This is a genomic window from Cryobacterium sp. Y62, assembly GCF_002929785.1.
Classification (GTDB): Bacteria; Actinomycetota; Actinomycetes; order Actinomycetales; family Microbacteriaceae; genus Cryobacterium.
The window spans coordinates 1-55615 of the sequence record NZ_PJJK01000096.1 but is presented as its reverse complement, the minus strand read 5'-3'; the positions used below and the strand labels follow the sequence as shown (position 1 = coordinate 55615).

The following is a 55615-nucleotide window of genomic DNA, read 5'->3' as shown; positions in this document are numbered from 1 at the left end:
GTTCTGCGATCGAGGCGGTTCGTGGACAAGGCGCCGGCGGAGATCCAGGCGATCCTCCTCGACGAGGGCACCTACCTCTGCTCGGTAGCGACGATGTATCGTCTACTCCGAGCCCACGGTGAGACCGGTGAGCGTCGTGCGCAGGCCGAGCACCCGGCGCGCGTCAAGCCCGAACTCATCGCGACGGGACCCAACATGACGTGGTCGTGGGATATCTCGAAGCTGAAAGGTCCGGCCACATGGTCGTACTTTCACTTGTATACGATTATCGACATTTACTCCCGATACGTCGTCGGCTGGATGGTCGCGACCCGGGAGTGCGCCGAACTGGCTGAGCGGCTCCTGTTCGACACGATCGAGAAGCAAAACATTCGCCGAGACCAGCTGACCATCCACTCCGACAACGGCTCCTCGATGGCATCGAAACCCGTCGCGTTCCTCCTCGCTGACCTCGGCGTGACCACGTCACACTCCCGCCCACATACGAGTAACGACAATCCCTTTTCGGAGTCGCATTTCAAAATTCTGAAGTACCGGCCCGAGTTCCCCGACCGGTTCTACAGCCTCGCCGAGGCACGCTCATTCTGCACTGAATTTTACGACTGGTACAACCACGAGCATCGTCATTCGGGTATCGGAATGCATACCCCGTTCAACGTTCACCACGGCCGCGCACCCGCCATTCAGCACGCCCGCGCCCGCGTCCTCACGACCGCATATACCGCCCACCCCGAGCGCTTCGTGCGACAGAACCCGCAGCCACCAACGTTCCCAACGACGACNCCCCGAGCGCTTCGTGCGACAGAACCCGCAGCCACCAACGTTCCCAACGACGACCTGGATCAACGAACCCGAGAAGGAGAAAACGAACTCAATGACCGGCTAAAGAAACTGACTCACAAAGATTGACATCTTCCGTGAGGGCGGAGCTCGTTGGACGATGCGTTGGAAACCAGCTCTCAACGCCTTCGCCATTACCTTCCACGACCGCTGGCCGAACACAGAATCCTACTAATGAAAAACGCCGGAAACACCGTTACCGGGACACACCTTAACCCCCGCACGCTACTGGGCGTGATTTCGATCCCGAAGGTCCTCGCCGCGCACTCAGAAACACTGATTGGCGCTGCGAACAGACCCCGTCACTCAGCGAGACGAACCCCCGCGCAGGAACCTTCCATTGATCTTCGGTCTAATTCGAGAGCCTGGCTGTGATTGAGGGGGTCTTGACCGCAAGTACAGACCAGCGCTCCCGGCTGCAACTAATAGAAAAATAACATAGTAGATTAAACGCATTTCCGTTCTCAAATTATATTGCGTCGATTGAATTGCAGCTATTGCGAGTATTCCTAGGATCAGCAGTCCGATAATCCGATATTTGGAATTTATTAGCAAACGCATGTTGTAGCGCTGCATGACACCCAAAGCGATTCCAAACAATAGAAACCAGAATATAGTGAAAGCCCATCCTCGATTGCCAATTTCGCCTATCGCCCCATACGGGCTGTAAATGTTTATCCTTAGCGCATTGGAGATTTCATACCAATTCGCCAATTCCCCGGGGAGGGGATTAACGGAGGTCAAGAAAGTAGACCAAGGGATTGCGGGACGATCGAATGCGGTCAGTCCAACGATTCGAAAACCCACCAAGACGTTGTTTATATTAGCCTCAATAGACTCAGAATCGAATACGAAACTCCTCAGGCTCTGCAGATAAGGCAGGAGACCGTGGGTATCGTGCTGCCGGAAATGGAGCGGCAGGGCAAGCAGGAGCCCACCGGAGAGGACGGAAAGACTTACCAGTCTCATATTAAATCGACCTCCAGCCAGAATGTAGCCCGCCATCACCAAGATTGGTATCAGGGCTAATCGACGGCTACCTAAAGATATGAAGTAGGACGCAAACAGAAGCAGTAGAAGGAATGCGAACCAGCGGTGCGAACGATTCTTGCCCGCCAAAACGACACCAAGTGCAATAATCATACCCATGGAAGCGATGGTCAGGATTGTAATTATCCCTGGTCGAGTAGCAAGGAGATAGGACTCACGTTGGAGCAACTCCGCAGGCCCCACTGCCATAACAATACCCCCCAGCACAAGTGTTGCGGCGAAAAGAATTAAGGGGATCATCCTCTGCAGACCTTCAAATTTGAGCGAAGAAAACACATCGAATGAGCGGATCTCCGCATTCAGAAACCGATATCCCACTATGGCGCCTAGGCAAATGAGTGTACTAGCCAGAAAAAAAAGTAACGCTGTATCCAATGTTTGATTTGGTGTCAGAACCTGATATACCGCACCAGAACCCCGAGCTTCCGAAAGCGAATTTGAGAAAACAAACCCCGCCAAGCCGTTGAAGGACAAGAATATTGCAAAATACAGAGCGGGAGCAGTGACCGCTGGCGCAAGCGCTCGCTTCGCAGCGAATAGAACGGCTACGTTCAAGAATACGAGGGGAAGTGCTGGGGCTATTCCTGGCGCCATTACGGCAAGCGTGCAAACGATCAACAGCACGACAGCCAGAGCTAAAAGCGGATTGACGCGAAGTGGCCCATGAACTGGTGTCACACCATCCATACGCTGTGGCGATGGCGAGCGATCAATATATTTCAAGGAAACCTCGCGTTGTTTGGTGAAAGACAGATTATATCCAAAATCGTCGCAAACATGAAAATTTATCTTTTTTGGATATGTACAAGCAGATATAGTCACCTATGCAGCCGTGCTTTCGAGGTGGTTCCATCTATGCCTTATATAGGCTGCGGAGCCAATCAATACGCTTAGAAATATCCCCGCGGCGAACCCCCAGGCCGCCCCGGTTGCTCCAAGGAACATTGCCAAGATTAGCGGCAGAACGAGTGTAAAGACAGCCAACCAAGCTCGCATCTTCGTCGCCGTTCTGTTGAGCGGTACCGAGCGAAAGATCACGAGTAATACGGTATACGCAACTAAAGAAACGTACTGCGCCGAGAATTCGACCCGCAACTTGCTCGCGGCGGCCCAAGTGTCCCCAAGGATCAGCTCCCCCAAACCATCGTTTAGAAGCAAAATGAGTATCGTCCAAGCGACAAAAATTGCCCCTAGCCCGATCGCTGCCTCAATCAACTGCTTACGAAACTTTATTGTCTGCCGAGATCGAATTAATTCCGGAATAACAGCGAGGCGTACGGCATTAAATGCCGTGTTTAATGGCGAGAAGAGAAGCTGCGCCCCGCGCAGCGCACCAACCCCCGCAGCACCAATGATTGGGACAAGCAGAATCCACACGACAAAGGTGGAGACGTTTAAAATAGCGAACTCACCAAAAAAACGTAGCGATGAGGAACGATGGCGCGCAAGCCATTTAGCACCTGCGATTGGGTGGGGTACCCCACCATAGCGGACGAGGCCCCACACCATAGAAACGAGCGCTCCGACTAACCAAATCGCGATCACTGATTCCGCGGCGGCACCAAATATCACGACGGTTACCATTCCAGCAATAGCTGGTATGGTCCAGATGAGATCCAAGATCAATGCCGCTGCTGATTCGCGCCGGACAATACACACATAACGAAGAGAGTCCTGTATAAGAATCGGCACGGCGCCACACGCCATCAGAACCCAAAGGAGGCGAGACTCTGGCGGCAACACAAAGGCAGGCAGGAGGATAAGCAGACAGGCGCCCAGTCCACAGGTGAATGATGCACCTATCGCTGGGCCTAAATCCCTCGCGCTTTTCGACCCCTCAGAGTAATAAACAACGAGTGTTTCTCCGATGAGGGCACGCTGAACCCCTAGGAAAAAGATCAGGGCAGCGTAGGCAATAGAAAATTGTCCAAAGAAATCGACAGGCGCTACGTTGGCCACTAAAGCAACAACTACGAAATTCGAGCCACTATTTACTACTTGATCTAGAATCGTCATAAACCGGGAGTTCTTGTCCCACGATTTCTTCATCCGTGAATCACTGAAAGAATACGCAATATTAGTGCCTTTGATATTCATCATTTGCCCCCCTTCGTGAGTCATATCGATCATTTTGTGGTTGAAAACCGTTCTTTAGAAAACTGGCTAGAGAAATTACCCGATCTTATCTATTCACGGATTTTCAGCGATAGTCCAATTTGCGTAAACCTGCGGCCAGCCTGATGCGCCGAAAGCGTTCAATTGTAGAATCATCTGATCAGCAAAATAGGAATGGCCTTCATCAGTCAGATGGAACTTATCTGTTCCGATTAGCCGTTGGTTTTCGCCCGAAAACAGATCTAAGGATGTTGGATCAATGAACATGATTCCATGTGCATCAGATACCTCACTGAGAACAGAATTTGCGCTTACATACCAAGCGTTCGATCCACCTGGTGGGATATATCCGATCACCACGATTTTAGACCGTGGAACCTCGGCGCTGAGCAGCTGGAACGCCCGGTCCGCTTCAACACGAATTTCGTCTAACCTATATTCTTGACTTTCAGGCAAAACGTCTAAGTCATTAACGCCGTTTGTTATAAGTAAGATGTCAGGCCTGCGTGAGGCGATGTCAAAGATGCGAACATTGGAACCGAACTGCAGATCCTGACCGCCCCCGGCAACGTACCCTGCTCCGCCGGCTGCCAGTGGGACGCCTGCCCACCCGTAGTGTTCAGCCACTAGGAATGACCAGTTGTTTTTGGCGTTACCTCCCATCTCCGATCCGCCTGTCCATGAGTCACCAATGAACCCTGCGATAATAGACGTACGCAGTCTTGGTTCTCTCTCTGGCATCTGATTCGAGGCTTGCGAGACGGGCTCCCGATGCGATGACGCCACCGCAGCCAGCATTAAACCTACGGTAACAACTGCACCTACAGACAGAATAATCGCTTTCGATTTCCCTGACCGAGAATGAACAGCTCTTTCATTTTCAAAACCCCACCTTTTTGACATCTTATTAGTGTAACCGGGCGTGCGACATGCTGATTTGGCCACTCATCAGCCTTGTTGCCGTGACCACCGGTTGGGCGCTCATGCGGCAGAGGAGAGCATCATGGCGCTCTGTTTTGGCATCGGCGAATTCCAAACATGGAGGGAGCGGCTGTTTCGGCAAACCGACTGGTTCAGTTCCTGAAGGCGTGGAGCCCATGACAATTGCCACCGACGACTGGGCCTCTGGGCCTCTGGGTACGGGATACGGAATGCGCGGATCCACACATACCGTAGCTGTTCTCGATCGTCGAGTGCCGGTGTTGCACTCTTCATGTGACGCTGCCATCTCCCCCAAATCGGCTGCGAACTCAGGGCTTGTTGACATCGATAGTCAGGCAACAGTCAGTCTTACCGCAGGGGACGATGGCCTCGGGAAGATGCGCACCGGCTATTGGCGCCACAGCATCTGTGCGAATCGGCACGAGGCGTATCTCCCTTCAACGATGTGAGGCAGGAAGCGAGTGTGAACCGTTCCTGATTTCCTGGCGCTTTCTTTCTGGTAGAAAAAATTCGAATATGCCCAAAAAACACCCAACAGAGGTTCGCGACCGATCGGTCCGTATGACCCTTGATCGTGTGAAGGATTACCCGTCGTTGTGGGCCGCGTGCCACGACCTGGCGCCCAAACTCAACATCGGCGCCGAGACGCTGCGGAAGTGGGTCACTCAGGCGCAGGCCGACGCCGGCGAACGCACCGGGCCCACGACCGAGGAGTTCGAGGAGATCAAACGCCTCAAACGCGAAAACTGTGACCTGAACGAGACGAATGACATCCTCAAAGCAGCAGCGTTTTTCTTGATCTCAGGGTACTTGACCCTCGCAACCGTCTTTAGTAACTTTCGTCCTGCGGATGAAGGCGAACGGCCATGGAGTCGAGTTGACGTGCGGCGTTCTGCGCGAGCAGGGCGTCGCTGTTACTTCACAGCACGTATCGTGCATGGACGACTCGCGCCGCCGCGCGAGTCCAGAGCGACGCGGTCCTCGTCGACCGTCTCAGGGCGTTGAAGGCCCGAGATTGCTAGGACCGTCAGTAACCCGAGGTTCTCTACGATAGGCGGAAGATGACGACTTGGCTTCGGCGGGGCGGGTTCGCTGGCGTGTCCAAGTAGACGGCCGACTGGTTGATGCGTCTCGAGGGCATGAACGGCCTCGTGCGAGGCCCTAAAAACCGGGCGTCGGCCTCGACGGGCAAGGACTCACCGCGAGCCCCTGACCTGCTCAATCGTAACTTCAGTGCGCCGCGCCCGAACCACAGCCGGGTAACGGATTTCACGTACGTGCCAGCGTGAGGAGGGTTTGTCTGCGTGGCCTTCACCCTCGACCCGTACTCCCGAGCGATTGTGGACTATCATGCCTCAACGGTCAAAGACACACCGTTCGTTGAGGTCTGTTTGAATATGGCTCTCTGGCGCCGCGACCATGCCGGCCACGCGGTGCAGCCAGGCCTTACATATCACTCAGATGCGGGCTCAGAAGGCGAATTCAACGGGTCGTCGCAACACCTCAATTATGGAGGTATCTGATGGGGCGTCCCGCGGGTTGGATGAAGGATTTAACAGGTAGGTCTCCGATGAAGTCGCCGGGTGCGCCGTCGCATCGGCGGGAGATCGAGCGAGAATGCGGCAACAGCTGTTGGCGTGTCGCAGGCAGTCGGTGCCCTGGGTTCCGACATCGTGGTGGTATGTCCTCCTTCACGCTCGCCGCACTGACTGGTCGCTATCTCTCGTTTGCTGAGCATGAGGAAATCGCGTTGTTGCGAGCTCAGGGCACGAACGTGCGTGGTATTGCCCGGGAGATGGGGAGGTCTGCGTCGGCGCTCTCGCGCGAGCTGCGTCGCAACGCTGCCACCCGCGGGGGAAAGCTGGAGTATCGGGCGTCTGTTGCGCAGTGGAAGTCGGACCTTGTGGCACAGCGCCCGAAGACGGTGAAGCTTCTGGCCAACGACCTGCTGCGCGATTACGTTGTGTTTTGTCAACTTGAGGTCGGCCATTTGAGCGATAAATATCGGCCAGTGCGGCACTGATTCCGGCCAGTTGAGCACGGTGGCTGGGACCGCCGGTTTTCGGGGTTGTTTTCGTCCTCGGGCTGGTGTGCCTGCGGCTATTTCATGAGGGCGTGTTTGACCCTGTAGGACTCACCACGGAATTGGATGAGTCGGCCGTGGTGCACGATGCGGTCGATGACGGCAGCGGCCATATTGTCGTCGCCGAACACGGTTCCCCAGCGCGTGAACTCGTGGTTTGTGGTGATGATCAGGCTTCTTTTTTCATAACCGTTCGCGATGATCTGAAACAGAAGCCGGGCGCCTTCGGTATCGATCGGTAAATAGCCGAATTCGTCAATGGCGAGGAGCTGGTTTTTCGCTATGGATGCCAGCTCCCGATCGAGGCGTCCTTCGTCCTGGGCGCGGCGCAGCTGCATGACCAGCGAGGACGTAGTGAAGAAGCGTGCCGGAATTCCCTGACGGCAGGCGGCGGCGACCAGCGCGCTGGCAAGGTGCGTTTTGCCAGTGCCGACATCACCATAGAGGACGAGGTCCTCGGCCCGGTTATTGAACTCCAACGACGTCAGCTCCTCCCGGCCGTAGTCCTCGGAGAACTTGACGTTGGAGTAGTCAAACTCGGTTAGCGATTTCAACGCTGGCAGCCGGGCGGCCGTCAGTAGCCGTTGGCGGCGGGAGGCCTGCCGGGATTCATGCTCGGCCGTGAGCACCCCATGCAGGTATTCGCGTTGTTTCGGGGTTCCCTTCTCAGCCCATCCGGCCAGCACAGTATGAGTCAGTGAGGCCTGCCGGCCGGTCTCCATGATGTCTTGAACGGTGATGAGGGTCATGCGATCTCTCCAGTCACAGTGTTTACCGTCGTAAAAATGCTGACGGTGCTGGTGTTGGTGGTGAAGACGTCATAGACGCTCAGGTCCACGTTCTCCGCCGCTGGGGCGGTGCCGTGGGCCAAGCGCCTAGCGCCTAGCGAGCATGCCCAACGCGGCGATATCCGGGGTATCTCCGCGCTGGATCAGCAGGTCGGCCGCGTGGATTGCGGCGTCGAACCCGGCCGAACCACTCGCGGCATCGACGGCGCTGAGGAGTCGGCGCTGGTTGGTGGCTGTGGCGGTGTCGAGCCAGTCCCGCACCATGTCGGGGACCAGGGGCCGGAGCTGGGAGTGACTCCAGGCACCGGGCTTGGTCACCAGCAACGGCAGCAGCGCCGCGGGTTCGAAGATGGTCTCAGCCTGCCGGCCGAAGGCCCGCGGGAACGACCGGACGGGCGTGGCCTGCTCGTCCAGGACCTCGACGACGTCGTGGCGCAACCCGACGGTGAGGGTGCGGCTGTGGAAGGAGGACCCGGCCGCGTAGGTGCTTCCGTCGATGAGGAGGTTCCCGGTCTTGTCGGCGGTGCGGGACTCGTAGCGCACCGGGTGGAACCCGACTCCCGATGAGGCCAGAGACGCGGCGACGTCCTGGGCGAAGAGCTCGCCCACCGGTAGGCCCTTGCGATAATGCGTGGCCGCAGCCAACGCCAGGCACCGCGCCAACAGCACCTTGTTGAGGCCGTGCAGGGTGGCCGCTTCCGGTTCGGGGACCATGAGGTTACGGCGGAGGAACCCGATGGCGTTTTCCACGTTGCCCTTCTCATTGCCCGAGTACGGATTGCAGTAGCGGGACTCCGAGCAATAGTGCAGCTTGAACGCGCTAAACAGTTTCGTCTCGACAACCTTGGGCCCGATACGTCGGCCAATGCCGGTGACGTTGTCAAAGACCAGAGTGCGGGGTGCGGCGCCGATGTGGTCGAACACGGTGCGCAGCCCGTGGCAGACGCACTCGGCTGTTTCGCCGCGGTAGGCCTGCACGAAGCACATGTTTGAGAACGGGAACGTAACGACGAAGATGTGCAGGACCTGCCGGGTCCCGGCGATGATGGCCTCGGCCTGCCCAAAGTCGACCTGGGCGGTACCGGCCGGGCAGACCAACTCGGTGAACCCCTCCCCGGCGTGCCGGTGTTGGGCTTTCCACTTCTTGACGAAGCGTTGCACCGACGAATAACTGCGGAGATAGTCCTGCTCGGCGACCAATCGGTCAAAGACCCGCTGGGCGGTGTGGCGTTGCTTGCGCGGCCGCCGCTGGTCTTCGCCCAGCCACAACTCCATGGTGCCTTCGAAGCCGGTCAATACCGACCCGGCCGGCCTGGGAACGGGCGTCGGAGGCTTCGGTGAGCAGTCCTGCTGAACGGTGTATTTCGTCACCGAGTCACGGCTCACCCCTAACCGGCGGGCGATTTCCCGGCCCGCGATTCCGGGGGAGTCGAGAGTTCTGATATTTTCCTGCACGGACATGGGTACCGTCATCTGCTTTCTCGTTCCTTCCGGCGCGACCGCTTGGCAGTAGCTACGCCTTAAGGAACCTATCGAGGGGTGGCGGGCCCATGTCCCCAACACTCTGGTGTGGGCCCCGTCCACCGGGTGATCTCAAACTCTGCACATCCCCGAAACCACCGTCGGGGAAGGGATTTGCTGGCCTGATAATTAGCGCTCTTGCGGCAGGAAACCAGCCACTAACTTGGCAGGAATCCAACGCGTAGACGCGGCCTACAAAGAGTTGATCACACACAGATTACGTCCAGGACCGTCTCTCGGGGGCAGTCAAAGACGCCAACGGTGTGCCTATCTTTGGACCGGTGACACAGGTGTGAAAGGGGCGTAATAAGCCCCACCGCCAGGACCGACGCTGGGCGACGGTGTGGAGTCTGGAACAGATCGCTGGTCGATGTGGACACGGGCATTCTGGTCGCGTCGGTGCGACCACCGGCGTCGATGCGGAACCGCTGTGGATCCTGCCGAAAGCGCTGCCCCCGCTACGACGCTGGTGACGGTCGGCGCCGCCGGCGGTCGCTGGACGCGGGCTCGGTGCAAATCCTGTTAGAAGCCGCGGCGCCACGGGTGAGTTGTGGTGAGCACGGCGTGACCGTCGCTGCCGTCCCGTGTGCTCGGCACCAAAGCGGTCACATGCTGTTCTTTGACGACCAGGTCGCGTGGCTGGCCACGCAAACGTCCAAGACCGCGATCACCGTGCTGATGCGCATCGCGTGGCGCACCGTCGGGGCGATCATCACCAGGGTCTGGGCCGATACCGAGAAGCACTTCGACGAGTTCGCGGACCTGACCCGGGTCGGGATTGACGAGATCAGTTACAAGCGCGGCCACAAGTATTTAACCTGCGTCGTCGACCACGATTCCGGCCGCCTCGTCTGAGCCACACCGGGCTAGGACAAAGCCACCCTCGCGACATTTTTCGACGCGTTAGGGCCGGAGCGGTCGGCGCAGATCACGCATGTTTCTGCGGACGGTGCGGCCTGGAACGCCATTGTTGTCGCGGAGAAAGCACCCAACGCCGTGCGTTGTGCTGATCCGTTCCACATCGTGAAATGGGCCACCGAAGCCCTCGATGACGTCCGTCGAACCGCGTGGAATGATGCCCGCAAAGCCGCCCGACACAACGATGCTCGCCGCACCCGTGGCCGGCCGCCGACGCTCCCGCTCGCCCGGATAGTGCTCGAGCTGCCGGCATCAAGAACTGTCGTTACGCACTCTGGAAGAACGCGGAAAACCTGACCGAGAAGCAGCAAGCCAAGCTCGCCTGGATCGTGCAGACCGACCCGCGGCTGGCCCGCGCCTATTACCTGAAGGAAGGCCTCCGGGTGATCTTCAAACTGCCCCTCGACGAAGCGACCGAAGCCCTCGACAAATGGGTCGGCTGGGCCCGACGCTGCCGCATCCCCTCGTTCGTGAAACTGCAGAAGAGCATCGTCAAGCACCGCACCGCGATCCTGGCGTCCATCGAGCATGGCCTCTCCAACGGACGAGTCGAATCCATGAACACCAAGATCCGCCTCATGACCCGCATCGCCTTCGGCTTCACATCACCCGATGTGCTCATCGCCCTCGCTATGCTCAGCCTCGGCGACCACAAACCCGTGCCCCCCGGCCGGAACTAACCCACGGAAGAGTCAGGAGAGCCCGTTTATGGCCCTATTTTCAGTCGGCGTTAACAGCTCGGCCTCGACCGGGTTCAACTCGGCAGGCTTTTACAAGTCGCGTCGGCGTCGTGCCCGAGCGACGGCGCGTTATGTGCGCTCATGGGGCTGATGGGCCTCCGCGTGAGCGAGGCCTGCAATGTGCAGATCGAAGACTTTCAGGACGAGGTTCGCGGGCACCGCGTGCTTCGACTCACGGGCAAAGGCAATAAGGACGCGACGATGCCCCTACCGGTGCCGGTGCTGCGCGCCCTCCTCGCAGCCTCAGACGACCTGACCACCGGCCCCGTCGTGCTCACCAAGAGCGGCACGGCGCAAAACCGGCGCGGCGCGTACGGCCGCTGCAAGATCCTCGTCAAGCGAGCTGGCCTCCCGGCCGGAACTCACCCCCACACGATGCGGCATGCGGCCATCACGGCCGCGCTCGACGCCGGCGCATCACTGCGCGACGCGCAGATATTCGCCCGACACAGCGACCCGCGAATCACGACGCGCTATGACCGCGGACGCCAAAACCTTGACCGGCACGCCGCGCACCTGGTGAGCGCCTACATCGCCGGGGGAAGCGTGCCCGCGTAGTGGGCATCCGCTTGAAATGAAAGCCATGGTGAAGGCGGTTGACGGCAGGTTGGTTGCGGTCTGGAGCTCGCTCGTGGGTCTCGATCGCTCGTACCTCGCGCCTCGACTAGCGACGTGGGCGGCGGTATCGTCGGGGCTGCGGCATCCGCTTACTTGAATGCAACTGACGTTCGGGGCAGGGGCGCCACGCAACCACGCACTTGTGTCAGGGAGATTTCACTCGGTGCTCGCCATCAACCATTGCCTCGCCAAAGATCTGCACAATATTGACAGATATAGTCCGACATGGGACTATATCTGTATGCATTTATCCACGTCTCAGGCCGCGACGGAGCTGGGAGTTACCGCCCGGCAGGTGAGGCGAGCGGTCGTGAGTGGTCGCATAGTTGCCACGAAGTACGGCACCTCACACGCAATCTCCCAGCGTCAGGTTCAGGCACTGGAACGCACAGCGCACCGAGGTCGCAACTGGACAGATGCGGTTCAGAAGGCCGCTCTGGACCTGCTCGCCACGGGGAAGACTCCCGAGCTGAGCAGCACCGAACGAAGCCGACTGAAAAACCGCATCCGGAGCTTGGACGTCGGCGCGCTCGCGGGCCAGATCCTTCGGGGCCGGGTGTCGCTGAGACGAGCTGCAAGCGACGAGGCCACGAGGCGTTTCGTTTCCGTGCTGGCCAGTGAGCTTGGCCTCTCCGCTGGAGGTGGACTGGGCGTATTGGTCACACATGACGCCAGCCGCGTGGCCAGAAGGTCTCGTCTGGGCCTCGATGACTCCGGCGATATTGCTGTCGTTGAAGGTGACGAGGTGCACCGCCGAGTGCTTGAGGCCCTAGCTCTGTACACCTACGGCGATGCGCGCGAATGCTCGGCCGCGACCCAATGGATCACATCTGCCCAGGAAGCCGTATGAACGGCCGCCCGCTGTTCGGAATCCCCGGAGGCACCCGCGCACTGCAGCAGACAATCAACATTGATGTATTGACCGAAGCGGACACGGTCAGGCTCGTTATCTCGACTGTCCGTGGCGCGCTGGTGCTCAAAGGAGCTGCCTATCTGGAAGACTCCCGAGATCGAGGCCGTCACGCTGAAGACGCAGTGGTGCTTCTCGCCTGTATGGATGATGCCCGCGAGGCGCTGATCGGGCTGAGCCAACGAAGCCGCCGACGGGTGCGAGCACTTGTCAAAGCACTGACCGAGCAGACAGGGCCCTGGGCCAACCATGATGACGTCGTTCAGGCGCTCGGACGGGAAACCCTCGCCGAGTTATCGGAACTGCTTGGCAAGTAGTCAGTCGTGAAGCTGCACGGCATCGTGGGTGTGCACCTCACCGCATGGTCGACAGGGATCGACGGGGGTCGGCAGGCTCGACCGACGGTCGGGGCGTTTCGCAGAAGCGCTTGCCGTGGCCTGAGTCTGAAGAACGCGCCTCGACCAGCCACAGGGCCTCGTCGCTCGATTGACACCGACGCAGCGGGTACGTAGACTTCGATAACCGTTTACTGTTTACTGTAAACAGATCGAGGAATCAATGACGCAACCTCTGCTCCCGCAGCGACCAGCCGGACTCGGCGACCAGGTCGCCAATGAATTACGTCGGCAAATTATCACCCAGAGTCTGCAGACGGGTGTACTCCTCGTTGAGGAGAAACTGGCGACGGATTTCGGCGTCAGCCGGGGGCCCATTCGTGACGCAATTCGCATCCTCACGCAGGAAGGCCTCGTCATCTCGACCGGCCGCAGCGCCAGCGTCGTGGGCCTCAGCGCCGCCGACATTGACGAGCTGTTCACGTTGCGAGCCTCACTCGAACTTCTCGCTTTGCGGGTGGCGCTCGGCGAACACGCAGATGAACTCGACCAAAACCTGGCGCGGTCGCTCGCGGCCATGACTCGTGCGGCCGAGACTGGCGACACGGCCGCATTCACTCGAGCCGACGTGCAATTCCACAGCTCATTCTACGCAGCGTCACATCACCGCCGACTGTCAGACGTTTGGTCGCAGTACCAGCCGACCATTGAGAATTTGCTCCTCGTGGCCAACCTGGAGCACACAGGCCTACCGCTCGCCCTGCAGAGTCACGTATACCTCGCCGGACTCATCCAAACACGGGCTTTCCAACCAGCATCCAACGAACTCGAGTCTCATCTCGACCGCTCAAGACTGCGCGTACGTCGGGAATACGCCGGAGGGTAAGGCTCGTTTCACCAGTTTTTTCTCGCATGACCAAAGACACAATGACGTGAAAGGAACACCATGAAAAAATTCATCATTCCCATCGCTGCTGGAGCTGCAGTTCTAATGACGCTCTCCGGATGCGCCAACCGCGACGCCACGACAGAACCCAGCGAAGATTATCCGACCAAGTCCATCACGCTCGTGGTGCCCTATCAGGCTGGAGGCGCCTCGGACCTCTCGGCACGCACCCTGGCCGCTGCGATGGAAGAGTCTCTGGGCCAGTCCATTATTGTCGAGAACCGCACAGGCGGCGCCGGCTCCGTCGGGCTGTCTTTCCTCTCCGGTCGCCCCGCCGACGGCTACTCCATCGGCTATCTGCCGGTCGAAACCGTCATGCTGCAGTACCAGGGCTACGACCTAGACCCCGCCGCGTTCGATGTACTGGGCCAGATCGTGGCCGTGCCAGCAACGATCGCCGTGAGCGCCGACAGCCCGTATCAAACCTTGCAAGAGCTGCTCGATGCCGCCGAAGCCAACCCCGGCGCCATCACCGTCTCCAACTCCGGTGCTGGATCTATCTGGCAGGCCGCTACGACAGCCCTCAACGACGCCGCCGGAGTTGAGCTCAAGGCCGTTCCGTTCGACGGCGGCGCTCCCGCAGTCACCGCGGCCATCGGCAGCCAAGTAGATGCCGTGATCGCCGGAATCTCCGAAACCTCCGTAGCAGCGTCCGACGGGCGTCTGCGCGTTCTCGCGATTCTCGATACCGTCGCCTCCGACGCCCTCCCTGGCGTGGAGACCGCTCAGGATCTCGGCATCGATGTGACGATCGGCGGCTGGGGCGCCATCGGCGCACCGGCCGGGCTGCCGGCATCCGTTCGAGAAAATCTTGCTGCAGCCGTCAAGGTTGCCGCCGAATCTGACGCCTTCCGCGACATCATCAATGCCTCGGGCAACCTGCCGGTGTACAGCGCACCGGATGAATTCTCGAGCTTCTATAACGCTGAGTCCGAGCGCTTCTCGAATCTGTTCGCGGAGTAGTTATGACAGCCTCCGAAGTGCAGGTTGGAGCACCCGCTCCGGCTGACGGCACTGGGCGATTTCACCGACTCATCGGCCCGGGCGTTGGATTGGTGATTGGGCTCGCCATCGTCGCTCTAGCGCAGAGCATCGTGGAGCCCTCGATCGCCACGAGCTTCAGCCCGCGCTGGTGGCCCCAGATTCTCGGAGGCATCGTCGCCGCGCTCAGCCTGGGTGTGCTGGTTAAAGAGGTCGTGGCGCCGAGCGCCGCGGACGACGAACTCGAGCGCCCCACCCGGGCTGGGTCCGTGCGGGTGATTGCCGTCTTCGTGGTCATCGCAGCCTATGGCGTCATGTGGTATTTCATCACCTTTCCGATTGCCACCTGCGCGCTCTTCGTGGCGCTCGCCTGGTTGCTCGGTGCCCGAGGATGGAAGCCACTCACCATATTTCCGATTGTCTGCACGACAGTGCTCTACGCCCTGTTCGGACTACTACTGAAGGTGCCCCTGTGAACGCGGTTGCAGAAGGACTCGTCCAAATCGCCGATCCATTCGTCTTTCTCTGCATCCTCATCGGTGCGGCGATCGGGATGCTCGTGGGCACCTTCCCCGGTGTCACCGCCACAATGGCAGTCGCCCTGGCCAGCAGCTTCACGCTGACCATGGATCCGGTCCCCGGCCTGGCCGTGCTGCTCACCATTTATGTGGCGGCGAACTTCGGCGACCGCGTACCGGCAATCCTGGTGAATACACCGGGTACGCCGGCATCCATCGCCACAACGTTTGACGGCTACCCGATGGCCAAACAGGGGCGTGCGGGAGTGGCGCTGACGACCTCAGCATTTTCCTCAGCCATCGGCACCTTCGGCGGGCTTATTCTCCTTGTCTTTGCCGCGATTCCGCTCGCCAGTGTGGCCCTAAAATTCGGTCCGGCTGAAATGTTCGCCCTCGTCGTTTTCGGCCTCACCATGATGGTCGGCGTCTCCGGGGGCACGATCGGCAAAGGCCTCATCGCCGGCGCGCTAGGGCTTGCCCTCGCTACCGTTGGACGCGACCCGATCACCGGCACCGACCGCTTCACCTTTGGCGTGCTCGAGCTGAGTGATGGCATCCCCTTTATCGCCGCCATTATCGGGCTCTTCGGCATCGCCGACGTTCTCGACCAGATACTCACGCATCGTCCCGAGAAATTCGCCGCCATCACGCAATTCGGGCGCTGGTGGCCGAACATGAAGGAACGCCGTTCCATGGTCAAGCCACTGGCACTCGGTACTGGCGTCGGCGTCGTGGTGGGCGCTGTGCCGGCCGCTGGCGGTGACATTGCCGGCATCATGTCCTGGGCTGCGGCTAAGAAGGCGTCCAAGCACCCCGAGCAGTTCGGTAAGGGATCACTCGAAGGCCTCACCGCCTCTGACACCGCCTCCAATGCGACGCTTGGACCATCCGTCACGACGACTCTCGCCCTCGGCATACCGGGCGACTCGGTCATGGCCGTACTCATCGGTTCACTCGTAGTCTGGGGCATTCAACCAGGACCAGCGCTGTTCACCACCCGACCAGATCTGGTCTATACTATCGCCGGAATCATGGCCGTCGCGACCCTAATCACCCTGGGTCTCAGCCTGCTTCGGCTGCGCGGCGTTACAAAGATTCTCGAGCTCAAGCCCGCTTTTCTCTGGACCGTCATCATCGTGTTCTGCATGGTGGGCACCTTCGCCGTGAACAACAGCATTTTCGATGTGGGCATCATGCTCGTTTTTGGAATCGTGGGCCTGTTCCTGCGCCGCCACGGTTTTCCGGCCGGACCTGTCGTGCTTGGGCTCATTCTCGGCGAACTCGCGGAGGGCAACCTTCGACGAGCCCTCGAGATCGGTGGGGTCGAAAATATCCTCACCAGCCCGATCGCCATGACGATCCTGGTCATCAGTTTGAGTGCCATCACGCTGCCCCCATTGCTGGCTCGTCGACGTCGCAAGGTCGCCGTATCCGCCGCTCCCAAATCCCTCATCAGAAAGTAGATCTCTATGACTGTTCCCAGCCTGCCCCTCGTCATCACCGCCACCCCCACGCTTTTCAAAGCGGATGAATCGCTCGACATACCCGCTATTCGCGCGCACCTGAAATGGTTGCAAGCAAAGGGTGTCGACGCTCTCTTCCCGGCTGGCACCACTGGGGAATTCCCGAGCCTGACCAATGACGAACGCATCCAGATTTTGGACCTCGCCCTCGAAGTATTTCCGGCCGACAGCGTCTACCTGCATGTCGGCGCGGCAACGGCGCGTCAGGCCGAGGACCTCGTTCGGCGCGCGGTCGAGCATGGCGCAACCCGCCTGGCAGCAATCACTCCTTTCTTTCAGCCGGCCCCCGAGGACCAGGTCGTCGAGTACTATCGTCGCCTGGTTTCCGCTGCCGGCACCGCTCAGGTCTTCGCCTACCTGTTTGAAGCACGCACCACCACCGTCTCAAACGCGGGCATCCTTGCCCGGCTGATCGAGGTCGGTGTGGCCGGCGTCAAGCTCAGCGGAGAAACGGATGCCTCCGTACAGACCTATCTGGACGCCGCGCCCGAAGGTTTCACCGTCTTCTCCGGCAACGATGTCTCCTTCGGCTGGCTGGTCGAAGCCGGCGGCCACGGCATCATTTCGGGTGTGTCTTCCGCCTACCCGGAGCCCTTTGTGAACCTGCGGGACGCCCTGATCGCGGGAGACGCAGACCAGATCGCGCTCTGGCAGCCCCGTGTAAAGGCGGCCGTCGCTGCGGTCAATGGCGGCAGCCTGACGCATCTGAAGGACGCGATTGCGTCCCGTGGATTCGAGGCCAGCCCGGTGCGTTCGGCCGTGGCGTCGGCGAGCACCGCGGAGCTTGACGTAATCAACGCTCTCGGCAGCTCGTACAACGAGAGCTGACCATGCGCAAAATCATCAACGACCCCCAGGCTTTCGTCGACGAGGTGATGGAGGGCATCTTCGCCGCTCACTCGGACGAGGTTCGTCCCGCGACAACGGACAATCGCACGCTCGTTCGCGTTGACGCTCCGGCTCCGGGTCGGGTGGGCATCGTCACGGGCGGCGGCTCCGGCCATCTCCCCTTCTTTCTGGGGTATGTTGGCCGCGGCTTGTGCTCGGCCGTCGCGATCGGCAATGTCTTTTCGTCGCCATCGTCAGCGCAAATCTATGCGGCCTCCCGCGCCGTCGCATCCGATGCTGGTCTGCTCTATCTTTATGGCAACTATGGCGGCGACGTCTACAACTTCGATCTCGCTGCTGACCTGTGCCGGGCCGATGGTCTCGAGGTCGAAACGGTGCTCGGCACTGACGACCTGCCGTCTGCTCCCCTGAACCAGAAGGACTCGCGCCGGGGTGTCGCCGGACTCGTTCTTGTCTATAAAGTCGCCGGGGCCGCCGCCGATCGGCTGTGGTTGTTACCCGAGGTAGCCCGCGTCGCGCAGAAGGCCGCGGATAACACCCGCACGATGGGCGTGGGTCTCTCCGCAACTATCCTGCCTGCTGCGGGCGAAGCCACCTTCACGCTCGGCGAGGGCCAAATGGAAATTGGCGTGGGGATTCACGGCGAACAGGGCACCCATCGCGGGCCGCTCGAGACCGCGGACGAAATTACGGACCGATTTCTCACAGAGCTGGCCACCGAGATTCCCCTCGTGTCGGGATCTCGGGTTGCAGTATTGGTGAATGGACTTGGGGCGACTCCGCTTGAGGAACTGTATGTGATGTATCGCCGGGTGCACTCCGTTCTCGCGGAGAAAGGGGTGACGATTGCCCGGCGCTACGTCGGCGAATACGTCACGAGCCTGGAAATGGCGGGGGCGTCACTGTCGATCATGAAACTTGATGATGAGCTCGAAGAGCTGATCCATGCGCCGGCTTCGTCGCCTTTCTTCCGGCAGGGGTCGTCCGAACCGGTTGTCACCGCGGGCACGGCACCGGCGCTGATCGTCACTGCGCCACCGGCGCTGGTCGATGACTTCGCGCTGGTCGTCACTCTGATGGCCACACCGAGCCGGTTGCGAACTGTTCTCCTGGCGAGTCTCCCCGGAATGCAGTCGCACATCGTCGAGCTGCGCGATCTTGATGCGGCGGTGGGCGATGGCGACCTGGGGATTACGGTGGGCGCGGGCAGCCTGGCCGTCATCGACGCGCTGACCGCGCTCCCCGAAAATGCCGATGACGCCAGCGTGTTGCGCGCTGCCGGTGAGGCGTTTTCATCGGCGAATCCATCGACCTTCGCGGCGCTCGTGGGCAGTGGGATCCTCGGCGGTGCCGCGACGCTGGCGCCGGAAGCCGAGTTCACCGCCGCTTCGACCGTGCCGTTTCTGCAGGCCGTTTTCGACCGAATCAGCGAGCGCGGCGGCGCTGCCCTGGGCGACAAGACGCTGCTGGATGCGCTTCACCCGGTGATCACCGTTCTGCGCCAGGCACCGGCCGGTAGCGATTCGCTGAATCTGGCACGGTCTGCTGCGTTGGCGGGCGTCGAGTCGTCCACGGCTCTGCGGGCAGCGCGCGGACGTGCCGCCTGGCAGGGCGACCGCACAATCGGGCAGCAGGACCCCGGCGTGGTCGCGGTACTGCGTTTCATAGAGAGCCTGCGCCTCGACTAGCTATCCCGATCGAGCAGCGAGTTTGCGAGCGATCGAGATTCAGAAGTCGGCGGGCCGCGATCGCTCACCCCGAACTTGCGTAAATAATCCGATTTAGTGGACGAAATGCGCAATACGACCCATTAAGTCGCTTGCATTGCGCATCTTCACCCGACATACTGAAAAGGTCCGCGCACTGCTGCCCGGGCTTCGCCCTGCTCAAGGAGATATCACCGTGGATATAAGACTCATCGCCGCTCTCGTTCTAGGGATTGCGACGATCATCGTTCTGGTGCTCCGCACCCGCTTGGACGCCTTTGCGGCCCTCCTCGCGGCGGCCCTGGTTACCGGCTTCGTTGCTGGCCAGCCGGCCCTCGAGATCGTCACCGCCATCACCACTGGGTTCGGCAATACACTCGCGTCGATCGGCATAGTGATCGGTCTGGGAGTCGGAATCGGCAAGATTCTCGAAGTCTCCGGCGCGGCGAAATCACTGGCACAGGCATTCCTCAAGCTCTTCGGAAAGGGCCGGGAACCCTGGGCCATGGGCAGCGTTGGCGCCATCGTGTCGGTTCCCGTATTCTGCGACGCGGGCTATGTCATCATGAACCCGCTAGCCCGTTCAATCGCGCGGGTCAAGCGCGGGGGCTATGTGACCATCGCCCTCGCCCTCGGCGCCGGCATGACGCTTACCCACCACCTTGTGCCCCCCACCCCCGGTCCCCTCGCGGTCGCCGGCATTCTGGGCGCCGATCTCGGTATGGTGATCATCGTCGGCGGCATCTTCACAGTGCTACTGTTGCCCGTCGTGGTGATGTATGCCAAGTGGGTCGGTCCCAAGCTTGAGTCCGCGGTGACCCCGGCGGTTCGCCAGGCCGTGTACGGCACTGCGGCCGTATCACAGCAGTTGCACGGCGGCAGCGCGACCACGACCACCGCGACACTCGACCGTAATGCCGACTCGACCGACGCCGACTCACTCTTTGCTGACCTCGACGCCGATGAAGAGCCCGACCTCGGCACGCCGCCCGCCGGCGCCAAGCCGCATCGCGTCAACGCTCTGCTCGCTGCGCTCCCCCTCGCCCTGCCGCTTCTGCTCATTCTGCTCAACACGGTGGGAACCGCCATTGACAAGAGCACACAGGGCGCGCTCACCGGCGACTACACGCCCTCCGACTGGGTCATTCCCCTCGCCTTCATCGGCAACCCCGTGATCGCACTCATCATCGGTATGCTGCTCGCCGTCTACGTGCTGCTCCCCCGCTGGACGCCGCGCGGCAAGGTCAACGGCTGGCTCGCCGAGGCCGCCGCATCCGCTGGACTCATTCTGCTCATCACGGGTGCCGGCGGCGCACTCGGCCAGGTTCTGCGCACCTCCGGAGTCGGTGATGCCCTCGCCGAAGCAATCGGTTCTACCAACCTGCCGGCCTTCCTCATCCCGTTTCTCATCGCGACCGTCGTGCGCATTGCGCAGGGTTCCGGTACCGTCGCCATGATCACCGCTGCAGCCGTCTCCGCTCCGCTGGTCACTACCCTTGGCATCGACCCGGTCATCGCCGTCCTGGCCTGCACGGCCGGTTCCATGGTGTTCAGCTACTTCAACGACTCCTACTTCTGGGTCGTCACCACCTTCACCGGCCTGGAAGGCACAAGCGCACTCAAGGGCTGGTCGGGCATCACCACCGCCATATGGGCCGGATCCATCCCGCTCTTGTTCCTCGCGAACCTGATCCTCGGCTAGCACTATGGCGACCAGGCACAGCAAAACGGATGCCCCGGCGCCGACCGATTACCGCCGCGGCACCCGGGCGAGGCACGAACGACTCCTCGCCCTAGTGCGCGCCGGATCGACGGGGGTCGACGAGCTCGCGACCGCACTCCAGATCTCACGGTCCACCGTGCGGCGCGATCTCGCCCACCTCAACACCACCGGGGCGATCACCCGCACCTATGGCGGCGCCAGCTCTGCCCCGCCGTTCAGAGAGCGTGAACTCAGCGACCGCGTCACCGTCGAGCACGCAGCAAAAGTAGCAATCGCTGCCCGCGCCGTCGAACTCGTGCCGCCCGGCGCGACCATCTTTCTCGATGCCGGGTCTACCTGCGGGGAAGTCGCGCGGCAGCTCTGGCACACCGAAGGACTCACCGTGGTCACCCGCAGTCTCGATAGCGCGCTGTATCTCGCATCCGCTCCCGGCGTCGATGTCGTCGTCACCGGCGGCCGGGTGGCCCGCACCAGCCACGGGCTCGTGGGGCCACTCGCAGATCTCGCCCTCGGACGCTACATGGTGGACGTCGCCTTTCTCGGGGTCGATGCCGTTGACCCCGTCGATGGCGTCGGCGAGCCGACCCTCACTGAGGCTCAGGTGAAAGACACCGCGGCCCGCCGTGCGCGCCGCGTCGTCGTGCTCGCCGATGCGAGCAAGCTCGCCCGCGGGGCGGTGCCAGCCTGGGCGCCACTGCCGCACGGGTGGACCCTCATCACCAACGAGGTCGACGACGACATCCTCGATCGTTACCGGTCGGAGGGCGTCGCCGTCATCTCGGCCGAAGTGCGCGCCGAGCCTCGCTGATCGAAGCGGGATTACTCCGGCGCCACGCCAAAGGCGCTGAGCGTGCGTACGACGGCGAGGAGTGACGCATCGTCGCCGACGTTGCCCGCGAACACGATGTAAGGGATGCCGGCGGCCGGGCCATTCACCGGCTGCCAGAGTGACACGATGCCGGGCAACATGGGCCCGCGCACGATCGCGTGGCGAATCTGAAGGCCGAGCGCGGCGACATCCGAGGAGGTAATACCGCCCTTGGCGATGACGAACCGCGGACGGGTGCGCGCAACCACGCTCTGCACGACCTCGACAACCGCGGCGGAGACCCTTCTGGCGATCCGCAGACTGTCGGCCGGGTCGGTCGAGCTCACGAGTACCCGGCTCGTCTGCAGGATGACGTCGGCGCCCGCAAGGGCGTCGACCACACGATCGACAACCACACCCAGGTCGGCCGGCGAATCGGGCGAGAGGAGCCCGGCGACGTCAATCTCAACCACCTGGGCCGCCGAGTGCGCGCTCGTGAGGGCGTCTAGCTGCCGAGTGGTCATGGCTACATGCGAGCCCACGACGACCAGGCCGCCCGCACGGACCGGGCTAGCGTCGCCAAAGGCATCCGCTGCGCTGAGCGGTTGGCGTACGTCCTGGCCGATGCGCGCCCGCACGAACGGCGGGCCCACCCGGTAGATCAGTCTTTTGCCGCGTCGCTCTGCCTCGTCAAGGCCGAGGGCCAGCAGGCGCAGGTCGTTTTCGGTGGCAGCGTCGACGACGATTGGAGTTTCATCGGTGGCAGGCTCGATCGCGGCTGCGATCGCCCTGGGGCCGGCGCGCAGAATCGCCAGGTCGATGCCGATGACAGTCGAGGCCCGCAGCCGGCCGCCGCTCTTTTCTTCCACATAGTCGGCCAGACGCGAGTGCGCGAATGCGAACGTTGCGTCTCGGGCGAACTCGGTATCGGCGATGGGAGTGAGCTCGTCGGCCGCGGATCGCATGTAGTGCACCCCGCCGATGGTCACTCGCCCGGCATCGGGAAAGGCGGGAACGATCACCACACCATCGGTCTGCAGTCCGGCTCGGCTCCGCAGCGTCTCGGCGATGACGTCGGGTTCGAGCGGAAAGTGACCACGCAGGGTTGAATCCCCCCGACTGACGAAAGCCAGCGCGGCCCCGTCGGCGGCGGCGAGCGCATTGGTGACGACTTGGCGGTTGCGTTCGGCAGCCTCGCTGGGTTCGAGGCTGCGCGTATTGGTCAGCACATAGATCGCCCGCGCCCCGAGGCCGAGTGCCCAGCGAAAGTCCTCGGGCTCCCATTGGGTGAGTACCGGCAGGTCAGCTACCGACTGGGTTCCTGTGGGGTCGTCATCGAGCACGATCAGAACGCGACCGGTTGCGGCCACCGCGGCCGCGACATCCTGAGCCAGCACGGGCACTTCAGCGGGAAACCCCGCCAGCAGCTCCCTGGAGAGCTGCCGCCGCACACCGTCGGCGGGGCTCATGAAACCTGCAGCCCGCCGTTGATGTCGTAGGTCGCTGCGGTGATGTAGCCGGCGTCCGCACTCAACAGAAAGGCGATAAGCGCGGCGACGTCGTCGCGGGTGCCAACGCGTCCCATGAGAATATCGGCGGACATGGCGCTTTTGCGCTCGTCCGAGAGTGTGCCGCCCATAATATCGGTGTCGATCGGGCCGGGAGCCACCGCGTTCACGGTGATGTTGTGCTGACCCATTTCGCGGGCCAGGGCGCGCGTGAAGCCGATGATGGCAGCCTTGGAGGCACTGTAGGCGACCTTGGAGTAGGTGCCGCCACCGCGCTGGGCGGAGATGGAGGAGATGCTCACTATGCGGCCGAGCTGGCGCTCGATCATGCCGGCGAGCACGCGCTGGGAGACCAGGAACGAGCCGCGCATGTTGATCGCGAAGACGCGGTCCCAGGCCTCAACGGTTTCGTTCATGAATTCGGTGGGCGAGCTGATGCCGGCGAGGTTCACGAGGCCCACGATCGGCGGCATCGCTGCCTCGATTTCGGTGATGGCCGCGTCGACCGAATCCTTGTCCGAGACATCGGCAGCTACGCCGATCGCACGGATGCCGCGAGCCGCCGTAATCGCGGCGGCCGCTACTCGCGCTGCATCGCCGTCAATGTCGACAATGGCGATCGACCAGCCGAGCGAGGCAAGCTTATCGGCCGTTGCCCGGCCAATTCCGCGTTCGGAGGCGGCACCGGTCAAGACTGCGGTGCGGTCGGTGGGAAAAGTGACGTCGCTCATAAGGGCCATTCCTTCGGTCGAGGGCCCACCTCTGTGTGGACCGCATCACCAGTCTAATAGATATCTGACGTCTGATGTCTAGTTATGACTGCGCCTGGATGAAGTGCTCGTAGTCCGTAAAGGTCTGCTGAATATGCGCTTCCATAGCGCGCCGCGCCTCATCGGGGTTGCGGCTCGCAATTGCCGAACGCACGATTTTGTGATGCGCGATGGCGTGTTCCTGCACCTCAGTGAAAGCGGATGTTTCCCGGCGCAGCGTATAGAGCAGCTGCCCGAGTTGTCCCATCAGAGCGGGCACGAAGGGATTGCCACTGGCCGCGAGGATGATGTTATGGAACGCGAGATCGTTCCGGGTGAGGCGGTCGAGGTCGCCGTCCACGTAGGCGGCTTCCATTTCGGCGATCGTCGCGTCAAGCGACACGAGGTCGCTGTCCTGGTGGTTGCGCGCTGCCAGTTCGGCCGAGCCGGTTTCCACCATGCGCCGCACCTCGAGCAGCCGCAGCGGCACCTCGGAACTGCCCAGGTCATGCGCGGCGGCGCGCAGGATCGCGTCGAGGCTCGACCAGTCCGAAGATGGGTTGACAAAGGTGCCGAGCCCGCGCCGGACTGAAAGGATCTTCTGTGCTTGAAGGGTCTTGATCGCCTCGCGGGCCGTCAGGCGGCTGACGCCGGCTTCCTCGGCCAGAACCGCCTCCGGAGGAAGCATCTCATGCGCCGCGAACGCCCCCCGCAGGATCCGGTCGAGGAGGCTTTCCACCAGGTCATCGACCAGCGATTTTCGACTCATGAAACCTATTCCTTCGTCCCGGCGCGGCGTCGGACTCTCGGTTCAGTGTATCGAGCCCTCTGAATGCTCGTCGATCGAGGCGCGCGCTTGCTCCCCCAACATGCAAGGCTGGCCTCGACCAGCGGAGGGGGCGTTTCGCAGGCAGGGTCGCGTTGACAGCGGGAAGGCGTCGGACTGCCACGATTGGTGTCTGTTGCCGGGGAGCATGGGCCTTCGGGAATCGTGGCGGCGGCACCATCTGGAGGGTGGCTTCCGCTACCGGAAGTTCTTCATTCTTGACCGGCCTCGGAACGGCGATGCCTCCTTTTTCGGCCATTTACGGTCGATCAACCCGGACCGGCGCGGTGAGGAATTCGATCGGCCCCGTCGGTCGCATGCCCATCGCGTAAGCCACAGCGGTCTCCTTCCGTTCCTGCTGCGTACGCAGCAGGCGCTCGAACGTTCCCAGTTCGCTGGCCGCATAGACCAGCCGCTCGATCTGCGCGGCGTAATCGGTGAGTTCGTCAGCGCTAAATGCGCTAGCCCAGGCAAAGAGGTCGGTCAGAGCCACGGTGACGTTGCCCTCGTTTCGGCCGATCGCGCGGATCAGCTGACTCGACAGCGCAACGCCGTCTTCAAGAATGGCCAGATGGTGACCGCACATGATCACAAAATCATCACCGTCTCAGCGCGCGATGCGCACCTGGCCCTCGTCAATGTGAGCCAGAACTTCCTTGGGCTTGCGCAGGAGGTCGGTATTGGTTGCTGTACTCATGCACACACTGTTCATCAGATAAATACCAGATACACGGGTGGGCCTGCGGCGTTTGTAGGGTGCGATTCCCCGGCCGGGTCGCTCTGGTCGATGGCAGTCTTCTTCGCGCCTCGACCAGCGGTGCGGAGCGAGGCAGCGCAAACCGGAACGCCGCATACGGCAGTCGGGTTGTGATGGCAACCCGGAATAAGGTGCCCGCGGTCCCGAGATTCGGGGTGTGCACGATCATGCACTTGCTGAATTATGGATGATCGTCCACTGAGGAGGTTGCAATGTTTACACGCTCCGCACAGGATCTTGGCGCGCTGGCGCACGCGAGACCTTGGGACTCCCCCAGCAACACGTAGCCGACCGCGCGAAGGTTTCTCGGGAATGGCTCGTCAATTTCGAGTCCGCCAAAGTAGGCGTATCGCTCTTTCGCGTTTTCGGCGTACTGCAATTCTTGCAACTCGCTGTAGACGTCAGTGACCGGAAACCAGAACCGCACAATGTACTGAACGATGTCTTCACCGATCTGGGGCGATGACCGGTGAGCTCTGAACTGTACGTATTCCTCGACGGCGAACGTGTTGGCACCCTCGCCCAGACCAGGCGGGGCAATACAACCTTCACCTACGACGATCGTTACCGACTCGATAGCCCATCAACTCCCCTTTCGCTCTCCATGCCGCTGTCAAGGAGCGAGCATCCCTCACGGGTCGTCACGGCCTTTCTGCAAGGCCTTTTGACCGACAGCCCAACCAAGCTGGCCGAGCTGGCCGCCACCAACAACGCCGACCACGCACATTCTGAATGTGCCGGCTATCTCGCCGTATTCCAATCACGACGTCAACGAGTACGTAACCATGCGCGCTGCCCGCCTTCTGGGGCAGAGCGTCGCCGACCACGAGCTCACGACGACGGATCAGGGAGATCACGTCTTCGTCTCCCGCCGATACGACCGACGACAGTTCGACGGACGCTGGGCGCGACTGCATCAGGAAGACCTCTGTCAGGCCCTCGGCGTTGCACCGGATCTGAAGTACCAGCAGGACGGCGGCCCGGGCGTAGGCACCATTGCGCAGCTGCTGGGCAGGCTGCCATTAAGCGATCGGGAGTCAAGCCAGAAGCGGTTCTTTGACGCCCTCGTTTTCAACGTTTCGGCCGCTTGCACGGACGCGCACGCCAAGAACTTTTCGATCCTGCTGCGTGCATACCGTGCCACGCTCGCCCCGCTGTATGACCTCGGGACCCACTCGCCATACCCGGCGACCGGTGCGCTGCGCTCAGCCATGAAGATCGGTGACGAATACCCAACGGATGCCACCGGCCTGCACGATTTTCTCACGGTGGCCACGAAGCTGCAGCTCGCCGAGGGTTACGCCGAGGAGCGCGTACTACACATTCGCAGTAACCTGGCCGGCGCGTTCGCGGATGCCGCAGCGGGTATCGGCGGCTCTTCTAAAGATCAGGAGTTCGCAAACACGGTTTCGAACTCGATTTCCAGCGTTGTGCACGAACGCGGTTGGTGACGCTGGCTGAGGCTTCGCCGATCGAGGCGCGAGCTTGCGAGCTTGCGAGCGATCGAGATCCCGGAGTTGGCGGGTTTCGATCGCTCGTTCCTCGCGCCTCGACCGGCGGGTGGCCTCGCGCCACGACCAGCGGCGCGGGGGTTATTGGCCGAAGATGATGCGGGTGGCTCGGGATCGGGTGGCCTCGATGAGGAGGGCGTTGGTGCCGTCAACGGACTCGGCCCAGGCGAGGGCGGCCTCGGGGCTGCGGCCGTGACGCTCGTGCCGGTCGACGAGGCGGCGGAGGCGCTCTGGCTCGCTGGTTTCGCAGAACCAAGATTCGACGAGGAGTGTGTTAACCTCTGCCCACGGGTCGGTGTCGGCGAGCAGATAGTTTCCCTCGACCATGACCACGCGAGCGCTCGGCAGCACGGCGATCTCGGCCGCGATACCCTCGTCGACGTTGCGGTCGAAGCTTGGCGCGTAGACCGTGTGGTCTTGTTCGGCGAGGAGGCGGCGGAGCAGGGCGACGAATCCCCAGCCGTCGAAGGTGTCGATAGCCCCCTTGCGATCGTGCCGGCCGAGGTGATCGAGGGTGGCGTTGGCGAGATGAAAGCCGTCCATGGGCAGGTGCACGGCGAAGGCTTCGGTGCCGAGCAGCTCGTTCACCTTCGCGGCGACCTGCGCGGCGAGGGTGGTTTTGCCGGCGCCCGGACTGCCGGCGATTCCCACCAGGATGCGGCCGTTCTCAGGCAGGAGCGCGATGACGCGGCGCGCGAGTTCGGTCAGTTGAGCGGATGCCGGCGGATCGGTCAGCGTATTGGTCGGCATAAGACGACTCTAGGGTGGTGAGATCGGCGGGGGTTGCCGGAGGCGGGCGACATGTTAGAAAATAATTTGCATCTGACTGAGGGTTGATGAATACTGATTTTCAAGGACAAGGCTGTCTGGCCTTGTGACATTTTTCTTGAGGGGACTCCATGAAGAAGCGTTATTTGCCGATTGCGATGTTTGCGATCGCTGCACTGGGCCTCACCGCTTGCTCCGGCGGTGGCACCGATTCGCCAACGGACGACACCCTGGACGTCTGGATTATGCAGGGCACCAACCCCGACACCGAGGCCTTCTTCGACACCGTCGGCGATGCCTTCACCGAGAAGACCGGCGCCACTCTCAACGTTGAGTTCGTGCAGTGGGCCGACGCCCACGACCGGTTTGTCACCGCCATCGCCGGCGGCACCACGCCCGACATCGCCGAGACCGGCACGACCTGGACCGCCGAATTCGCCGACTCCGGCGCACTCGCGCCAATCGACGACTATGTGGCAGAAGCCGGCCTCGAAGACGACCTCGTGCAGGGTCTCGTTGATTCCGGCACCTACGATGGCAGCCTCTTCGGCATGCCCTGGTACGCCGGCGTTCGCTCGATCATTTACCGCACCGACGTGTTCGCCGAGCTCGGCCTTGCCGCTCCCACCACCTGGCAAGAGATCGTCGACGCGGCCACGGTGATTCACGCCGAACGCCCCGACCTCATTCCTTTCCCAGTACCCGGTGACGCCGAAATGCTCACCTACCCCTGGGTGTGGGGCGCTGGCGGCGAGGTGTCGACGCTCGAGGGTGACCAGTGGGTCTCCGGTCTCGACGCGGACGAAGCGCGCGAGGGCATCCGCTTTTATACCGGTCTTGCCACCGAGCACGGTTTCTCATCGGCTGGCGCGACCACCTGGAAAGAGACCGACCTGCTCGACAACTTTTCCCAGGGAACGGTAGCCATGGCCATTTCGGGCTCGTGGACCCCCGCGACGGTACTTGAGAAGGCGCCAGAGCTCGAGGGCAAGATTGGCGCGATCGCGATTCCCGGCCAGAACGGTGGAATCAGCCCGTCGGTGCTCGGCGGTTCTCACCTGAGCATGTTCGAGGGCTCCGAGAATAAAGACCTCGCTTGGGACTTTATGGAACTCATGACGACCGGCGACTTCGCCCAGCAGTGGGCAGACCAGACCGGCTACTTCGCCGGCACCGAGTCGCTGCTGCAGCCCACCATCGAGTCGGATGACCCGCTCGTGCAGCCGTTCGCCGAGCAGATGGTTGACGGTGGCGCCTCACTGCCGGTCACCCCGACCTTCGGCGCCGTGCAGGCCAAGAAGACCACGAACGCAATGATTCAGTCGATTCTGTCTGGCCAGAAAACGGTCGATGAAGCCACGACCGATGCCGCGGCCGAGATGAACGACATCATGAACGGCAACTAGAAACGTGACCGTATTGCTCGAACGAGAGGCCAAGAAGGGCACGGCACCGGCCCGACCGCCGCGACGGCGGTCCCGCGCGCTGGTCATTGCCCAGGCCCGGCCGTGGCTGCTGCTGACGCCCGCGCTGATTCTGCTGGGTGCGCTGCTGCTCTGGCCTCTCGTTCGAGTGTTTTTATTCTCGCTGCAGGACTACGGCCTGCGCGAGATCGTGAGCGGGGACAGCAACTACATCGGTTTCGGCAACTACGCCGAGATCTTCTCCAACTCCACCCTGTGGACCGTCGTTCTGCCGAACACCGTTGGCTTCGCCCTCGTGTCGGTCTCGGCGACCGTCGTGTTCGGCACCCTCGTGGCGATGCTCATGGCCTCGCTCAGCCCGGTCTGGCGCACCATCGTGGGCAGCGCCGTCATGGTCGCCTGGGCGATGCCCGCCGTCACGGGCACCTACGTGTGGATCTGGATCTTCGACGCCGATCAGGGCCTCGTGAACGAAACCCTCAAGAGCCTTGGCCTCATGAACGAGTCGTTCAACTGGTTCACCAACCCGTTCACCTTCTATGCCATCGTGGCGTTGAACATTGTGCACCACGGTTTTCCCTTCGTGGCCATCACCGTGCTCGCCGGGCTGCTCGGCGTACCCAAGGAGATGCTCGAAGCTGCCGAAATGGATGGCGCCGGCCCGGTTCGCCGGTTCTTTGCCATCATCTACCCCACGCTCAAACCGGTCTTCTCGGTCGTGATCATTCTCTCGACCATCTGGGATTTCAAGGTCTTCGCGCAGATCTACCTGATGCCTGGAGGGTCTGGCTCGAACCGTGAAGTGCTCAACCTCGGCGTCTGGTCCTACGTCGAATCGTTCGGGCAGAACCGGTACGGCTTCGGCGCGGCGATCGCCGTGCTGCTCACCGTGCTGCTGCTGATCATCACCGCGATCTATGTGCGCACCCTGTTCAAGGAGGAGAAGGAATGAGACGAACTTTCGGGCCGCGCACCCTCGGAAAGGGCCTGCTGGTTGCGGTACTGCTGATCTTCACCCTGTTTCCCGCCTATTGGATGATCTCCAGCTCGTTCGACGCCCGCGCCTCCAGCGGTGGGCAATCGCTCATTCCGCAGGAATTCACCCTCGACAACTACCTCTTCGTGTTCGAGGAAGGCCAGTTCGGGTTGTTCCTGAAGAACTCGGCGATCGTGGCGTTCTTCACCGTGCTGATCTCAGGCATCGTGGCGCTGCTGGCCTCGGTGGCCGTGGCCAGGTTCAAGTTCAAATTTCGTACAGCGGTGCTTATCTTGGTGCTGACCGTGCAGATGGTGCCGCTCGAAGCGCTCGTGATTCCCCTGTTCGTGCAGGTGCGTGACCTGCAAATGCTCAACACGCTGCTCGGCCTCGTGGTGGTGTACCTCGCCTTCTCGTTGCCCTTCGCCATCTGGATGCTGCGCGGCTTTGTCGCCGCCGTTCCGGTGGAACTCGAAGAGGCCGCCTACCTCGACGGCGCCAGTTGGGGCCGCATGTTTCGCTCGGTGCTGCTGCCATTGGTGGCGCCAGGGCTGGTGGCCACGAGTATCTTCTCGTTCATCGTGGCCTGGAACGAGTTCATCTTCGCCATGACCCTGCTGGGCGGCGCGGCCGACAAGTACACCGTCGCCATTGGGCTCAAACAGTTCTTCGGCGTGCACTCCAACGACTGGGGGCCGGTGATGGCCGCCTCGACCATCATCACCATTCCGGTCATGATCTTCTTCATTCTGGTGCAGGGCCGCCTCAGTGGCGGGCTGGTCGCCGGGGCGGTCAAGGGATGAGCGTCTCTGACCCCGGCCTGCTGCGGCTGGTCAACGCGGTGCTGTGGCCTGGTTTTCTCGGTACCGCGGTGCCGTCGTGGCTGGCCCACGCCTTGGATGACGGCCTCGCTGGTGTCGTCTACTTCGCCCAAAACATCGACCAAGCAGATGCCGACCAGCCGGCCAGGCTGTCGGCGCAGCTGCGCGGCATCCGCTCTGATCTGCTGATTGGCAGCGACGAAGAGGGTGGCAACGTCACCCGGCTCAATGCTTTTCGCGGATCGCCGCACCCGGGTCACGCCCAGCTGGGCCGGGTCGACGACCTCGCAGCGACCCGATCGGCCGGCCGGGCGATTGGCGCGGCGGCCCTGGCTGCGGGCGTGAACGTGGTGCTCGGACCGGTGGCCGATGTCACCACCCAGCTTGCGAACCCGGTGATTGGCGTGCGATCGTTCGGGTCGTCGACCGAACTGGTCAGCCGGCACGTAGCCGCGATGATCGACGGGTTGCAGGGGGCCGGGGTTGCCGCCTGCGTCAAGCATTTTCCGGGGCACGGCGACACCCACACCGACTCACACCTCGCGCTGCCGCGGCTCGATTTGTCGTGGTCCGAGGTAAAGCGTGTGCACCTGCCGCCGTTTCTGGCAGCGGTGCAGGCGGGCGTGCGCGCCGTCATGACGGCGCACATCGTGGTGCCCGACCAGGGTTCAGCGCCGGCGACCCTGAACCCGCGGGTGCTTTCTAGCTTGCGATCCACCGGGTTTACCGGAACCATCGTGACCGACGCGTTGGATATGGCCGCAATTCGCGAGACCGTTGGGGCGGGCCCAGGCGCGGTGCAGGCGTTGCTGGCGGGCGCAGAACTGCTGTGCATCGGCAACCCGGCGAATGTCGGCGGGGCCGGGCAAGACCTCGTCGACTACCTACAGATTCGCAACGCACTGCTCGCGGCGGTGGCAGACGGCGTTCTCGGGGTAGACGTGTTAGAGCTGGCCGGGGCGTCGGTTGCGCGGTTGGGGGCTGGGCTGGGAGGTTCGCCGACTGACTCTGTTGCGGCTTCGGGTTCGGCGTCGATCGTGCGGGCGGCGATCACGGTGCGCGGCGCCGTGCAGCTGCCGCAACGCTCGCTGGGCATTCTGGATGTGCGTGCGCGCCCGTCCCTCGCGGTGTCGTCGATGTTCGACCCGTTCTCGCAGGAGCTCGCTGCGTCATTCGACATTGAGCGGCTGACTCCTGGGCCGTCGGCGAGCGCCGCCCGCGCCGCCGCGATCTCGATTGGCGCCGACGCCGGCGTGGTCGTGCTCGCCGATCGCATCGCCACGCCGGGTGCGCAACGCGATGCTGTCGAGGCGATTGTCGCCATGCGCTCAACTGCTGTCGTGGTGAATGCCGGGCTTGCCGCGCCCGAGCCGGGGGCGTGGGCCGGGATTGACGCGCTGGCCGCCTCCCGGGTCACGGCGCAGGTCGTGCGGGATCTGCTGAGCGGTGGCGCGCGATGAGGGTTCTGGCGCTGCAGTCGGGAACGTCGGCTGACGGCATCGACGTGGCCATCGTCGATGTGCAGGCCGAGGCAAATGTTCCGGAGCCGTGGCTGACTCTGCGTTGCGTGCTCGCACGCACGGTTCCGTGGCCGCCGGCCTTGCGGGAGCGTATTCTTGCGGCCGCGTTGAACTCCCCGGTGACGGCCGAAGAGATAGGCCAGCTCGACACCCTGCTCGGACAAGAATTCGCCGCAGCAGCCCGCTCAGCGCTCGACTCCCTCGGCGTCACAGTCGACCTCGTAGTCTCGCACGGGCAAACCGTGCATCACTGGGTGAGCGATGGGCGGGCTCGTGGAACCCTGCAACTCGGGGAAGCCAGCTGGATCGCCGAGGCGACGCGGGCCCCCGTGCTGTGCAACCTGCGCGCGGCCGACATTGCCGCCGGCGGCGACGGCGCTCCGTTCATGGGTGTGTTCGATGCGGCCTGGCTGGGTGAGTGCGCCGCCGCCAGCGGGCGGCCGCAGGCCACCCTCAACCTCGGCGGAATCGCCAACCTCTCGGTCGTCGGCCCCGACGGCAGCGTGCGGGCCTGGGACACCGGCCCGGCCAACACGCTCGTAGACGCGGTGGTGTTCCGCGCCACCGACGGCGCCACGGCCTTCGACGACGGCGGGCAGTTGGCGGCGGCGGGCACGATCGACGCTGGCCTGCTGCGGGAGTTTCTGGGGCATGCGTTTTTTGAGCGGCCCGCCCCGAAATCAACCGGCCGGGAGACGTTCGGCCTCGCGATGGTCGATGCCGTTACCGGGAGCACTCCCCCGCTGCTGGCCGATCTGGTCGCGACGCTGACGCGGCTCACGGCCGAGACCATCGTCGCCAGCCTGCGCGCGGAGTGCCCGGTGCTGCCCGAGCGCGTCATCGTGTCTGGCGGAGGCGTACACAACGCCACTCTGCTGGCCCTGCTGCGTTCGCTGCTGCAAGCGGATGCCGTCACCCTCGTTGCCAGCGACACCGTCGGCATCGAAGCGGGCGTCAAGGAGTCGCTGCTCTTTGCCCTGCTCGGTTTTCTCACCTGGCACGGTGTGCCGTGCACCCTGCCAGGAACCACGCCCGGACAGGCTCGGCTGGCCGGGCAGCTGGTCTTTGGGCCAGACCCCGTTGTCTTCGCGCCGCGCCTGACCGGAATTCGCGGGCTGACCGTTGTTGGTTCGGCCATCGTGCCTGCCGGCTCGTCACTCGCCGGTGCGCGGGTGCCCTCGTGAACGCGGCGTCGACGACCCTGGCCGTGGACCTCGGCAAGACCTCGTGCCGCGTTCGTGTGAGCACCGGCTCGGTCGTGGTCAGCGCGTTCGACGGTGCGGGGGCTCCCGGCCTCGCCGACGATGACGGTGTCGACCTGGCTTTTCGGGCCATTCTTGGGGCCGTCGCTGGTCTCGGTGCTGGTCTCGGCGCCGGCCTCGCTGGTATCTCGCAGTTCGGGGTCGGCGCTGCCGGGGTGGAAGCTGCGCCTGAGGCGGCTCGGCGATTGCTCTGGCTAGTGCGCGAGCGCTTTGGCGTGCCAGTGGCCATGATCTCGGACGGGCTCGCCGCACACCTCGGCGCCTTCGACGGCGGGCCGGGAACCGTGCTCATTGCGGGCACCGGCGCCGTCGTGTTCTCGGTCGACGCGCAGGGCGTTCGGCAGGTAGATGGGAACGGCCCGTGGCTCGGCGACGACGGCAGCGGCCGCTGGATCGGGCAGCAGGGTCTGCGCGCCGTCCTGCGCGCCCATGACGGCCGCGGGCCGGCGACCCTCCTCACCGGCGAGGCGGCGCGCCTGGCCGGCAGCGTTGAGGCCCTCCCCGGCTGGGTGAGCGCCGCCGGCACTCCCGCTCGCACCCTGGCCTCTTTTGCTCCGGTCGTGCTGAACTTCGCCTCGGCCGGCGACGCCGTGGCGATGGCCATAGTCGAGGAGGCCTGCCAGTTGCTGGCTGCAAGCTGCGCGGCGGCCGGCTCCTTGAGCGTCTGCGCCGTCGGCGGCCTCACCGCCCACCCCTACTTTCTTGAGCGTTTGGCTTCTGGGCTGACGCTGGTCCCTCCTCTCGGGGACGCACTCAGCGGGGCCGCGCTCATCGCCGGCCGCCGCGATCTACTGCACGAAGAGAGGACCATTCGTGGTTAATCTGCCCGTTTCCGTCGGCTCCGCGGCCTCCCCCGGCGCGCTCTCGCCCGACGCGGCCCTGCGAGACGTGCTCGCGACGCTGTCGACCGAGCGGGTGAACACCAACTACCCCGACCTCGACCTGCTCACGACCGCTGAGCTGGTCGCGGCGATGAACCGCGAGGATGCGACCGTGGCCAGCGCGGTCGGCGTCGCTCGCACGTCGATCGCGGCGGCGGTCGACGGCATCGTCGACCAGCTCAGGGCCGGTGGACGCCTGCTCTACATCGGAGCGGGCACGGCCGGTCGGCTCGGAATTCTCGACGCGAGCGAGATTCCGCCGACTTTTGGCACCGACCCGGCCTTGGTCGTCGGGCTGATCGCTGGTGGGCCGGGGGCGATCCAGACGGCGGTTGAGAACGCGGAAGACGACTTCGCCGCCGGCGCCGCCGATCTGCAGGCGCTCAATTTGGGCGGCCATGATGCGGTCGTGGGGATCTCGGCATCCGGTCGCACACCCTACGTGCTCGGGGCACTCGCCTATGCGCGGAGTCTGGGCGCGTTCACCGTCGGACTCGCCTGCAATGCCAACTCGCCGCTCAGCCGCGCCGGTGACGTCGCCATCGATGTGGTCGTCGGGCCGGAGATTCTCACCGGGTCGACACGGCTGAAGGCCGGCACCGCGCAGAAGATGGTGCTCAATATGCTCAGCACCATCACCATGGTTCGGCTGGGCAAGACCTATCGCAACCTCATGGTAGATCTGAGGGCCACCAACGAGAAGCTGCGTGCACGGGCCGAACGAACCGTTATTCTGGCAACGGATGCGGAACCGGCCATTGCCGTCGAGGCGCTCACCGCAGCCCACGGCTCGGTCAAGGTGGCGATTCTGATGATCTTGACCGGGCTGGATGCGATGACGGCGGATGTCGTGTTGGAGCAGCACCGGGGCAATCTTCGGGCTGCCGTTACTGAAGGAACCCCGCATGGCTAACGCCCTCCTTACGCTGCGCCAGGCCCTCCCCGGGCTGAGCGCCGCCGAGTCACGCATCGCCCGCGCCGTCATCGATGACCCGCTGCTCGTGGTGGATCGCACCATCAGCCAGCTGGCGAGTATCTGCGACACCTCGGCGGGAACGGTCGCGCGGTTCTGCCAAAAGCTCGGCTTCGCCGGATTTCGCGAGTTTCGGGTGGAAGTCGCTGCTGCCGCCAGCCGGGAGCAATCGGAGCGCGATCGTTTCGCGGTCGCCGACGGCGAGATCGGCCGCACCGATTGCGCCGAAGAGGTCGTGGCGAAAATCGCCTACCAAGAGGTTCTAGCGATCGAAGAAACGGCCAAGTCCCTTGACCTGGTCACCCTGGACCGTGCCGTCGGCGCGATTGCGGGGGCGGGGCGCATCGACATTTACGGGTTCGGTTCCAGCGGACTCACCGCCCAAGACCTGCAGCAGAAGCTCTACCGCATCGGTTTGTCCGCCACGTACTTTGCCGACACGCACCTGGCCGTGGCCTCAGCCGCCCTACAGAAACCCGGCGGAGTCGCCATTGCCATCTCGCACTCCGGGCTGACCTTCGAGACGAATCATGCGCTCGAGGTGGCACGCCTGGCCGGGGCGACAACCGTGGGCGTGACGAACTTTCCAGATTCGCCGCTCGCGGCCCACTGCGACTTTCTACTGACCACGCAGGCACGGGAGAACCGATACCGGTCGGGCGCCATGTCGAGCCGCATTGCGCAGCTGGCCCTGGTGGACTTTCTGTTTGTGCGCATAGCGCAGTCTATGTACGACGACGTGACCGAGGCGTTGCGCCGCACCTATGAGGCAGTGCAGCATCGACGACTGCCGGTCGCTGAGTCAGGCGAGTAGACGGGTCTCGAGGCTCAGAGTACACGGGCGACGATGGCCGAATCAGCGTGCCGGCGAAGATGATGATGCCGAGCAATCCCACCCACGCGAGAATGGGACGCACTCGGGCCCGCATGTGGTCGAAGATCACGGCCCCACGACGGCGAGCTTGTAAGCGATTGAGATCGCTGAACTAGCGAGTCTCGACCAGCGAGGCCCCGGGGCACCGTTGGTTAAGCAGCCACCCAGTAGCCGATCGAAGTGGCCTACAGAGAACCCAGCGTTTCGCCGATGAATCTCAGTGTTGCCACCACCAACACACGTGTACATCACGAAGTAGAATCAAAATTCGGCGTCTGCCGCGGTGCTTCTGACCGCGGAAACCAGCCGCTGTGCGAGCAGTCGAAGTCAACTACTGGGAGGACACCGTGTCTACAGCTTGTTCTTCTCCGCCAGAAATTCCGTCGGGGGTGACGGCGGCATCCTTTGTGGGCCTGCCAGTCACGTCTCATGGCGCGCCGACAGCCGGAGCGTTTTTCACCGCGCACAACGGCATCACCTATGCGTATGGCACGGAGGACGGCACGGTGACTGCCGTCGGCTATAACGGCCCCTCGACGGTTGTCGTGCCCGAGACGGTGTCGAACGGCGTCGACGAGTATCTCGTGACCGCCGTCGCTGATGAATTCTTCAGTTCGATTGTTTTGGACTCGGTCTCGATCGGCGAGAACGTGACGAGCATCGGTAGCTGGTGCTTCGTCAATGACAATCTGACGACCATAGTGTTCGCGAACACACTGACCAACATTGGGCAGGGCGCGTTCGCCGGGAATGCCCTGACGACAGTCGATATCCCAGAGTCGGTCACGACTGTCAACGATGGCGCATTTGCTAGTAATCCCCTCACGTCGGTCAAGCTGCGGGAAGGACTCACCGAGATTGGCGCGTATGCGTTTGAACAGACCGAGCTGACATCCATCTCCATTCCGGCATCGATGACCACCATTGGACGAGGTGCGTTCTCCGGCGCGCCACTCACCTCGGCCACGTTCGCTGGTGCTGCGCCGTCGATCCATCGATCACTCACTTCCGACACACCGACTTTCGATGCCGAATGCGGTCTGGTCGTGCATTACTTGTCGCAATTCGGAGTAGAGGGAGGGTTCACCTCACCGACCTGGCTGGGTTATGACAGCGTGATCGATCCGATCGTTTCCTTCGAATTAAACGGACACGGCACAACCGGCGAGCAACGGCTCGTGGCCGGCAATTCTCCCGGCCAACCTGTTGACCCGGAGGCTGCGAACGTTGTGTTCTGTGGCTGGTATCGGGATGCCGCACTGACTGTGCCGTTCGATTTCACGGCAACCGTAACTGATGACGTGACCGTGTTCGCGAAATGGGCCGCCAACCCAGTTGCTACCTGACAGCGCTTCCGATCAACGAGAGTTGCGGGGCGGCCAGGTGCCGTCGCATCCGTTTTGGAGACAGACGAACCGCCAGGTCTCTTCGTCGGGAACGGCCTCCATGCGCATGAGGCAGCGAGGACAATTGGGCGGGCCCAGCTCGAGCGGAGCATCGCTGGCCAGCTCGGCCTCAGAATAGGGAGGACCGAAGTAGAGCTGCGTGCAGCCGAGGTTCGTGCAGCCGTAGTCGTAGCCGTCACCGTGCCAGGCGACCTCCATGGCGTCCCCGCACTGCGGGCAGAGGCGCGGACGCTCCACATCTTGCTTCTGGAACAGCCACGAGACGTTGTCGTCCATGAAGTGAGACTAGTCCAGCTGGCAGGGGTGTGCTGCGGATTCTTTGAACTGTGGAGAAGTGGGCGCGCGCATACTCGAGGCCCCGTTCATGACGGTGCGGAGATTCGGAGACCGTGGGGTCGCCACAGCGATTTTTCGAACGTTGTCGAGCGGGAATCTTCGCAGTTGTTCGGCGGGTGGCGATGCAAGAAGCGGGGCTGAACGGCGGGTGGCGGGGCGAGAACTATGACCGGCCAGCGTCGGTGAAACTAGAGCCAGGATTGACCGGCGTCGGTGGAACGCAGGGTGAGGTCGCCGATCCAGAGCCAGAGGGTGTTCTCAGCGGATGCGACAGCGATGTTTGCGGCCAGCTCGGCGGGCGCTTCGTCAGTGGCGTAGCAGCCCGTGGTACTCGCGCTCAGCGCAGCGGGCTCGGCGGCAGGATCGATCACGCTGACATCGATGACGCTGACATTGACGACGCTGAGACCGAGGCACGCGACCGAGGCGGCCGGGTGCCCCGCGGCCAGGGCGATGTAACCCAGGTCGCTCGCGGTGAGGGTGAGCACTCCGGGAACGGTCAGGGGCGCTGACCAGGAGGCGGCGGCCTCCGTTGTGGCGAAGATGCGTGCGTCGGCGCAGAGAACGGCGGCGGAGTCAGCGTCGGCCGTGCTTGCAGCGAGGGCGACAACCGCGTCGCACGGCGCCGCGGCGAGGCCATCGGGCCCGTGCACGGCGGCGCGGTCGGCCGGGTCGACGTACCACGTGTCGACGAGCTCGTCGGGGTAGCTGGCGTAGTTATCTCCGGCGACGAAGGTCTTGATGAACTGCGGGGCGCAGTCTTCATCGAGGCCGATGAACTCGGCGACCGATTCGCTCTGGGCTGCGATGGATTGCAGGGCGGTGACTCCGGAGCGGCCGGTGGCGTCGGTGGCGTTCCAGCTGGTTCCGGAGTCGGTGCTGAGTTCGGGTGCGGCCGGTGTCGCACAGGGTCCGGCGCTGGCCCGCCAGGCGGCGGTGGCCGACACCGCGGAGAGCAGACGGGTGGCCGCCACGGGCATCACTGCTGGTGCGGCTGTTGGCGAGGCTGTCGGGGTGATACTCGGCACAGGAAAAGCGGATGCCGTAGCGGCCGGCTTCGAAGATGCGTCGACGGCAGCGTCGACCGAGGTCGACGTGAGTGCGCTCGTGATGAGCACGGCGTCGATGAGAAGGAAGAGTGCGATAGCGGAGAAGGCGATGATGCGACGCCGGCGGGGCTGCTGGGTCATCAGGCTCCCGCCGCGATCAGGGCGGCGGTGATCGTGGCGACGGAGGCGTTGATCGCGGCGGCGGCGCGGTCGTAGACGGCCGCCGGCTGGCGGTAGGGGTCCTCGACGTCGTCCAGGGTCGGCGGGTTGGGCGAGGGGTGGAGTCCGCGGGTCGAGGCGACGGACGCGATGAAGGCGGAGAAATCGAGGGGTGGCCGGGTGGCCGAGGTGGGTTTCGACACCGGGATTGCGGTCTCGGCAGGCTCGGCCAGCGGATGGGCGGCATCGGCATCGGCCGGGGCCACCAGGCGGGCGAACTGATTAAGCGTGAAGGTGTAGCGGGTGGCTTTGGGCAACAGAGTGACGACATCGCGACGGTGATCGCGGGTGGCGGTGAGCACGAGGTCGGCGTCGGCAATGAGCTTCTCGGTGACCTGCCGTGCGACGTGCGGGGTGTTTGACGCGCCGTATTGCGTCGACAGAGCGGCAGCCTCGGGCGTCATCGCACTACCCGTCATGGCGTGGGTTCCGGCGCTCGTGACCACGGCGTCGATACCGGCACTGCGCAGGTTTTCACGCAGCAGCTGCTCGCCCAACGGCGACCGGCAAATGTTTCCGGTGCAGACGATGAGAATGCGGGGGGCCGTCATGTTCGGGCCCTCGATCGGCGGGAGTAGGCGGGAGCGATGACCTCGGGGGTCGGACCGGTATCGCCGTAGGTGTGTCCATAACCGTACTGGCCGTAGTGGCCGTAACCGTAGGCATCCGGTCCCTTGGTCGGCAGCATCGTCATGACGACCCCGCTGATCGGAGCGCCGACCTTGTCGAGCGCTGCGATGGCCCCGGTGAGCTGGTTCTTCTGGGTGCGGCCGGCGGCGACGATGAGAATGGCGCCGCCGACGCTCTTGGCGAGGATCGCGGCATCCGTTACCGGAAGCAGCGGCGGGCAGTCGAAGATGACCACGTCGAAGGTGCGGTTGAAGTCCTCGATGATTTGCGCCATGCGCGACGACCCGAGCAGCTCGCTCGGGTTCGGCGGAATGTGCCCGGCGGGCAGCACGAACAGCTGGCCACGGCCCCAGGGCTGAATGACATCCTCGAGTTCGGCGCGGCCGACGAGCACGTCGGTGAGGCCGACACCGCCCTCGATGTTCATATATTCGGCGACGCGGGGTTTGCGCAGGTCGGCGTCGACGAGCAGAACGCGAGTGCCGGCATCCGCTAGTGAAATAGCCAGGTTGGCGCTTGTAGTGCTCTTGCCCTCGCTGCCGATCGAGGAGGTGACCACGAAGGAGCGGTCCAGGCGCTCCACGTCGAGGTACTGCAGGTTGGTGCGCAGGGTCCGAAAGGACTCAGCGCGCGGGCTGCGCGGGTCGGCGTGCACGATGAGGGGCCGCTCGGAGGCCTGCGGATCGAAAACGATGCCGCCAATGATGGGCAGCTCGGTGATCTGTTCCACATCGCGCTGACTGCGGATGCGAGTGTCGAGCGTTTCGCGCAGCACCGCCAGGCCAACGCCGAGGGCGAGTCCCACGAGCGCACCGAGGGCGATATTGAGGGGCACGTTGGGGGACACCGGCACCGACGGCACGCTCGCCACCTGCACCCGGGTGAGTTTCACGGAGGGGCCCCCGGTGACCGCGTCACGCTGCTCGATCTGCTGCACGCCAACGGCGAGGCTCTCGGAGACCGCGTTGGCGATGTCCGCGGCGCGGCGCGGGTCGGCGTCGGTGACGACAATGCCGATGATCGAGGTGTCGAGGGTTGCCGATACCTCGATATTCTTGGCCAGTTTGGCTGGCGTCTGGTCGAGCTGGAGGGTCTCGATGACCGGCAGCAGCACCAGCGGTGTGATGGCGATACCGGAGTAGGTTTTGACCCGAGCCACCGTGAAGCTCGCGCCCTGCACGAGATCGCTCGCGCTGCCGCTGGACTGAATCGATACGAACACCTTGCTGGTTGCGCTGTAGGTCGGTGTTTTCAGAATCGAGAAAACGGATGCCGCGGCGACGGCCACGAGGGTCAGCGCCACGATGAGCATCCAACTCTTTTGCAGAATGCGGATGTAGTCGCGGAGTTCCACGCTGCTACCTTTCGTTGCGATACAAAGTTGCCAGCACTTAGCTTGCCACAGGTGGTTGGTGCATTTGGTGGAGTACGCGGCCCGCGATCAGGGGACCGGCAGTCAAATCAGGCAGTGGCGGCGCGGCGACGCAGGGTAACGCGCAGGGTGATGACGAGGGCCAGGCCGAGCAGCAGGGCGCCGGCAGCGCTGTAGATGAGGGCGATCGGAACGTCTAATCCCGCGGTGGCGAGGCCGGTTCCGTCGGCGGCGACGACCGTGAACGTGACGGTGCCGATGTTTTGCGAGTTGCGTCCGATAGCGGTGAGTGTGTAGGAGCCGGTCGCGTCGCTCGGCAGGGTGACGGTGAGGTCGAGGGCGCCGGCGCTCGTAGCGGTCTTTTTGGCGTTGACGGTTGCAGCCTGCAGTGCAGCCAGGGTGGCCGAACCTTCACCGGAGACCGCGAGAGAAACCTGTTCGCTGTCGGTGAAGGCGCCGTCGTCAAACACGACGCTGACCGTGCTGCCGGCGGTCTGGCTGCCGGAGATGGTGATGAGATCGGCGGCCACATAGCCGGCAGCGTGGGCGGCAACCGGGCCGCCCAAAACGGCGACACCAACGAGCGCGAGCGTGGCAAGAAGTTTTCTAAGCAAGGTAAATCCCCCGGAGTGCATTGTGTGGCCTGATCGCTGCGGGCGAACCCTTAGCACTTGAAGTCTAGTGATGATGTGTCGTGCAACGCGATCAGTGGCGTACTGCGCAGCTCGAGCTCGCCGCTGAACGGCTCCGGGCCGAGCCAGTTGAAGCGCAGCACGGTACTTTCGCCGGGCGCCAGTTCGATCGCGATCGTGCTCACCGGATAGGTGGCATCGGTGGCCGGATGGTACGGGGCCTCTGCACCGTCACGGGTGAGGCCGAGGTTTTGCAACTCGGGGGTGCCGTACGCCGAAACCACGGTCTTGATGCTGCCGAGGGGCACGTCGTACGCGCCGCCGCCGGTGACATACGCGGGGAGGCTGGTGGCGGCATCCGCTGGTGCGGTATTGCTGAGGGTGACCTCGAGCGCGTACTGCGGGCGCAGGTCTTTACGGCAGGTCTGCTGGCCGAGGGCGGTGGCGACGTCGAGGTAGAGGTCCATTTTGGCGCCGGTACCGTCGTTGAGAAAGAGGCCGAACCGGTTGGTCTGGTCGTCGCTGACCGGTCGGGCGCCGGCCAGGGTAGTGCCGGCAAGAACGGTCTGCTCGGCCTCATCGGCGTTCCAGATCAGCACGCGATGTTCAGCTCCGGCGCGGGCGAGCGCGGCGATGAGCTTGGTCGGGTCGGCGCGGCCGCTCTTCACGGCGTCAAACACGGCGCCCGCCGCGACCGCGAAGAAGGCGTCCTGCTGGGCCGGCACCTCATAGCGCGCGTACACGTCGCTCAGCAGAAGCTGTACCGCGTTGTCGGCGGTCAGCTCGTCGCCGGTGGCGAGGGTGATCGGGCCGGTGGCATCGAGCAGGTAGCTCAGCGCAACCGGGTCGACCGAGAGCACGCCGGTGGCTTCGAGGCCGAATTCGAGGCGCCACATTTCGCGGGCGAGCGCCCCGGTCTCTGCGAAGTCTGGGGTCATCGTGACGTTTTGAATGAATTCGCCGGTGATGTCACCGTAGATGGACCGGGTGGCGTCGCTCAGCGGCAGCACGGGGGCTTCGTACTGCGGAAAGGAGCTCGAGCTGGCCTGTTGGGTGAGTTCGATGCTTCCGTTGTCGGTGTGCAGCAGGGCGAGCGCGCCGGGAATGCCGCCGGTGGAGCGCAGCTCGGCGGGGTTCTGAAACAGCAGAATGTAATCGCGCGGTTCGGTCGCGCCGAGCATGGCTGGCAGCAAGGTGACGGCGCGGTCCATGACGTCGAGTGTGACCGCGGTGTCGTCGGCAACGGTTTGCAATCGGGTGACGGCGTCGCGCACGGCGTCGTGCACACCGTCGGTGTTGATGGCATTAACGTCTTCTGTGGCGCGGGCCAGAGCGGCATTGGCCTGCTTGACTGGCGGCTGCGCGTCGAGCAGGGGTTGCAGGGCGATCGATCCGTCGACGGGCTTGAATGCGTTCAGGTCGAGAGTGCCGGCCAGCGTGGCCAGCGGGGTGACGGCGTTCTGCGCGACATCATCGACGACGGTAGAGAGTTCACGCACGGCCTTGAGATTCGGTCCGAGAAACGGCAGCAATTCATAGCCGCGCCAGATCGGGTCGCTCGTGCGCGACCGCGCTGTTGCCGCGAATTCGGCAACGTCGGCGGCGGTCTTGGCAGCTTGGTCACCGTCACCGGCCAAGATTTGGTCTTGGATGGCCGATGCGAGCGGCACGGCAGCCTCGAGGGCGTCCTTGGCCTGCAGACCGCGAATGCCGACCCAGGCGGTGGCCGCCACGACGAACACGAGCAGCCCGAGCACGACCAGCCCGACGATGGTTCGTGCCTTCTTTGGCTTTTTCACGGGTGCGGCGTGCGCGGAACGGGACGAAGACATTGCCCTATTCAAGCAGAGTGCACCATCCGGTTAGCGCCCGCACAGTGAATCGCGAGCCCGGGGCGTAGTCGACGCTCACAGCTGAGGTCGAGCGAATCGGTCTCGTGCAGCGCGATTAACGGTGTGCTGCGCAGTTCGAGATCACCGGTGAACGGCGCCGTGCCGAGCATGGCCGGCAGCAGGGTGACGGCGCGGTCCATGACGTTCAGGCTGCTCGCGGTCTGCTCGGCGACGGTTTGCAGCCGGGTGACGGCGTCACGTACCACGGCGAGTACGTTGTCGGTATCGATGTCGATCGCAGTGACATCTTGTGCGGCGCGGGCCAGGGCTACGTTGGCCTGCTTGACTGGCGGCTGCACGTCGAGCAGGGGTTGCAGGGCGATCGATTCGTCGACGGGCTTGAACGCGTTCAGGTCGAGGGTGCCGGCCAGCGTGGCCAGCGGGGTTCTGCGCGACATCGTCGACGACGACGGCCAGTTCGCGCACGGCCTTGAGATTCGATTCGAGAAATGGCAGCATTTTGTAGCCGCGTTAGATCGGGCTGACTGGCTGGCTGGCTGGCTGGCTAAGCCTTGGCGCGTGTGCCACGGGCGCGGGCCGGCTCGGCGGGAATCGAGGGCGTGATGGCCTCGGGGTCGCCGTAGCTGTAGCCATAGCCGTAATGGCCGTAGCCGTAGGCGTCCGGTCCGCTGGTGGGGAGCATGGTCAGCACGAGCCCGGAGATCGGCGCCCCGACATTGTTCAAAGCGGCGATGGCTCCGGTGAGCTGGTTCTTGTGCGTGCGGCCGGCCGCCACAACGATGAGGGCGCCACCCACATTTTTGGCGAGGATGGCGGCATCTGTTACCGGCAAAAGGGGCGGTGCGTCGAAGATGACCACGTCGAAGGCCCGGTTGAACTCGTTGATGAGCTGCGTCATACGGGTGGAACCAAGCAGTTCACTCGGGTTAGGCGGCACATGGCCGGCCGGCAGCACGAACAGCTGCGCCTTACCCCAGGGCTGAATGACGTCGGCCAGGTCGGCGCGGCCGATGAGAACGTCGGTGAGGCCGACAGCGCCCTCCACGTCCATGTAGTCGGCGACCTTGGGGCGGCGCAGGTCGGCGTCGACGAGCAGCACGCGCGATCCGGCGTCGGCCAGGGCGATGGCGAGGTTGGCGCCCGTCGTGCTCTTTCCCTCACTCTCGATCGAGGAGGTGATGACGAAGGAACGGTCGACCCGCCCCACGTCGAGATACTGCAGGTTGGTGCGCAGGGTGCGGAACGATTCGGCGCGGGGGCTGCGTGGGTCGACGTGCACGATGAGAGGTCGTTCCTTGGCCTTGGGGTCGAAGACGATGCCGCCGAGAATAGGCAGGTCAGTGAGCAGCTCAACGTCGTGGGTATTGCGGATGCGCGTCTCGAGGGTTTCGCGCAGCACTGCGATGCCGATGCCGAGGGCCAGCCCCACGAGCGCTCCGAGGGCGATGTTGAGCGGCACGTTGGGACTGACCGGCGCGATCGGAACCGTCGCTTCCTGCGTGAGGGTGAGCTTGACCGGCGAGGTCGCGTCAGCTATGTCGGGAGTTTCAATCTCTTCGACGACGAGGGTAAGGCTGTTCGAAATGGCGTTGGCCGTGTCGGCGGCCCGAACCGGGTCGGTGTCGGTGACGGTGACGTCGATGATCGAGGTTTCGAGCTGCGCGGCGGCGGCAACCTTCTTAGCCAGCTCGGCGGCGGTTATGCCCAGATCGAGGCTGGCGATGACGGGCAGCAACACGATCGGGGTGGTCGCGAGCTCGGCATAGGTCTTGACGCGCGCGACCGAGAAGTTGTTGCCCTGGGCGAGGTCGGCAGTGGACCCGCTGGACTGCGTCAGGGTGACCACCTTGGACGTGGCGCTGTACTGCGGCGTCTGCAGAATTGAATAAGTGGATGCCGCGCCAACGGCTACCAGCGTGCACAGCACGATGAGTACCCAGCTCTTGCGCAGAATGCGAATGTAGTCGCGAAGTTCCATGCTTGGGTGATCCCCTCATGTCGAGGAATACAACCCGTACTTCACCGCACGAATGCGCGGTTCCCCTCTTCTGAGGGTACCGAACTTTGGGGCTCGTGCCGACCGGCGGTGGGTGCCGGTAGATTGGGATTTATGGGGAAAGTGGTTGCGCGACAGTCCGTGAACGTTCTCATGCCGACGGGCTTCGGTCTTGTGGTGGCCATTGTGCTGCTGGAATCGGCTAATTCCACGTCGTTTGGGGACGCGAATGTGGCCAATTTATTGGGCTATCTGTGCGTGTGGGTGCCTCTGTTGGTGGCGATTGGGGTGGCCGGGGGTGGTGTGGCGCGCGGCGGCTGGGGCTCGTCGCTTGATGGGCCGGGTGCGGCGATTCTTCACGGCTCGGCTGCGACTGCTGGGGTGAGCGGCGCTGGATCAAGCTCGGTTCTGACTAGCCCCGACTCGGTATCTGGTGGAGACTCGGCTGCTGCCGGTTCGGTTTCAAACCTGGCGCTGGGTAGCGACCGTGCTCCTGACCGTGCTCCTGACTGTGCTCATGCTGGATCTGTCGACGACGACGCGGGGAACGGCATCCGCTCTGGAAAAAGCCTGCTGCGGCTGTCGATTCGGCCGATCGACCTGGTCTGGGGGCTCGGGGTCGGTTTGCTGGCTCGCACAGTGGCGAGCCTGATCGAGATCTTGGGCTACGGCAGCATCGGAACTGCCGGCGCCACCTTCGGCGAGACCGTGCACGACGGCTGGTGGCTGTTCAGCGCATTGCTGGCCCCGGTGCTGCTGGCTCCGTTCGTGGAGGAACTGTTCTTTCGCGGGCTCGTGCTGCGCGGCGTATACCGGCAGGTTACAACGCTCGGCGCCGCGCGCTGGGCCGGGCCAATCGCGGTCGGAGTGAGCGGGCTGACGTTTGCGCTCATGCACCTCGTGACAATCGACCCGGGAAATACTTCGACCGTGGTCGTGGTCGGAGTCTCGACTTTGATTTTTGGGCTCGCCGCGGCCTCGCTCGCGCTGGCAACCGCACGAATCGGCGGCGCAATCGTGGCGCACGTGACGTTCAACGGGCTCGTCATTGTGCCGGCACTGCTGGGTTTCTGAGCCTCTCAGCTTTGAAGCACTGAGGTCCCCAGCCTTTGAGCTCTCGACACGCGACGGGACCGCTGGCGAGTCGAGTGGCTAACGCCGGAAATTGGCGACCCTCCGGGCCCGGCCTCGGGTCAGCACGGCGTGTCCCAGATTTACCGGCACTGCGTACCGGGCCGACCTGGCACTGGGCGCAGGCTGCGCGGTACAGAACACAGGCACGCGCCACGCACTTTCGCCCTTGCGGGCGGGCTCGGGGATACGCGAAACGCCCCAACACCGAAGGGTGATCGAGGCGTTTCGGTGAGCGGCCCGGAGGCTACTCGAGAAAGCTAATTACGCAGCAGCGTGCTGACGACGAACCGAGACGCGCACGAGAACGAGTGCGAGGCCGAGAACGAGAACGCCAACGGCACCCCAGATGACGAGGACCGGAGTGTTGAAGCCGGTGGAGGCGAGGCCCTTGTCGGCGGCATTCGTTGAAGCGGCAACGATGTCCAGGGTGACGGTGTAGGCCTGCGTCGCGGACTTAGCGGTGACCGTGTAGTCTCCGGTTGCGTTGCTGGGAATTACCACGTTGACGAACGAGGAACCGTTGAGTTCCGCAGTCTTGGTGAGTGACTTGGTGACAGCGGTCTTGACGACGCTGAGCGCGGCCTCCTGATCGCCCGTGACGGAGTAGAGAACGCTCTCCTCAGAAGCGAAGGCGTTTGCGGCGAAGGCCACGACGGCGGTTTCGCCGGCGATGGGCGCGCTCGTGATAGTCACCTTGGAGTCGGACACGTAGTCAACCGCGTTGGCGGCCGGTGCGAAGGCGAATACGGCGATGACGGCGAGTGCTGCCGTAGCCAGGCTTTTCTTGAACATGATGAGGGTCCCCCCGGTATTTGGATGGTTTATACGCCGTAGACGGCGAGTCCCGGCAGATCATCTTGAAATACCTAGGTGACTCTCAGGCTAGCGCGCGATTGGAGCATTACGTAGCCCGATCGGCGTTAAACCTGGGCCTATCACAGTCGAATCGCCGTTATCACACCTGAACTGGGGGTACGCACGGTCGACGCCGAGTCGAATTTGCGGCCCATTTCGCCGCTACGGCGCGTCGTGACGGCTGCGGTTATTGAGCACGCCGTGGCTCTCTTCGAGGTAGCAGCTTCCACAGAGCGACTCATAGGTGATCTCTTCGCCGTCGATGGCTACCTGGTCGCCGTCAAACACATAGACGCCGCCGATCTGGCGCCCGTTGAACACGGCCTTGCGTCCACAGCGGCAGATGGTCTTGAGTTCTTCGAGGCTGTGGGCCACTTCGAGCAGACGGCGACTTCCAGGAAAGGCGACGGTTTGAAAGTCCGTGCGGATACCGTAAGCCAGCACGGGCACGTTTTCGAGAATGGCGATGCGCAGCAGATCGTCGACCTGGGTCTCGGTGAGAAACTGGGCCTCGTCGAGCAACAGGGCGCTCACATCACGGCCGGACTCTTGCAAGACCTGCGCGCGGTGCTGCTGAAACAGGGCGTAGGCATCCGTTTGCGGAGTGAGGAGAAAATCGACGGCGCGGGTCACGCCGAGACGGGAGAGAATTCCGCGGTCGCCCTTGGTGTCGACCGACGGTTTGGCGAGCAGCACGTGGTGGCCGCGTTCCTCGTAGTTATATGCCGCCTGCAGCATCGAGGTGCTTTTGCCGCTGTTCATGGCGCCATATCGAAAGTACAGTTTCGCCATTAGGTGCCTTTGGTTGAAGTTGAGCTGCTGCGGTCAGCGTCAAATTCTAGCGTGAGAAGCGGATGCCGGCTGGTCACGCGCACCTGGGAGAAGACAGCGCGGAGCACGCTGAGGTACGGGCGCAGGGCCCGCCGGCGCTGGTACGGGGGTAGCGAGATTCCCGCCTGGATGGTGATGGTGTCGACGGCGCGTTCACCGGTTCTGCGCGATCGGGTCGTCAGCTGCGCTTGCGCCTGCGCCAGGGTGCGGGCCTGAGCTGCAGCTTGATCCTGGGCGGCGGTGACGATGGCGATGGTCGTGGTGTCGGTGGCCGGGGTGGGGAGCGCACCGCGCGCGCCGAAGGCCTGGGTAACCTGGGCGGTGTCGACGGGGGCGGGGCCGGTTCCGTCGATTTGCACGACGAGGCTGGTCGGATCGAAGCCCTTGAGGGTGCAGAGCGCCACGAGGATAGCGCCAGCGGCGGCGCGCTGGTCGGAGTCGAAGGCGGTCGCGCGGCGCTCGGGGTCGGCGATGACGCAGAGTGGGTTGAGTCCGCGCTCGGTCAGCGCGGTGCGTTCGCGTTCGATCAGGTCGTCGAGCCAGGTATGGTCGACCTCGGCAACGAGCACCCGGCGCATCTGAAAGGCGAGGGAGCGGGCCCGCTTCACGTCGGCGACGGTGAGCGTATGCCGCTCGAGCACGTCGGCCAAAAACGGCAGAACATCGGCGCCGAGGTTTCTAACGCGATGGTCGACCACCTCGTGCGCGAGGAGGTCACGACTCTCTTCGGTGCGCGCGCGGATCGCACGGCGGGCATCCGTTTGCCAGCGGTGAATGGAGTTGACGACCTGACGAGAGAACGCGGCCGCGGCGAGGGTGGGCGCGAGCACCTGAGTCATGGCGATGATCGCGAACAGTGCCGGCGGAGTTTGCACGCCGAGAAAAGGCGATTGCACGAGGGCAGTCGCGCCGACGATGATCGCTGAGGTTCCGCCGAGCACGAGGATTTCTTTCCACGGCCGAAACGGGGCGAGGGCGAGCAGTAACAGGCCGAGTCCGATCGGGGCAAAGTCGTCCTGGACCATGCCGTTGTACTGCCAGGCGCTGGCCGCGGCGAGCAGGTGGGCGACGAGCCCGAGGGCCACGACGATGATGGCGCGAGCGCGGGTGAACGGGGCCAGGTCTGGGCGGGCCGACCAAACGAGCACAGCGGCCGCGATGATGAGCGCTGCGACGGCGGAGACCGCAACCTCCTCGATTTGAATCTCGTGCGGACGCGACACGGTCGAGGCGATCGCGTAGGTCACCACGATCAGGGCCACGACCGGGGCGATCGGCCAGACCGCCAGACCTCCGATGGGGTCGAGGCGCTGCTGTGAAGCGGATGCCGGCGCGCGCGGCCGGCGCGGCGTGGGGGTCGCGCGGGTCATCGGGCGGGCCTCGAGTTCGGGTTCTTCGTCGCGGCTTTCGGGCTGGCTTTCGCTGCGGCTCTCAGGCTGGCTTTCGTTGCGGCTTTCGTTGCGGTCTTCGTTACCGCTTTCGTTGCGGCTGGCACGGTTAGGCGCACGCTCGTACCGGCGCCCGGGCGGCTCCAAATGAGCACCGAACCGCCAAGCTGCTCGATGCGTCGTCGCACGGACTGCCGTAGACCGAGCCGGTCAGAAGCGGATTCCGATTCGGTGAAGCCGCGGCCAGCATCCGTTATGAGGAGTGAAATTGTGCTGCTGTCGGATTCGATGGCAACTTCGGCGGAGGTGATTCCGGCGTGCAGGATGACGTTGACCAGGCACTGTTGCACGGCGAGGCCGACGTCGCGGTCACTGCCGGCCTCGAGGCGGGCGAGGGCATTGCGGTCGCCCGTGACTTCGACGGTCAGCCCACGGTCGCGGCAGCGTTCGATGGCTGTGTAGACAGCGCTGGAGACCCAGGCCGGGTTTGGTGTTGACGCTTGCTCCTGAACCGTTGATTGCGGTGTGATAGTTCTGCGAGCGTCGATATCAGTAAGCCAATTGGTGTCGTGCAGGGTGGTGAGAGTGTATTTCAGACTGGCTTTGAGACCCGGTGAGAGAGCTCCGGGTTCGGCCAGGGAGAGCGCGACGAGCTGGGAGACGGTCGTGTCGTTGAGCAGGGCGATGGCGCGGGTGTCGAGGGCATCGCGCAGCTGGCGGTTGGCGCCGTCTTGTACCGCGCGGTGGATGGCGGGTTGGGCTGCATTGCTGGCGCGGCGATCGATTCCGGCGAGCACCATGACCCCGACAAGTACGAGGTAGGTCGAAAGGGTGAACAGGTCGGGCCGGTAGGGCACGGTCGTGCCGACGATAGCGACGAGCGCGGCGGCCTCGGCCAGCAGAAAGGCCGCGGTGCTCCAGAGCACGCCGGCGAGCGCGGTGGATCCCGCGCCACCGACCATGACCAGGGCCATCTTGGGCAGGGCGACGAGGAACATATTCGACGCGGGGAATACGTCGGGAACGCCGAGCACGGTGGCCGTGAAGACGCAGACACCGAGGGTGCCGACGAGCAGATAGGCGACGGCCAGAAGGATGCGGCGGTGCCGGGTAAAGAGGATGAGCAGGGCTGCCATCGCGGCCACGACCACGATGGTAATCCAGAGTTCAGGGGTTCTGAGGCTGAGGATACTGACTGAGACGATCGCGGCGCTTAAGCAGGTCAGCGCAAACCAGTGCGCGGCCCTCGCGATGGCGCGCGCGAGCGTGCGCTGCACCAGGTGGCCGGGTAACCCTAAAGACATATTTCCCCCAATAGGTAAGTATGCCATCGGGGTGGATGGGGGTTGGGGTCCTGGTTCGGTGGCCTCGGTCGATCAGGTGCTCGTCGGGCAGGTGAATTGCGGGTTGTGTCTGGCAACGGGTCGAGACTCACGGCTCGGTGGAGCTGGCGTGGCTGGTGAACGGGCGGCGGCGGGCTCGGGGCTGCGAGCTCGGGCTGGGAGCTCGGGACTGCGGGCTCCAGTCTCGGGCCCGGTCTACCTTGTAAGCGCGGGCCGAATTCAGACACTGGGCCCACGTTCCGAGCCCGGGCCCCGAACGCGATGATGGGGTCAGAACAGGGTCGGGGCCAGGTCGGGCGGGAGTTCGGCGGCGATCAGGGAGCGGGGTGCCTCCGCGCCAGGGTCCAGCTTCAGGGAACCGGGCCCATGATCGATTGTGGGCCACGTTTCCGGGCCCGGTGCACGAACGGGGGCGAAGGTGGGCGACAGGCGGGCGGCGGGCGGGGGCATCCGTTCTGGGGAAGACGGGAGAGCGCTGGAGCGGAGGCCGCCGGTCGACGGATCGACGATGCCGCGTTCGATGCCGTGCGCGCGAATGAGCGGTTTGATGCGCGCGGCAAGCCAGGTGCGGTACTCCTTGGGCGCGTATTGACCGCCAGCGTAGAGCTCGAGGTAACGGGCCACCAGCTCGGGATGCTCGCGGTCGAGCCAGCGCAAATACCAGTCCTTGACGGCGGGCTTGAGGTTGAGACCGGAGTAGAGAACGCTCGTGGCTCCGGCCGCCTTGGCTTGCCGCAGCGCCTCATCGAGGTGCGCGCGCGTGTCGGTGAGGAACGGCAAAATGGGCATGAGAAAGACGCCGCAGTCGAGTCCGCGTTCGCGCACCGCGGTCACAGTGGCGAGGCGCGCCTTCGTCGTGGGAGTTCCCGGCTCGACCGACTGCTGCAGGTCGTCATCGCGCAGTCCATCGTCATAGATCGCGATCGACATGGCCAGGTCGACCGGAACGTGCTCGCTCGCCTCGGCTAGCAGGTCGAGGTCGCGGCGCAGCAGTGTGCCCTTGGTGAGAATGGAGATGGGGGTTTTACTGTCGGCTAGGGCCGCGATGATGCCGGGCATGAGTCGATAACGTCCCTCGGCGCGCTGATATGGGTCGGTGTTGGTGCCAAGCGCCACCGGATGCCGCCCCCAGGTTGGCTTGGACAGCTCTCTTTTTAGGACCTCGGCCACATTGACCTTCACGATGATCTCGCTGTCGAAGTCCTTGCCGGCATCGAGGTCGAGGTACTGATGGGTCGGTCGGGCGAAGCAATAGGTGCAGGCGTGGGAACATCCGCGATAGGGATTGATCGTGTAGCCGAATGGCAGCGCACTCTGACCCGGCACATGGTTGAGCGCCGATTTGCACAGGATCTCGTGGAACGTGATTCCGGCGAACTCGGGCGTCTGTACGCTGCGTACAAGGTTGTTCAGGCGGGCGAGTCCGGGCAGGGCGCCGACCTGTTCGGTCTGTAGTTCTTGCCCGCTCCACCGCATAGCTATAGTCGAACACAGGTTCTAGCAAAACACAAGTACCGCCTAGAAAACCCGCACTAAAGCGGATGCCGCAGGTCGTGCCACGCGCGTCGCCGCCCGTCACTCGCGCATCGCGGCACCCGTTCGGGAAGCGGGTATTCCTACGTAGGGGTGGCAGCGAGCACGCTGCGGGCGGGCAGCGACATCCGCTTTCGGGCAGACGGGGCGATTCGCAGTACTGTTGCGGCATGCGCACACCGACGGCATCCGCGTGACTCGGCTGCGGCGCAGCGACCCGACCCGGCCGGGGTATTCCCGGCGGCGCGCGGGCAAGGGCTTCAGCTACCGCGACCCGGGAGGGCTGAAGGTCAGCGAGAAGCAGCTGCGGCAACGATTCGCGGAGCTCGCGATTCCACCCGCCTGGACCGACGTGTGGATCTCCCCGCACCCGAACGGGCATATTCAGGTTATCGGTCTCGATGCGGCCGAGCGCCGCCAATACATCTACCATCCGGCCTGGCGCGAACAGAAAGACCGCCTCAAGTTTGAGCGCGCGTTGGAGCTGGCCGCCTCCCTGCCCCGGGCGCGTGGTCAGGTGACCCGGGATTTGCGCGGGGACGGCGCGCCGCGCACGCGGGCCCTCGCCGCGGCATTTCGCATGCTCGATCTCGCCTCGTTGCGCATCGGCAGCGAGCGTTACGCCGACGACTACGGCAGCCACGGGCTCTCGACCTTGCTCTGCTCGCACGTATCGGTGCGGGGAGACGTGGTGCGACTGAACTTTCCCGCCAAGAGCGGGCAGCAATTTCAAGGCGTGATAACGGATGCTGACCTCGCGACCTATCTGCGCGCCCGCCTGCGCGAACGCCCGGCTGCACCACTGCTGTCCTGGGTGGTCGACGGGGAGGAGAGTGCTCTCTCGGCCGCCGATGTCAACGAGTTCATCAAGGAACGCACCGGCGGCGAGTTCAGCGCGAAGGACTTTCGCACGTTACGCGGCACGGCCGCTGCGGCTCAAAGTCTGGCCCAAAGTCTGGCGCAGAATCTGGGGGCAGTGGCTTCCGTCAGGACCGCGCATGAAGTTGAGGCGAGCAGCCACACGAGGACAGAATCGGGCGCCGCCGGGAGCGGGGCGAAGGCAGGCCCCGCCGGAGTTGGCACGAAACCCGGCACTACCGCCACTGGCGCAACGGTGACCGACGTTGGGGAGCCGGCAGCATCCGCTTCACGGCAACCGCGGGCGGCGTCGCGCAACCGCCGCGCCGATACCCGCGCCATTGCCGAAGCGATGCGGCAGGCGGCCGCGGTGCTCGGTAACACCTCGGCCATCGCTCGAACGAGCTACGTCGACCCGCGCATCGTGGATCTGTTTCGCGCCGGCGAGACCATCGACCCGGCCGGGCGCGTCTCGGCCGAAACGGCACTGCGCGCACTCGTACTCGGTGACGATGTTTGAGAAGCGGCGCTTCAGAATGTCGCACGTTCGCGGTATAACTTGAGTGCCGCGCAGCTGATCCGACCGCTGTCTATAAGAAAGGTATGCCCGTGTCCCACGACTCTGACCCCATTGAAGAACCGCCCCTGGACATTCCTGAGCCGCCCAGTACTCCCACGAACCCCGACCAGCTGGTTGGACCCGACGGACCCGATGGCCCGGCTCAGGAACACACCGGTTCCGCCGGTTTAGTTGATAAAAGCACCGAAGCGGCCGTTCCGGTCGCCAGCGCCGATACCGGACCAGACGGGCCCGCACCGAGCGATGACGGCTCAACGGCTGGAGAAGCCGCCACAGCCACTCCGGTCGAGCCCGACAGCAACACCGACAACGACACTGAAGATGACCAGGACAACGCCGACAACGAACCGAACCTCGACGATGCCGACCGCGCCGAGGACCCGTCGAACCCTGATCTGGTCGGCCACGATGTCGATGAAGAAGACCCCAACCTCGCCGAACCAACCGCCTAAACCCGAGGAGCCCCCATGAAGGGTAAGTTTCTTTTTCTCGCCGGCACCGCGACCGGTTTCGTACTCGGATCCAAGGCCGGCCGCCAGGCCTACGACCGCATCGCCGCGAAGGCCCGCCAAATGTGGGGCGGCCCTGGCACCCAGAAGGTCATCTCGCAGGCCGAAGGCCTCGCGCGCGACGCCGCCACCGTTGCGCAGACCAAGGTAAGTGGTCTGCTCGACCAGGCCGCAGGCATCCATTAAGAAGAAGGAGCGCACGGTCAATCCGACCACGGATGCCGACAGCCACGACCCGTAAACAGCCTCACCCCGTTACCTTGTTTGTAACCTCGGATGGTGTGAGTATCTGAGGGAGTTGGCCTGTCGGGTCCGGCATGATTGTTG

At 63.6% G+C, this 55615-nt stretch carries 46 protein-coding genes and 8 pseudogenes; 31 read left to right on the top strand and 23 right to left on the bottom strand.

What is annotated here, in order from left to right; all coding sequences use genetic code 11:
- A pseudogene (locus CXY71_RS06885) lies at positions 1-756 on the top strand (IS3 family transposase); the annotation flags it as partial.
- Positions 757-1146: 390 nt separating this feature from the next.
- On the opposite strand, the gene CXY71_RS06880 reads toward CXY71_RS06885, so the two are convergent.
- Genes CXY71_RS06880 through CXY71_RS06870 form a run of 3 tightly spaced genes read right to left on the bottom strand, consistent with a single transcriptional unit; the run spans position 1147 to position 4950 of the window.
- Entirely contained in the window at positions 1147-2712 is a 1566-nt protein-coding gene (locus CXY71_RS06880) for a hypothetical protein (RefSeq protein ID WP_146072766.1), read from the bottom strand.
- Positions 2713-4020: a hypothetical protein gene (locus CXY71_RS06875; RefSeq protein WP_104134913.1), complete on the bottom strand. Its 1308-nt coding sequence runs from the start codon at positions 4018-4020 to the stop codon at positions 2713-2715. It abuts the gene before it with no gap.
- Positions 4021-4080: 60 nt separating this feature from the next.
- Entirely contained in the window at positions 4081-4950 is an 870-nt protein-coding gene (locus tag CXY71_RS06870) for an SGNH/GDSL hydrolase family protein (RefSeq protein WP_146072765.1), read from the bottom strand.
- A 558-nt stretch (positions 4951-5508) separates the two neighbouring features.
- On the opposite strand from CXY71_RS06870, the gene CXY71_RS06865 reads away from it, so the two are divergent.
- Positions 5509-5952 (top strand): transposase, encoded by a 444-nt coding sequence (locus CXY71_RS06865; protein WP_146072764.1) that lies wholly within the window; start codon positions 5509-5511, stop codon positions 5950-5952.
- 538 nt (positions 5953-6490) lie between these two features.
- A pseudogene (locus CXY71_RS06855) lies at positions 6491-6910 on the top strand (helix-turn-helix domain-containing protein); the annotation flags it as partial.
- Positions 6911-7047: 137 nt separating this feature from the next.
- Here CXY71_RS06855 and istB read toward each other — a convergent pair.
- Positions 7048-7779 (bottom strand): IS21-like element helper ATPase IstB, encoded by a 732-nt coding sequence (istB, locus tag CXY71_RS06850; protein WP_199184236.1) that lies wholly within the window; start codon positions 7777-7779, stop codon positions 7048-7050.
- Positions 7776-9279: pseudogene (gene istA, locus CXY71_RS06845) on the bottom strand (IS21 family transposase). The gene istB and the pseudogene istA overlap by 4 nt, the downstream one beginning before the upstream one ends.
- 278 nt (positions 9280-9557) lie before the next feature.
- Between istA and CXY71_RS21890 the strand changes: the two are divergent.
- The 13 genes and pseudogenes from CXY71_RS21890 to CXY71_RS06785 form a co-directional block, all read left to right on the top strand.
- Positions 9558-9710, top strand: a pseudogene (locus tag CXY71_RS21890) (IS30 family transposase); the annotation flags it as partial.
- Positions 9711-9714: 4 nt separating this feature from the next.
- Positions 9715-10937: pseudogene (locus CXY71_RS06840) on the top strand (ISL3 family transposase); the annotation flags it as partial.
- Between the two features lie 84 nt (positions 10938-11021).
- Positions 11022-11555: pseudogene (locus CXY71_RS06835) on the top strand (tyrosine-type recombinase/integrase); the annotation flags it as partial.
- 370 nt (positions 11556-11925) lie between these two features.
- Positions 11926-12465, top strand: a complete 540-nt coding sequence (locus CXY71_RS06830; protein WP_146072763.1) for a hypothetical protein — start codon at positions 11926-11928, stop codon at positions 12463-12465.
- The gene (locus tag CXY71_RS06825) at positions 12462-12842 is read left to right on the top strand and encodes a hypothetical protein (protein ID WP_104134907.1); all 381 of its coding nucleotides are present in this window, start codon (positions 12462-12464) and stop codon (positions 12840-12842) included. The genes CXY71_RS06830 and CXY71_RS06825 overlap by 4 nt, the downstream gene beginning before the upstream one ends.
- Before the next feature lie 241 nt (positions 12843-13083).
- Positions 13084-13746, top strand: a complete 663-nt coding sequence (locus CXY71_RS06820) for a GntR family transcriptional regulator (RefSeq protein WP_104134906.1) — start codon at positions 13084-13086, stop codon at positions 13744-13746.
- Between the two features lie 60 nt (positions 13747-13806).
- Entirely contained in the window at positions 13807-14769 is a 963-nt protein-coding gene (locus tag CXY71_RS06815) for a tripartite tricarboxylate transporter substrate binding protein (RefSeq protein WP_104134905.1), read from the top strand.
- A 2-nt stretch (positions 14770-14771) separates the two neighbouring features.
- Positions 14772-15263 (top strand): tripartite tricarboxylate transporter TctB family protein, encoded by a 492-nt coding sequence (locus CXY71_RS06810; protein WP_104134904.1) that lies wholly within the window; start codon positions 14772-14774, stop codon positions 15261-15263.
- Complete coding sequence (locus tag CXY71_RS06805; RefSeq protein ID WP_199184235.1) at positions 15260-16768, top strand: tripartite tricarboxylate transporter permease; 1509 nt, start codon at positions 15260-15262, stop codon at positions 16766-16768. The genes CXY71_RS06810 and CXY71_RS06805 overlap by 4 nt, the downstream gene beginning before the upstream one ends.
- A gap of 6 nt (positions 16769-16774) precedes the next feature.
- Complete coding sequence (locus tag CXY71_RS06800) at positions 16775-17656, top strand: dihydrodipicolinate synthase family protein (protein WP_104134902.1); 882 nt, start codon at positions 16775-16777, stop codon at positions 17654-17656.
- A 2-nt stretch (positions 17657-17658) separates the two neighbouring features.
- Entirely contained in the window at positions 17659-19365 is a 1707-nt protein-coding gene (locus CXY71_RS06795) for a dihydroxyacetone kinase family protein (protein ID WP_199184234.1), read from the top strand.
- A gap of 214 nt (positions 19366-19579) precedes the next feature.
- A complete protein-coding gene (locus CXY71_RS06790; RefSeq protein ID WP_199184233.1) occupies positions 19580-21085 on the top strand; it encodes a GntP family permease in 1506 nt (501 codons plus the stop codon).
- A 4-nt stretch (positions 21086-21089) separates the two neighbouring features.
- On the top strand, positions 21090-21914 hold the full coding sequence (locus CXY71_RS06785; RefSeq protein WP_104134900.1) for a DeoR/GlpR family DNA-binding transcription regulator: 825 nt from the start codon (positions 21090-21092) through the stop codon (positions 21912-21914).
- Between the two features lie 11 nt (positions 21915-21925).
- On the opposite strand, the gene CXY71_RS06780 is transcribed toward CXY71_RS06785, so the two are convergent.
- The 4 genes from CXY71_RS06780 to CXY71_RS06765 form a co-directional block, all read right to left on the bottom strand.
- A complete protein-coding gene (locus CXY71_RS06780; protein ID WP_104134899.1) occupies positions 21926-23383 on the bottom strand; it encodes a four-carbon acid sugar kinase family protein in 1458 nt (485 codons plus the stop codon).
- Positions 23380-24153, bottom strand: a complete 774-nt coding sequence (locus tag CXY71_RS06775; protein WP_104134898.1) for an SDR family NAD(P)-dependent oxidoreductase — start codon at positions 24151-24153, stop codon at positions 23380-23382. Before CXY71_RS06775 ends, CXY71_RS06780 begins: the two co-directional genes overlap by 4 nt.
- Positions 24154-24235: 82 nt before the next feature.
- The gene (locus CXY71_RS06770; RefSeq protein ID WP_104134897.1) at positions 24236-24940 is read right to left on the bottom strand and encodes a FadR/GntR family transcriptional regulator; all 705 of its coding nucleotides are present in this window, start codon (positions 24938-24940) and stop codon (positions 24236-24238) included.
- A gap of 316 nt (positions 24941-25256) precedes the next feature.
- Entirely contained in the window at positions 25257-25583 is a 327-nt protein-coding gene (locus tag CXY71_RS06765) for a hypothetical protein (protein WP_146072762.1), read from the bottom strand.
- 640 nt (positions 25584-26223) lie between these two features.
- On the opposite strand from CXY71_RS06765, the pseudogene CXY71_RS22600 reads away from it, so the two are divergent.
- Both CXY71_RS22600 and CXY71_RS21885 read left to right on the top strand, forming a co-directional pair.
- Positions 26224-26460: pseudogene (locus CXY71_RS22600) on the top strand (HipA N-terminal domain-containing protein); the annotation flags it as partial.
- 13 nt (positions 26461-26473) lie between these two features.
- Positions 26474-27205 (top strand): annotated as a pseudogene (locus CXY71_RS21885) (HipA domain-containing protein); the annotation flags it as partial.
- Positions 27206-27346: 141 nt separating this feature from the next.
- Here CXY71_RS21885 and CXY71_RS06745 read toward each other — a convergent pair.
- A complete protein-coding gene (locus CXY71_RS06745; RefSeq protein WP_104134893.1) occupies positions 27347-28015 on the bottom strand; it encodes a nucleoside/nucleotide kinase family protein in 669 nt (222 codons plus the stop codon).
- Between the two features lie 149 nt (positions 28016-28164).
- On the opposite strand from CXY71_RS06745, the gene CXY71_RS06740 reads away from it, so the two are divergent.
- The 9 genes from CXY71_RS06740 to CXY71_RS06700 all read left to right on the top strand — a co-directional run bounded on the left by CXY71_RS06740 (position 28165) and on the right by CXY71_RS06700 (position 38110).
- Complete coding sequence (locus CXY71_RS06740) at positions 28165-29439, top strand: sugar ABC transporter substrate-binding protein (protein ID WP_104134892.1); 1275 nt, start codon at positions 28165-28167, stop codon at positions 29437-29439.
- A gap of 4 nt (positions 29440-29443) precedes the next feature.
- Positions 29444-30409: a carbohydrate ABC transporter permease gene (locus CXY71_RS06735; protein WP_104134891.1), complete on the top strand. Its 966-nt coding sequence runs from the start codon at positions 29444-29446 to the stop codon at positions 30407-30409.
- A complete protein-coding gene (locus CXY71_RS06730) occupies positions 30406-31236 on the top strand; it encodes a carbohydrate ABC transporter permease (RefSeq protein WP_104134890.1) in 831 nt (276 codons plus the stop codon). The genes CXY71_RS06735 and CXY71_RS06730 overlap by 4 nt, the downstream gene beginning before the upstream one ends.
- Positions 31233-32714 carry a glycoside hydrolase family 3 N-terminal domain-containing protein gene (locus CXY71_RS06725; protein WP_104134889.1) on the top strand — a complete coding sequence of 494 codons (1482 nt, stop codon included), beginning with the start codon at positions 31233-31235 and terminating at the stop codon, positions 32712-32714. The genes CXY71_RS06730 and CXY71_RS06725 overlap by 4 nt, the downstream gene beginning before the upstream one ends.
- Positions 32711-33958, top strand: coding sequence for an anhydro-N-acetylmuramic acid kinase (locus tag CXY71_RS06720; RefSeq protein WP_104134888.1), 1248 nt, complete (start codon positions 32711-32713; stop codon positions 33956-33958). The genes CXY71_RS06725 and CXY71_RS06720 overlap by 4 nt, the downstream gene beginning before the upstream one ends.
- On the top strand, positions 33955-34857 hold the full coding sequence (locus CXY71_RS06715; RefSeq protein ID WP_158253005.1) for an N-acetylglucosamine kinase: 903 nt from the start codon (positions 33955-33957) through the stop codon (positions 34855-34857). Before CXY71_RS06720 ends, CXY71_RS06715 begins: the two co-directional genes overlap by 4 nt.
- A gap of 58 nt (positions 34858-34915) precedes the next feature.
- Entirely contained in the window at positions 34916-35830 is a 915-nt protein-coding gene (gene murQ, locus CXY71_RS06710; RefSeq protein ID WP_199184237.1) for an N-acetylmuramic acid 6-phosphate etherase, read from the top strand.
- Positions 35823-36704: a MurR/RpiR family transcriptional regulator gene (locus CXY71_RS06705; RefSeq protein ID WP_104134886.1), complete on the top strand. Its 882-nt coding sequence runs from the start codon at positions 35823-35825 to the stop codon at positions 36702-36704. The genes murQ and CXY71_RS06705 overlap by 8 nt, the downstream gene beginning before the upstream one ends.
- Before the next feature lie 407 nt (positions 36705-37111).
- Positions 37112-38110 (top strand): leucine-rich repeat domain-containing protein, encoded by a 999-nt coding sequence (locus tag CXY71_RS06700; protein ID WP_158253004.1) that lies wholly within the window; start codon positions 37112-37114, stop codon positions 38108-38110.
- A 12-nt stretch (positions 38111-38122) separates the two neighbouring features.
- On the opposite strand, the gene CXY71_RS06695 is transcribed toward CXY71_RS06700, so the two are convergent.
- The 8 genes from CXY71_RS06695 to CXY71_RS06660 form a co-directional block, all read right to left on the bottom strand.
- Complete coding sequence (locus tag CXY71_RS06695) at positions 38123-38446, bottom strand: hypothetical protein (protein ID WP_104134884.1); 324 nt, start codon at positions 38444-38446, stop codon at positions 38123-38125.
- A gap of 248 nt (positions 38447-38694) precedes the next feature.
- A complete protein-coding gene (locus CXY71_RS06690) occupies positions 38695-39696 on the bottom strand; it encodes a hypothetical protein (protein ID WP_104134883.1) in 1002 nt (333 codons plus the stop codon).
- Complete coding sequence (locus CXY71_RS06685; protein WP_104134882.1) at positions 39696-40325, bottom strand: low molecular weight phosphatase family protein; 630 nt, start codon at positions 40323-40325, stop codon at positions 39696-39698. Before CXY71_RS06685 ends, CXY71_RS06690 begins: the two co-directional genes overlap by 1 nt.
- Positions 40322-41758, bottom strand: a complete 1437-nt coding sequence (locus CXY71_RS06680) for a polysaccharide biosynthesis tyrosine autokinase (RefSeq protein ID WP_104134881.1) — start codon at positions 41756-41758, stop codon at positions 40322-40324. Before CXY71_RS06680 ends, CXY71_RS06685 begins: the two co-directional genes overlap by 4 nt.
- Positions 41759-41865: 107 nt before the next feature.
- Positions 41866-42390, bottom strand: a complete 525-nt coding sequence (locus CXY71_RS06675) for a hypothetical protein (protein WP_104134880.1) — start codon at positions 42388-42390, stop codon at positions 41866-41868.
- A 50-nt stretch (positions 42391-42440) separates the two neighbouring features.
- The gene (locus CXY71_RS06670; protein WP_104134879.1) at positions 42441-44240 is read right to left on the bottom strand and encodes a DUF4012 domain-containing protein; all 1800 of its coding nucleotides are present in this window, start codon (positions 44238-44240) and stop codon (positions 42441-42443) included.
- Positions 44241-44248: 8 nt separating this feature from the next.
- Complete coding sequence (locus CXY71_RS06665; RefSeq protein WP_104134878.1) at positions 44249-44698, bottom strand: hypothetical protein; 450 nt, start codon at positions 44696-44698, stop codon at positions 44249-44251.
- Between the two features lie 107 nt (positions 44699-44805).
- The gene (locus tag CXY71_RS06660; protein WP_104134877.1) at positions 44806-46239 is read right to left on the bottom strand and encodes a polysaccharide biosynthesis tyrosine autokinase; all 1434 of its coding nucleotides are present in this window, start codon (positions 46237-46239) and stop codon (positions 44806-44808) included.
- A 132-nt stretch (positions 46240-46371) separates the two neighbouring features.
- Between CXY71_RS06660 and CXY71_RS06655 the strand changes: the two genes are divergently transcribed.
- Positions 46372-47331: a CPBP family glutamic-type intramembrane protease gene (locus CXY71_RS06655; RefSeq protein ID WP_104134876.1), complete on the top strand. Its 960-nt coding sequence runs from the start codon at positions 46372-46374 to the stop codon at positions 47329-47331.
- A 321-nt stretch (positions 47332-47652) separates the two neighbouring features.
- Here the strand turns inward: CXY71_RS06655 and CXY71_RS06650 are convergent, their stop codons facing one another.
- From CXY71_RS06650 to CXY71_RS06630, 5 genes are all read right to left on the bottom strand, one after another.
- Entirely contained in the window at positions 47653-48183 is a 531-nt protein-coding gene (locus CXY71_RS06650; RefSeq protein ID WP_104134875.1) for a hypothetical protein, read from the bottom strand.
- Positions 48184-48408: 225 nt separating this feature from the next.
- Positions 48409-49038 carry a thymidine kinase gene (locus CXY71_RS06645; RefSeq protein WP_104134874.1) on the bottom strand — a complete coding sequence of 210 codons (630 nt, stop codon included), beginning with the start codon at positions 49036-49038 and terminating at the stop codon, positions 48409-48411.
- On the bottom strand, positions 49038-50447 hold the full coding sequence (locus CXY71_RS06640) for a hypothetical protein (RefSeq protein ID WP_104134873.1): 1410 nt from the start codon (positions 50445-50447) through the stop codon (positions 49038-49040). Before CXY71_RS06640 ends, CXY71_RS06645 begins: the two co-directional genes overlap by 1 nt.
- A complete protein-coding gene (locus tag CXY71_RS06635; protein ID WP_146072761.1) occupies positions 50444-51769 on the bottom strand; it encodes a sensor histidine kinase in 1326 nt (441 codons plus the stop codon). The genes CXY71_RS06640 and CXY71_RS06635 overlap by 4 nt, the downstream gene beginning before the upstream one ends.
- 309 nt (positions 51770-52078) lie before the next feature.
- Positions 52079-53284, bottom strand: coding sequence for an Rv2578c family radical SAM protein (locus tag CXY71_RS06630; RefSeq protein ID WP_104134871.1), 1206 nt, complete (start codon positions 53282-53284; stop codon positions 52079-52081).
- A gap of 250 nt (positions 53285-53534) precedes the next feature.
- On the opposite strand from CXY71_RS06630, the gene CXY71_RS06625 reads away from it, so the two are divergent.
- The 3 genes from CXY71_RS06625 to CXY71_RS06615 all read left to right on the top strand — a co-directional run bounded on the left by CXY71_RS06625 (position 53535) and on the right by CXY71_RS06615 (position 55474).
- On the top strand, positions 53535-54719 hold the full coding sequence (locus CXY71_RS06625; RefSeq protein WP_158253003.1) for a DNA topoisomerase IB: 1185 nt from the start codon (positions 53535-53537) through the stop codon (positions 54717-54719).
- 83 nt (positions 54720-54802) lie between these two features.
- Entirely contained in the window at positions 54803-55231 is a 429-nt protein-coding gene (locus CXY71_RS06620; protein WP_104134869.1) for a hypothetical protein, read from the top strand.
- Between the two features lie 15 nt (positions 55232-55246).
- Complete coding sequence (locus tag CXY71_RS06615; RefSeq protein ID WP_104134868.1) at positions 55247-55474, top strand: hypothetical protein; 228 nt, start codon at positions 55247-55249, stop codon at positions 55472-55474.
- The last annotated feature ends 141 nt before the right edge of the window (positions 55475-55615 follow it).

What these genes read in the sequence shown, in the direction of transcription:
- CXY71_RS06875 (WP_104134913.1), bottom strand. Translation starts at nt 4,020, where the DNA reads ATGATCGATATGACTCACGAAGGGGGGCAAATGATGAATATCAAAGGC.
- CXY71_RS06865 (WP_146072764.1), top strand. Translation starts at nt 5,509, where the DNA reads ATGACCCTTGATCGTGTGAAGGATTACCCGTCGTTGTGGGCCGCGTGC.
- istB (WP_199184236.1), bottom strand. Translation starts at nt 7,779, where the DNA reads ATGACCCTCATCACCGTTCAAGACATCATGGAGACCGGCCGGCAGGCC.
- CXY71_RS06825 (WP_104134907.1), top strand. Translation starts at nt 12,462, where the DNA reads ATGAACGGCCGCCCGCTGTTCGGAATCCCCGGAGGCACCCGCGCACTG.
- CXY71_RS06820 (WP_104134906.1), top strand. Translation starts at nt 13,084, where the DNA reads ATGACGCAACCTCTGCTCCCGCAGCGACCAGCCGGACTCGGCGACCAG.
- CXY71_RS06815 (WP_104134905.1), top strand. Translation starts at nt 13,807, where the DNA reads ATGAAAAAATTCATCATTCCCATCGCTGCTGGAGCTGCAGTTCTAATG.
- CXY71_RS06810 (WP_104134904.1), top strand. Translation starts at nt 14,772, where the DNA reads ATGACAGCCTCCGAAGTGCAGGTTGGAGCACCCGCTCCGGCTGACGGC.
- CXY71_RS06800 (WP_104134902.1), top strand. Translation starts at nt 16,775, where the DNA reads ATGACTGTTCCCAGCCTGCCCCTCGTCATCACCGCCACCCCCACGCTT.
- CXY71_RS06795 (WP_199184234.1), top strand. Translation starts at nt 17,659, where the DNA reads ATGCGCAAAATCATCAACGACCCCCAGGCTTTCGTCGACGAGGTGATG.
- CXY71_RS06785 (WP_104134900.1), top strand. Translation starts at nt 21,090, where the DNA reads ATGGCGACCAGGCACAGCAAAACGGATGCCCCGGCGCCGACCGATTAC.
- CXY71_RS06780 (WP_104134899.1), bottom strand. Translation starts at nt 23,383, where the DNA reads ATGAGCCCCGCCGACGGTGTGCGGCGGCAGCTCTCCAGGGAGCTGCTG.
- CXY71_RS06775 (WP_104134898.1), bottom strand. Translation starts at nt 24,153, where the DNA reads ATGAGCGACGTCACTTTTCCCACCGACCGCACCGCAGTCTTGACCGGT.
- CXY71_RS06770 (WP_104134897.1), bottom strand. Translation starts at nt 24,940, where the DNA reads ATGAGTCGAAAATCGCTGGTCGATGACCTGGTGGAAAGCCTCCTCGAC.
- CXY71_RS06765 (WP_146072762.1), bottom strand. Translation starts at nt 25,583, where the DNA reads ATGTGCGGTCACCATCTGGCCATTCTTGAAGACGGCGTTGCGCTGTCG.
- CXY71_RS06745 (WP_104134893.1), bottom strand. Translation starts at nt 28,015, where the DNA reads ATGCCGACCAATACGCTGACCGATCCGCCGGCATCCGCTCAACTGACC.
- CXY71_RS06740 (WP_104134892.1), top strand. Translation starts at nt 28,165, where the DNA reads ATGAAGAAGCGTTATTTGCCGATTGCGATGTTTGCGATCGCTGCACTG.
- CXY71_RS06730 (WP_104134890.1), top strand. Translation starts at nt 30,406, where the DNA reads ATGAGACGAACTTTCGGGCCGCGCACCCTCGGAAAGGGCCTGCTGGTT.
- CXY71_RS06725 (WP_104134889.1), top strand. Translation starts at nt 31,233, where the DNA reads ATGAGCGTCTCTGACCCCGGCCTGCTGCGGCTGGTCAACGCGGTGCTG.
- CXY71_RS06720 (WP_104134888.1), top strand. Translation starts at nt 32,711, where the DNA reads ATGAGGGTTCTGGCGCTGCAGTCGGGAACGTCGGCTGACGGCATCGAC.
- CXY71_RS06705 (WP_104134886.1), top strand. Translation starts at nt 35,823, where the DNA reads ATGGCTAACGCCCTCCTTACGCTGCGCCAGGCCCTCCCCGGGCTGAGC.
- CXY71_RS06695 (WP_104134884.1), bottom strand. Translation starts at nt 38,446, where the DNA reads ATGGACGACAACGTCTCGTGGCTGTTCCAGAAGCAAGATGTGGAGCGT.
- CXY71_RS06690 (WP_104134883.1), bottom strand. Translation starts at nt 39,696, where the DNA reads ATGACCCAGCAGCCCCGCCGGCGTCGCATCATCGCCTTCTCCGCTATC.
- CXY71_RS06685 (WP_104134882.1), bottom strand. Translation starts at nt 40,325, where the DNA reads ATGACGGCCCCCCGCATTCTCATCGTCTGCACCGGAAACATTTGCCGG.
- CXY71_RS06670 (WP_104134879.1), bottom strand. Translation starts at nt 44,240, where the DNA reads ATGTCTTCGTCCCGTTCCGCGCACGCCGCACCCGTGAAAAAGCCAAAG.
- CXY71_RS06665 (WP_104134878.1), bottom strand. Translation starts at nt 44,698, where the DNA reads ATGTCGCGCAGAACCCCGCTGGCCACGCTGGCCGGCACCCTCGACCTG.
- CXY71_RS06660 (WP_104134877.1), bottom strand. Translation starts at nt 46,239, where the DNA reads ATGGAACTTCGCGACTACATTCGCATTCTGCGCAAGAGCTGGGTACTC.
- CXY71_RS06655 (WP_104134876.1), top strand. Translation starts at nt 46,372, where the DNA reads ATGGGGAAAGTGGTTGCGCGACAGTCCGTGAACGTTCTCATGCCGACG.
- CXY71_RS06650 (WP_104134875.1), bottom strand. Translation starts at nt 48,183, where the DNA reads ATGTTCAAGAAAAGCCTGGCTACGGCAGCACTCGCCGTCATCGCCGTA.
- CXY71_RS06645 (WP_104134874.1), bottom strand. Translation starts at nt 49,038, where the DNA reads ATGGCGAAACTGTACTTTCGATATGGCGCCATGAACAGCGGCAAAAGC.
- CXY71_RS06640 (WP_104134873.1), bottom strand. Translation starts at nt 50,447, where the DNA reads ATGACCCGCGCGACCCCCACGCCGCGCCGGCCGCGCGCGCCGGCATCC.
- CXY71_RS06635 (WP_146072761.1), bottom strand. Translation starts at nt 51,769, where the DNA reads ATGTCTTTAGGGTTACCCGGCCACCTGGTGCAGCGCACGCTCGCGCGC.
- CXY71_RS06630 (WP_104134871.1), bottom strand. Translation starts at nt 53,284, where the DNA reads ATGCGGTGGAGCGGGCAAGAACTACAGACCGAACAGGTCGGCGCCCTG.
- CXY71_RS06620 (WP_104134869.1), top strand. Translation starts at nt 54,803, where the DNA reads ATGCCCGTGTCCCACGACTCTGACCCCATTGAAGAACCGCCCCTGGAC.
- CXY71_RS06615 (WP_104134868.1), top strand. Translation starts at nt 55,247, where the DNA reads ATGAAGGGTAAGTTTCTTTTTCTCGCCGGCACCGCGACCGGTTTCGTA.